Annotated in this window: 51 protein-coding genes (2 of these 51 only partly in view); 19 read left to right on the top strand and 32 right to left on the bottom strand. The window is 68.6% G+C overall.

The annotated features are described in order from the left end of the window. The 4 genes from AC0662_RS04520 to AC0662_RS04505 form a co-directional block, all read left to right on the top strand. Positions 1-581 carry the 3' portion of a sulfatase family protein gene (locus tag AC0662_RS04520; protein ID WP_478298503.1) on the top strand. The gene continues 703 nt to the left of window position 1, outside the view, so the window shows 581 of its 1,284 coding nt (coding positions 704-1,284); its start codon lies off the left edge, out of view; its stop codon occupies positions 579-581. Between the two features lie 26 nt (positions 582-607). Further along, positions 608-1,825 carry an ROK family protein gene (locus AC0662_RS04515; protein WP_478298501.1) on the top strand — a complete coding sequence of 406 codons (1,218 nt, stop codon included), beginning with the start codon at positions 608-610 and terminating at the stop codon, positions 1,823-1,825. A 48-nt stretch (positions 1,826-1,873) separates the two neighbouring features. Further along, positions 1,874-3,094, top strand: a complete 1,221-nt coding sequence (locus AC0662_RS04510) for a hypothetical protein (RefSeq protein ID WP_478298499.1) — start codon at positions 1,874-1,876, stop codon at positions 3,092-3,094. Between the two features lie 80 nt (positions 3,095-3,174). Continuing rightward, positions 3,175-3,963 carry an SDR family NAD(P)-dependent oxidoreductase gene (locus AC0662_RS04505; RefSeq protein ID WP_478298497.1) on the top strand — a complete coding sequence of 263 codons (789 nt, stop codon included), beginning with the start codon at positions 3,175-3,177 and terminating at the stop codon, positions 3,961-3,963. Here AC0662_RS04505 and AC0662_RS04500 read toward each other — a convergent pair. After that, positions 3,951-4,151 carry a three-helix bundle dimerization domain-containing protein gene (locus AC0662_RS04500; RefSeq protein WP_452200292.1) on the bottom strand — a complete coding sequence of 67 codons (201 nt, stop codon included), beginning with the start codon at positions 4,149-4,151 and terminating at the stop codon, positions 3,951-3,953. The genes AC0662_RS04505 and AC0662_RS04500 overlap by 13 nt on opposite strands. A 212-nt stretch (positions 4,152-4,363) precedes the next feature. On the opposite strand from AC0662_RS04500, the gene AC0662_RS04495 reads away from it, so the two are divergent. Both AC0662_RS04495 and AC0662_RS04490 read left to right on the top strand, forming a co-directional pair. After that, positions 4,364-5,671, top strand: coding sequence for a cytochrome P450 (locus AC0662_RS04495; RefSeq protein WP_478298495.1), 1,308 nt, complete (start codon positions 4,364-4,366; stop codon positions 5,669-5,671). 388 nt (positions 5,672-6,059) lie between these two features. Continuing rightward, positions 6,060-6,743: a GAF and ANTAR domain-containing protein gene (locus tag AC0662_RS04490; RefSeq protein ID WP_478298493.1), complete on the top strand. Its 684-nt coding sequence runs from the start codon at positions 6,060-6,062 to the stop codon at positions 6,741-6,743. A 119-nt stretch (positions 6,744-6,862) separates the two neighbouring features. Here AC0662_RS04490 and AC0662_RS04485 read toward each other — a convergent pair whose 3' ends face one another. Then, entirely contained in the window at positions 6,863-7,237 is a 375-nt protein-coding gene (locus tag AC0662_RS04485; protein WP_478298491.1) for an endonuclease/exonuclease/phosphatase family protein, read from the bottom strand. Next, positions 7,216-7,494, bottom strand: a complete 279-nt coding sequence (locus tag AC0662_RS04480; protein WP_452200300.1) for an endonuclease/exonuclease/phosphatase family protein — start codon at positions 7,492-7,494, stop codon at positions 7,216-7,218. The genes AC0662_RS04485 and AC0662_RS04480 overlap by 22 nt, the downstream gene beginning before the upstream one ends. A 119-nt stretch (positions 7,495-7,613) precedes the next feature. Here AC0662_RS04480 and AC0662_RS04475 point away from each other — a divergent pair, with 119 nt between their 5' ends. Both AC0662_RS04475 and AC0662_RS04470 read left to right on the top strand, forming a co-directional pair. Then, positions 7,614-8,555, top strand: coding sequence for a phosphotransferase (locus AC0662_RS04475; RefSeq protein WP_478298488.1), 942 nt, complete (start codon positions 7,614-7,616; stop codon positions 8,553-8,555). A gap of 60 nt (positions 8,556-8,615) precedes the next feature. Then, positions 8,616-9,983 carry a sulfatase family protein gene (locus AC0662_RS04470; RefSeq protein ID WP_478298486.1) on the top strand — a complete coding sequence of 456 codons (1,368 nt, stop codon included), beginning with the start codon at positions 8,616-8,618 and terminating at the stop codon, positions 9,981-9,983. Positions 9,984-10,036: 53 nt separating this feature from the next. Here AC0662_RS04470 and AC0662_RS04465 read toward each other — a convergent pair whose 3' ends face one another. From AC0662_RS04465 to AC0662_RS04445, 5 genes are read right to left on the bottom strand one after another with little or no spacing between them, the layout of a single operon-like run. Next, a complete protein-coding gene (locus AC0662_RS04465; protein WP_478298484.1) occupies positions 10,037-12,415 on the bottom strand; it encodes a polysaccharide lyase 8 family protein in 2,379 nt (792 codons plus the stop codon). A gap of 13 nt (positions 12,416-12,428) precedes the next feature. Then, positions 12,429-13,430 (bottom strand): hydroxyacid dehydrogenase, encoded by a 1,002-nt coding sequence (locus AC0662_RS04460; RefSeq protein WP_478298482.1) that lies wholly within the window; start codon positions 13,428-13,430, stop codon positions 12,429-12,431. A 26-nt stretch (positions 13,431-13,456) separates the two neighbouring features. After that, positions 13,457-14,329, bottom strand: coding sequence for a carbohydrate ABC transporter permease (locus AC0662_RS04455; RefSeq protein WP_478298480.1), 873 nt, complete (start codon positions 14,327-14,329; stop codon positions 13,457-13,459). A 13-nt stretch (positions 14,330-14,342) separates the two neighbouring features. Continuing rightward, a complete protein-coding gene (locus AC0662_RS04450) occupies positions 14,343-15,293 on the bottom strand; it encodes a carbohydrate ABC transporter permease (protein WP_452200311.1) in 951 nt (316 codons plus the stop codon). Continuing rightward, positions 15,290-16,594, bottom strand: coding sequence for an ABC transporter substrate-binding protein (locus AC0662_RS04445; protein ID WP_452200313.1), 1,305 nt, complete (start codon positions 16,592-16,594; stop codon positions 15,290-15,292). The genes AC0662_RS04450 and AC0662_RS04445 overlap by 4 nt, the downstream gene beginning before the upstream one ends. Positions 16,595-16,789: 195 nt before the next feature. Here AC0662_RS04445 and AC0662_RS04440 point away from each other — a divergent pair, with 195 nt between their 5' ends. From AC0662_RS04440 to AC0662_RS04425, 4 genes are all read left to right on the top strand, one after another. Further along, entirely contained in the window at positions 16,790-17,920 is a 1,131-nt protein-coding gene (locus AC0662_RS04440) for a GntR family transcriptional regulator (RefSeq protein WP_452200315.1), read from the top strand. A gap of 85 nt (positions 17,921-18,005) precedes the next feature. After that, positions 18,006-18,422, top strand: a complete 417-nt coding sequence (locus tag AC0662_RS04435) for an ester cyclase (protein WP_478298477.1) — start codon at positions 18,006-18,008, stop codon at positions 18,420-18,422. Positions 18,423-18,494: 72 nt separating this feature from the next. Continuing rightward, complete coding sequence (locus AC0662_RS04430) at positions 18,495-21,746, top strand: BTAD domain-containing putative transcriptional regulator (RefSeq protein ID WP_478298475.1); 3,252 nt, start codon at positions 18,495-18,497, stop codon at positions 21,744-21,746. A gap of 153 nt (positions 21,747-21,899) precedes the next feature. Beyond that, entirely contained in the window at positions 21,900-24,719 is a 2,820-nt protein-coding gene (locus AC0662_RS04425; protein WP_478298473.1) for a beta-N-acetylhexosaminidase, read from the top strand. A gap of 47 nt (positions 24,720-24,766) precedes the next feature. On the opposite strand, the gene AC0662_RS04420 is transcribed toward AC0662_RS04425, so the two are convergent. The 5 genes from AC0662_RS04420 to AC0662_RS04400 all read right to left on the bottom strand — a co-directional run bounded on the left by AC0662_RS04420 (position 24,767) and on the right by AC0662_RS04400 (position 29,335). Next, positions 24,767-25,186, bottom strand: coding sequence for a hypothetical protein (locus tag AC0662_RS04420; protein WP_478298471.1), 420 nt, complete (start codon positions 25,184-25,186; stop codon positions 24,767-24,769). Beyond that, entirely contained in the window at positions 25,186-27,483 is a 2,298-nt protein-coding gene (locus AC0662_RS04415; protein ID WP_478298469.1) for a CehA/McbA family metallohydrolase, read from the bottom strand. Before AC0662_RS04415 ends, AC0662_RS04420 begins: the two co-directional genes overlap by 1 nt. Before the next feature lie 69 nt (positions 27,484-27,552). Continuing rightward, positions 27,553-27,918: a DUF2255 family protein gene (locus AC0662_RS04410; RefSeq protein WP_452200326.1), complete on the bottom strand. Its 366-nt coding sequence runs from the start codon at positions 27,916-27,918 to the stop codon at positions 27,553-27,555. A gap of 191 nt (positions 27,919-28,109) precedes the next feature. After that, positions 28,110-28,865, bottom strand: coding sequence for an aquaporin Z (gene aqpZ, locus AC0662_RS04405; protein ID WP_452200328.1), 756 nt, complete (start codon positions 28,863-28,865; stop codon positions 28,110-28,112). 80 nt (positions 28,866-28,945) lie between these two features. After that, on the bottom strand, positions 28,946-29,335 hold the full coding sequence (locus AC0662_RS04400; protein WP_452200330.1) for a hypothetical protein: 390 nt from the start codon (positions 29,333-29,335) through the stop codon (positions 28,946-28,948). A gap of 470 nt (positions 29,336-29,805) precedes the next feature. On the opposite strand from AC0662_RS04400, the gene AC0662_RS04395 reads away from it, so the two are divergent. Genes AC0662_RS04395 through AC0662_RS04380 form a run of 4 tightly spaced genes read left to right on the top strand, consistent with a single transcriptional unit; the run spans position 29,806 to position 33,392 of the window. Next, on the top strand, positions 29,806-30,447 hold the full coding sequence (locus tag AC0662_RS04395; RefSeq protein WP_478298466.1) for a hypothetical protein: 642 nt from the start codon (positions 29,806-29,808) through the stop codon (positions 30,445-30,447). Beyond that, the gene (locus tag AC0662_RS04390) at positions 30,444-31,616 is read left to right on the top strand and encodes a PrsW family intramembrane metalloprotease (protein WP_478298464.1); all 1,173 of its coding nucleotides are present in this window, start codon (positions 30,444-30,446) and stop codon (positions 31,614-31,616) included. The genes AC0662_RS04395 and AC0662_RS04390 overlap by 4 nt, the downstream gene beginning before the upstream one ends. Positions 31,617-31,642: 26 nt before the next feature. Beyond that, positions 31,643-32,500: a carbohydrate kinase family protein gene (locus AC0662_RS04385; RefSeq protein WP_478298462.1), complete on the top strand. Its 858-nt coding sequence runs from the start codon at positions 31,643-31,645 to the stop codon at positions 32,498-32,500. Then, positions 32,493-33,392, top strand: a complete 900-nt coding sequence (locus AC0662_RS04380) for a pseudouridine-5'-phosphate glycosidase (RefSeq protein WP_478298460.1) — start codon at positions 32,493-32,495, stop codon at positions 33,390-33,392. Before AC0662_RS04385 ends, AC0662_RS04380 begins: the two co-directional genes overlap by 8 nt. On the opposite strand, the gene AC0662_RS04375 is transcribed toward AC0662_RS04380, so the two are convergent. Further along, positions 33,377-34,393 carry a hypothetical protein gene (locus tag AC0662_RS04375; protein ID WP_478298458.1) on the bottom strand — a complete coding sequence of 339 codons (1,017 nt, stop codon included), beginning with the start codon at positions 34,391-34,393 and terminating at the stop codon, positions 33,377-33,379. The two genes, AC0662_RS04380 and AC0662_RS04375, sit on opposite strands and share 16 nt — an antisense overlap. A gap of 95 nt (positions 34,394-34,488) precedes the next feature. On the opposite strand from AC0662_RS04375, the gene AC0662_RS04370 reads away from it, so the two are divergent. Then, on the top strand, positions 34,489-35,475 hold the full coding sequence (locus AC0662_RS04370; RefSeq protein ID WP_478298456.1) for an NAD-dependent epimerase/dehydratase family protein: 987 nt from the start codon (positions 34,489-34,491) through the stop codon (positions 35,473-35,475). Between the two features lie 6 nt (positions 35,476-35,481). On the opposite strand, the gene AC0662_RS04365 is transcribed toward AC0662_RS04370, so the two are convergent. Both AC0662_RS04365 and lysX read right to left on the bottom strand, forming a co-directional pair. Further along, entirely contained in the window at positions 35,482-36,243 is a 762-nt protein-coding gene (locus AC0662_RS04365) for a hypothetical protein (protein WP_478298454.1), read from the bottom strand. A 19-nt stretch (positions 36,244-36,262) separates the two neighbouring features. Further along, positions 36,263-39,586 carry a bifunctional lysylphosphatidylglycerol synthetase/lysine--tRNA ligase LysX gene (gene lysX, locus AC0662_RS04360; RefSeq protein WP_478300190.1) on the bottom strand — a complete coding sequence of 1,108 codons (3,324 nt, stop codon included), beginning with the start codon at positions 39,584-39,586 and terminating at the stop codon, positions 36,263-36,265. Positions 39,587-39,784: 198 nt separating this feature from the next. On the opposite strand from lysX, the gene AC0662_RS04355 reads away from it, so the two are divergent. Continuing rightward, positions 39,785-40,663, top strand: coding sequence for a DMT family protein (locus AC0662_RS04355; protein WP_452200345.1), 879 nt, complete (start codon positions 39,785-39,787; stop codon positions 40,661-40,663). Here the strand turns inward: AC0662_RS04355 and AC0662_RS04350 are convergent. The 16 genes from AC0662_RS04350 to AC0662_RS04275 form a co-directional block, all read right to left on the bottom strand. Next, positions 40,625-41,464 carry an amidohydrolase family protein gene (locus tag AC0662_RS04350; RefSeq protein ID WP_478298452.1) on the bottom strand — a complete coding sequence of 280 codons (840 nt, stop codon included), beginning with the start codon at positions 41,462-41,464 and terminating at the stop codon, positions 40,625-40,627. The genes AC0662_RS04355 and AC0662_RS04350 overlap by 39 nt on opposite strands. Further along, positions 41,461-41,916, bottom strand: a complete 456-nt coding sequence (locus AC0662_RS04345) for a MaoC family dehydratase (RefSeq protein WP_452200349.1) — start codon at positions 41,914-41,916, stop codon at positions 41,461-41,463. Before AC0662_RS04345 ends, AC0662_RS04350 begins: the two co-directional genes overlap by 4 nt. Further along, positions 41,913-43,043, bottom strand: a complete 1,131-nt coding sequence (locus tag AC0662_RS04340) for an extracellular solute-binding protein (RefSeq protein ID WP_452200351.1) — start codon at positions 43,041-43,043, stop codon at positions 41,913-41,915. Before AC0662_RS04340 ends, AC0662_RS04345 begins: the two co-directional genes overlap by 4 nt. After that, positions 43,040-44,191, bottom strand: a complete 1,152-nt coding sequence (locus AC0662_RS04335; RefSeq protein ID WP_478298450.1) for a CaiB/BaiF CoA transferase family protein — start codon at positions 44,189-44,191, stop codon at positions 43,040-43,042. Before AC0662_RS04335 ends, AC0662_RS04340 begins: the two co-directional genes overlap by 4 nt. Before the next feature lie 56 nt (positions 44,192-44,247). Further along, complete coding sequence (locus tag AC0662_RS04330; RefSeq protein ID WP_478298448.1) at positions 44,248-45,336, bottom strand: Gfo/Idh/MocA family protein; 1,089 nt, start codon at positions 45,334-45,336, stop codon at positions 44,248-44,250. After that, positions 45,336-46,238 carry a carbohydrate ABC transporter permease gene (locus AC0662_RS04325; RefSeq protein WP_452200357.1) on the bottom strand — a complete coding sequence of 301 codons (903 nt, stop codon included), beginning with the start codon at positions 46,236-46,238 and terminating at the stop codon, positions 45,336-45,338. The genes AC0662_RS04330 and AC0662_RS04325 overlap by 1 nt, the downstream gene beginning before the upstream one ends. After that, on the bottom strand, positions 46,238-47,203 hold the full coding sequence (locus AC0662_RS04320) for a carbohydrate ABC transporter permease (protein ID WP_478298446.1): 966 nt from the start codon (positions 47,201-47,203) through the stop codon (positions 46,238-46,240). The genes AC0662_RS04325 and AC0662_RS04320 overlap by 1 nt, the downstream gene beginning before the upstream one ends. 31 nt (positions 47,204-47,234) lie before the next feature. Then, a complete protein-coding gene (locus AC0662_RS04315) occupies positions 47,235-48,572 on the bottom strand; it encodes an ABC transporter substrate-binding protein (protein ID WP_478298444.1) in 1,338 nt (445 codons plus the stop codon). A gap of 216 nt (positions 48,573-48,788) precedes the next feature. After that, positions 48,789-49,808: a LacI family DNA-binding transcriptional regulator gene (locus AC0662_RS04310; protein ID WP_452200362.1), complete on the bottom strand. Its 1,020-nt coding sequence runs from the start codon at positions 49,806-49,808 to the stop codon at positions 48,789-48,791. A 61-nt stretch (positions 49,809-49,869) separates the two neighbouring features. Next, positions 49,870-50,931, bottom strand: coding sequence for a CaiB/BaiF CoA transferase family protein (locus AC0662_RS04305; protein WP_478298442.1), 1,062 nt, complete (start codon positions 50,929-50,931; stop codon positions 49,870-49,872). A gap of 124 nt (positions 50,932-51,055) precedes the next feature. Next, the gene (locus tag AC0662_RS04300; RefSeq protein ID WP_478298440.1) at positions 51,056-52,552 is read right to left on the bottom strand and encodes an MFS transporter; all 1,497 of its coding nucleotides are present in this window, start codon (positions 52,550-52,552) and stop codon (positions 51,056-51,058) included. 22 nt (positions 52,553-52,574) lie between these two features. Next, positions 52,575-53,147, bottom strand: coding sequence for a dihydrofolate reductase family protein (locus AC0662_RS04295; RefSeq protein ID WP_478298438.1), 573 nt, complete (start codon positions 53,145-53,147; stop codon positions 52,575-52,577). 115 nt (positions 53,148-53,262) lie between these two features. Continuing rightward, positions 53,263-53,514 carry a hypothetical protein gene (locus tag AC0662_RS04290; protein WP_478298436.1) on the bottom strand — a complete coding sequence of 84 codons (252 nt, stop codon included), beginning with the start codon at positions 53,512-53,514 and terminating at the stop codon, positions 53,263-53,265. Further along, the gene (locus AC0662_RS04285; RefSeq protein WP_478298434.1) at positions 53,511-55,739 is read right to left on the bottom strand and encodes a WD40/YVTN/BNR-like repeat-containing protein; all 2,229 of its coding nucleotides are present in this window, start codon (positions 55,737-55,739) and stop codon (positions 53,511-53,513) included. The genes AC0662_RS04290 and AC0662_RS04285 overlap by 4 nt, the downstream gene beginning before the upstream one ends. A 23-nt stretch (positions 55,740-55,762) precedes the next feature. Next, a complete protein-coding gene (locus AC0662_RS04280; protein WP_478298432.1) occupies positions 55,763-56,005 on the bottom strand; it encodes a hypothetical protein in 243 nt (80 codons plus the stop codon). A 252-nt stretch (positions 56,006-56,257) separates the two neighbouring features. Continuing rightward, positions 56,258-56,914, bottom strand: a complete 657-nt coding sequence (locus AC0662_RS04275) for a response regulator (RefSeq protein ID WP_478298430.1) — start codon at positions 56,912-56,914, stop codon at positions 56,258-56,260. A 149-nt stretch (positions 56,915-57,063) separates the two neighbouring features. Here AC0662_RS04275 and AC0662_RS04270 point away from each other — a divergent pair, with 149 nt between their 5' ends. Continuing rightward, positions 57,064-57,671, top strand: partial view of a sensor histidine kinase gene (locus AC0662_RS04270; RefSeq protein WP_478298428.1) — the 5' portion only. Its footprint extends 1,141 nt past the window's final position; 608 of the gene's 1,749 nt are visible here — the first part of the coding sequence; the start codon lies at positions 57,064-57,066; its stop codon lies beyond the right edge, outside the window.

The following is a 57,671-nucleotide window of genomic DNA, read 5'->3' as shown; positions in this document are numbered from 1 at the left end:
CGGGGATGAAGTGCACGCTCGGGGCGACCGGCACCGGAGTCATGATGATGCTCCGCGGCCCCGGCCTGCCTAGCGGTCTCGCCGTCGACTCGTTGGTCAGCCAGGTCGACGTGTTCCCCACGCTGTGCGCTCTGCTCGGCATTGACCCGCCACCGTGGCTGCAGGGCCGATCGCTGTTGCCGACGCTCGAGGGTCGATCGGTCCGAGAGGAGACGTTCGCCGAGATCACGTACCACGCGGCCTACCAACCGCAGCGGGCCATCCGGACCGATCGGTGGCTGTACATCCAGACCTTCGACGACCAGAACCGGCCGAATCTGCGCAACGTCGACGCCTCGGCCAGCAAGAGCCTGTGGGTCGATGCGGGTTATGCCGACCAGCCGGTGCCGACCGTGCGGTTGCACGACCTGATGTTCGATCCACACGAGATCCGCAATCTCGCAGACTGCCCGACCTCAGCGGAGACACGTGCTGATCTGGCCGAGCGACTGGAGCGGTGGATGATCGAGACCGACGACCCGCTACTGCTCGGCCCGGTCCCGCCACCTCAGTCCCCGGTGGGCTTGTCGAACCAGGGGTAGGTAGTCGCTTGTCCTATGATCCAACGGTGGCTTCCCGCACGGTGCGCACTGAGCTCATGGTGCGTCAGCGCAATGTGACGGCGTCGGCGATCATGCGTGCGCTCGTTCGCGAGGGACCTTCCGGGCGCAAGGGCCTGGCGTCGACTACCGGTGTCACCTTCACCACGATCACGAAGACCGTCACGGAGCTGATCGAACTCGGTGCGCTGACCGAGTCGGCCCGTCTCGCACCGCAGGGCGCGGGCCGACCCGTCGTACCGCTCGATGTTCCTGGGCAGGACCGGCTGCTGGTCGGTGCGCACCTGCATCCCGAGAGCACGTCCTGCGGGGCGTTCACGCTGCGCGGCGAGTTGGTGGAGTTGCGCAACGCACCGGCCCAAGGCCGCACCCAGGACGAGCGGATCGCCGAAGCGGTCCAGTTGATCGGCGAGGTGGTCGATGAGGTCGGGGCGGCCGCAGTCCTGGGCATCGGGGTGACGACGCCCTGGGCCGAAATCCATCACGGCCAGCCGCCGCCGCTAGTGGCAGACGTCGATTCCGACGAGCTCCTCAAAGGCCTTCGGGAACGACTCCCCCAGCCGATCCGGGTGGAGCCGAACGTGCGCGCGCTGGCGCTCGAGCACTACTGGTGGGGCGGCGGCGGAGACGACGTACTCACGGTGCTCGTAGGCCGCTCGGTCCGCGTGGCCCAGATGCGTGGCGGCGAACTGGTGGGCGACGGTCCGGACGCAGGCGGTCTGGTGTCCCACATCGTCGTACCGGGATCCGAATTTCCCTGCGAGTGCGGGCAAGTCGGCTGCGTGAAGGCGACCTGCACGGACGACGCGCTGGTACGGCGTGCCGTCGACGCCAAGCTGCTCCCACCCGGTTCCGTGCAGCGCGATCTCTATCCGGACGAGGACACCGAGCAGTTGCAGCGCCTGCGGCAGGATCGGGCAGCGGAACTCGGCCGCGTCGTCCCGCTCATCATGAGTCTGGTCGCTCCCGGCGAGACCACGATCCGTGGCCGGGTCGGCACCGAGGACGAGATCTCGACGTGTATCGAGGCGATCCGGCTGCGGTACCGCGAACTGGTCGGCCGCGAGGCGAGCGTCCGGTATTACGACGAGAGTCGCCGTGGCTACTGGGCGCATGCCTCGGCCGCCCTCGCCCTGGACAGCTACCTCGCGTCCCCGCTGGAACACGAGGCGGACCGGTCCTCCCGAGACACTGCCGACCCCGCGAATCGGCCGTCGAAAAACTGATCCTCCGACGACCGCTCCAGGCGCGGCAGGCGGTGCTTACATGGAGGTGTGGGGGACGATCGGGACGAGATTCTCGAAGTCGGGAAGGCTTCGGGACGGAGGCGCCGACGGACCGGCTGGGTTCTGGTCCTGGTACTACTACTCACTCTGCTCGTCCTCCGCGCCGCGGCGGATCGACCTCGCCATCGGGCCGTGCCGGCTCCCGGCCCGTCCGCGATGATCAGCAGGAACTCGCACGGACCGCCGGCGCGCACCTGGCCGACGGCGGCCGGCGCTTGCGGGGCGGACACCCTGCTGCCGATCGTGTCGAGTGCGCCACCGGCCGAGCGCACCGGGATCCAGGTTCTGCTCGGCGGCACCCACCTGCGACTCGTCGACTTCGACAGTGGCCTCGCGACAACGTTGCCTGACGCAATCGTCCGTCCCGGCGAGTACGCCGATGTGCTCACCGGCGACCCGATCACGGCGTACGCGACCACCGCGTCGTGCAACGACGCGGCTCCCTACGCGATGGTGCGCGTCGGCGTCAACCACCGGGTCAGTCTCATCCGCCCACTCGCTCCCAACGAGTCCGCGCTGACCGATGGCCATCACGTCTGGATCACCTCGGCCGCCGCCGGCATCAACTCGCCGTACGGGACGATCTCTCCGGTCACGGGAGGGAAACGGGTGCGCCTGCCGCTCGGCTTCGCCCCGTCCGCGATCGTCGGCGACACGCTCGTCGGACAGCTGCGGCCCGATCCGGGGATCTCGCCGACCTGGCTCGCGCTGGTCGACGCACGCACCGGCCGGTTGCAGGCAAAGCTGGAGCTGAACGCGGAACCGCTGGCCGCCGGCGCGGGCCAAGTCGTCTGGACGAACGGCTGCGACGCCGCAACACCGTGCACGCTGCGCCGTCTCGCGCTCGCCGGCGGGGACATTGCCGCCTACCCGCTTCCGGGCCCCGTGTGCTGCGGTGTCGTGAGCCCGGACGGTACGACGGTCGCCTTCCTGCTCGACCACCCGTCGGCCGACCCGCTGCCGCCGATGGTCATCGCGACCCTGCAGCTCACCACCGGCCGGCTGAACGTCGTACCGGGCATCGAACTCCCCGCCAGGTCCCAGCCCGGCCTGACCTTCGCCGACCACGACTGGTTGGTGATCGCCCTCAACGCGGGTTCCGGCACCCGCCTCCTCGCGTGGCGCCCCGGCCTACCACAACCCTACGAATCGAACCCGATCCCGGGCGTCGTCCAGGGCGCCCCGACCCCGGTCGTCATCGGCCACTGAACCAACCCAGCTTTTGCGTATCCGACCTGCCCTTACGTGAGTACAGTTCTTCAGGGCGTGTTCCGAGGGAGGGAGTGGGCATGGATCTGGGGCTTGCGGGGAAAGTGGCGGTGGTGACCGGGGCCAGTCGGGGGATCGGGCTCGCGATCGCGACGGCGTTGGCGGCTGAAGGGGCCAAGGTGGTCGCCGGGGCGCGGTCGGGAAGCCCCGAGCTCGACGGGCTGACCGAGGCCTACGACGCCCGCGTCGTACGAGGTGATCTGACGACGCCGGACGGACCGCAGGAGCTCGCGGCCGCGGCGGTCGACGCCTTCGGTGGGATCGACATCCTGGTCAACAACGCCGGTGCGGTGCGTCCTCGGCTCGATGGCTTTCTGGCGATCGACGATGCCGAGTGGGAGTGGGCGCTGAACATCAACTTCCTCGCGGCGGTCCGCACCACCCGCGCCGTACTCCCCCATCTGCTGAAGAATCCGACCTCGTCCATCGTGACGGTCTCATCCGTCAACGCCTTCCTGCCGGATCCCGGCGTGCTGGACTACAGCGCGGCGAAGGCGGCGCTCAGCAACTTCTGCAAGTCGCTGTCGAAGGAGTTCGGGCCGCGTGGCGTCCGCGTCAACTGGGTCAGCCCCGGCCCGGTCCAGACCGACCTCTGGCTCGGCGACCGCGGTGTCGCGGCGACCGTCGGCCGGGCTGCTGGTCTCGACCCGGAAGAGGTGGTCAAGCAACAAGAAGCCCAGGGCGCGACCGGCAGGTTCACGCGCCCCGAGGAGGTCGCCGACCTGGTGACGTTGCTGGCGACAGACCGGCTGGGCAACCTCACCGGCAGCGACGTGGTCATCGACGGCGGCCTGATTCAAACGCTGTAGTTGCGCAGCCGCGCCTTCGCACCTCTCTCCACGAACAACGGTACGAAGTCCCGGATCGGGACGTCGTCGAACTCGGGGCGGGACTGACTGACGACCTCGGCGACGTGATCCGCGGGCACCCCCGGGAACTGCCTGGCCAACCGATCGATCACCTGCGCGATCGCGCGGTCCTCCTCTGACCTGTTCATCCATCCACGATGGCGCCCGCCCCGCGCCGCAAACCCGTTTGGCAAATTTTGAGACATCCACCGGGCGAGAATTCAGCTATGCGAATCCTGCTTCGAGTCAGACCCGGAGCGTCGCGCACCGCCGTCGGCGGCCGGTACGACGGTCCGGGCGGCAACGTGCTCGCCTGAACGCGCCATAGGTTTCAGCTGGAATTGCGCGGAAACTGAACCTTATGCAGTCTCTTCTGCCTTCGGCGTCCGGAATGGACAGCGGCCGGATTTTGCGAGACGTACTCGTTCCGGTAGTCGCACAAGGCGCGGTCCTGCGGAGGCCGCGGGTCGGTGTACTCGCGGAGCGGCTTCGGGTCGACGACCGGGCATTGCGTTGTGTCCAGCAACTGCGGAGCCGGTACGGCGATGGGCCTGTGCTGCTGCGGATCCGTGATCACACGCTTGCTCTCGTGCTCGCCGCCGACGACGTGCACCGGTTGCTGGCCGAGACGCCCGAGCCGTTCGCCGCCGCAACCGGTACGAAGATGGGCGCCCTGACGCACTTCCAACCCCACGCGGTTCTCATCACCAACTCGCCGCTGCGCGGTCCGCGCCGGGAGCTCAACGAGCAAGCGCTCGGCACCCACTCCCCCGTGCATCGCCACGGTCACCGGTTCGCCGAGGTGGTCCGCCAGGAGCTCGACGAGCTGCACGGCACTCTCGGGTGGAGCGAGTTCCGCGCGCTCTGGTCCCGCGTCGTACGGCGTGTAGTGCTCGGAGACACCGCCCGCGACGACGTGGAGCTCACCGCGCAACTCGACCAGCTCCGGGCGGACGCGAACTGGGCGCAGTTCGGCGCGAACCATGACGAGATCCGCAATCGCTTCCTGAGCTCGCTGACGCAGTACGTCGACCACGCCGAGGCCGAGAGCCTCGTCGCAAGTCTGGATCGAGGCCCCGACACGCTCGATCCGGCCGGTCAGGTACCGCACTGGCTGTTCGCCTTCGACGCCGTTGGGGTCGCGCTCTGGCGGCTCTTCGCCGTACTCGGCACGCATCCGTCCGCGGTCGAACCACTGCTCACGGAGGCACGTCACCCGGAGGCCTCTCCGCTGTTGGCGGAGGCCGGCGCCGCGGTACAGGAGTCGATCCGGCTCTGGCCGACGACCCTGGTCGTACTGCGTCAGGCGGGCGAACCGACTGTCTGGCGGAATCGGATCGCGCCGGCCGGGACCGAGTTCGTGATCGTCAGCTCGGTGTTCCATCGCGACGACGCCGCACTCGACTTCGCGAATCGGTTCGAACCGTCCGTCTGGTTGGACGGCCGCACCGACGGCGCGTGGCCGATCATCCCGTTCAGCGAAGGCCCGGCGGGGTGTCCTGGGCAGAACGTCGTACTGCTGACCGCCGGGACCGCGGTCAGTCATGTCGCGGCGCAGTACGACCTCGACGTCGATCCGACCACCCGCGCTCACCTGACCGACCCGCTGCCCCGAACGTTCAATCACGCCTCCGTCCGCATCGGTTTCTGGCGCCGGTCGGCGACCTGACCTGCCGGGTCTTTGTTTGCCGCGGCGCGGAGCCGGGCACCGCGAAGGCAGCCTGCTCAACTGAGCAGCACGGGGTGGGGAGGATCGGAATGGCGGTCGGCGGGGTTGACACCTACTACGACTACGACGAGCAGCAATGGAAGTTCCGCCGTCTCGGGGGCGGGCCGGTTCGTTCCACGCCCGTCTGCCCGACGCCGAGGCACAGTGCCGGTCTTGACCACGGCGACAGCATGGCAGCGGCGACCGGTCAGCCGAAGCGCGGGCGGAAACAGACCCCCGCGCCGGTGGCAGGCGTTCGTTGAGAACGATCTGAGTGTGCCGGGCCGCTTGTCCGGGCACCGGACGGGCGACGGGGATGAACGCTGCCGAGTGTCAGGAGACAACGGCAATGGATCGCGCAGTGGTGGTCGAGCGGCTCGCCAGACTCGTGGCGGCCGCTGATCCCGGTGACCGGCTGCCCGAACAGCTCTGCGAGGCCTGCACGGAACTGGTCGGCGGCCGGGGCGGTTCGATCACGATCAACACCGATGACGACACCGCCCGGGTGACGCTCGCCGCGACGAACCAGGTGGCGGCACGGCTGGAGAGCCTGCAGGACGTGCTCGGCGAAGGACCGTGCCGAGAGGCCTACCGCCAGGGCGAGCCGGTGGTCACCGATCTGATGGACGCGGTCAGCACGCTCTGGCCGGAGTTCACCCGATCCGCCACCGAGACCGCCGGCGCGATCACCCTGTACTGCTTCCCGATCCGGCCGGTCGGCCATCTGCTGGGGACCTACAGCGTCTACACGTACGGCGCCCTGCGCGAACCCGACGACCTGCTCCAGTTCCTCGCCAACGTGATCGGCGTCGCCCTGCTGCGCAACGTCGCCGCTGCACGGCTGGACGGGGTCCTGAGCGCGCGAACCGTGGTGTACCAGGCGACCGGCATGGTGTCGGTACAGCTGGACACCTCACCGGAGAACGCCCTGACGACCCTGCGGGCGCACGCGTTCACCCACAACACCACCGTGGACGACATCGCCCAGCAGATCGTCGACCGCGAACTGGACTTCCGTCCCACCGAAGAATGACTTCCGTCCACCGAAGATCAGGACGGCAACGCATGATGGACCAGCCGCCAGAGCCCCTCACCCGGCGACTGGCCAGTCAATGTTGGGTCCTCCCGGTGGCGGCGGGGCACCGCCTCCACCTACTGCCATTTGACCCACTCTTCGGGTGCCCGCCAGCGCCCAGCGGTATGCGCCCCTTCCCAAACATTTCCTGTGCCGGCCCGGTCGCGTCGGCGCAGGGGTACGTCGGTGACGACCGCGTAGTGGTCTGACGGGGGGCGGCCGTGGTCTTCGTCGAAGCCTGCGAGGCGGGCGGAGGTCGCGGTCATGCCGCCGGTGAAGATGTAGTCGATGCGGTGGTCCTCGAGCCACTCGCCGCGGCGGAGATGCGGATTACGGGAGCTGTACGTCGCGCCGTCGTACGCCGTCGGTTGCCAGCAGTCGTCGAGTACGGCGAGCAGCGGCTGCAGCTCGGGATGTCCGGGCGGCGTGTTCAGATCACCGGCAACCACCACGTCGTCGCCACCGGCATCCCCAAGCCGAGGTGTACGTCGGGGTTCGAGTCCGCCGGCATCCGGGACAGAGCGAAGGCGGACTCCATCCCCAGTTCGAAACCGAGCTGACTGGTCTGCCGCTGCCCGTCGGACTGCCACGTCGCCTGCAACGCGACGAACTCGGGCCGTTGCGCCCGAACCGTCCTCGCGATCGCGCGCTGCCGCCGCATCCAGCTGTCCCCGAAGCGTCCCCAGACGTTCCACGTCATGAACCGCATGACCATCGCACCTTCCGTCTATAGGTCCTCCCGGTACCCCAGATCGGTGCTTCTGAGCCGCACCGGACGCCGTAAATGAACAACTCTCAGGCAGACTACGTACCGATGGGAGGCTCGCTTTGTCCACTCCGGTAGGTATCGCGGACGCGTTCGAGCTGGGTGAGCCGCGTGGTGGGCTCGTTCACATCAGGCGCGGCGACGCTGACGCGTGGCGGCTCGACACGACGCGTGGGAGCTACTTCGTCAAGGGATACCTTCCAGGCGCTGGCGAACCGCTCGCGACCGCGATGGACTTCGAGCGGCTCGCGCTCGAGGCGGGCGTGGACATGGCCGAGCCGATCAGGCCGGCCGATCCGCTAGTGGGCTGGGTGACGCGCGTCGACGGCCGGCTGTTTCGGGTGTACCGCTGGATCGAGGACACAACGTCGGGCCAAGACATCTCAACCTGGCTTGGCGAAACGATGCGGCAAGTTCATCGCTTGCAGCCCATCGGCCCGGTCGGGCTGCCCGAGTGGTGGCGGCCCCGGTCCCCCACGGTCTGGGAAGGCTGGCTTGCAAAGGCCCGCGAGCGTGGCGCGTCATGGGCGGATCTGTACGACGCCACGGTCCCGCACATCAATGCGATCAGCACACGCATCTCGGAGGTCTGCGATAGTGCACCTGACGTTGTGACGACGCATGGCGACTTCAAGACCCACAACATCGTCATGTCTGCGTCCGGCCCCGTCTTGGTCGACTGGGACAGCGTCCGGACCGACAGTGCCGCCCTCGAGGCGGGACGTACCGCCTACATCTTCGGCGCCGGCGAGCCCGAGCGGATCCGCACGATCCTCGCCGCGTACGTCGCGGCGGGTGGTGATCTCGGATGGGCCGGACCCGATCTCTTCCTCAGCGTGACCCGGCACCACCTCCAGGTCCTCGCTGACCTGATCCGGGTCTCTCTCGACGAGGCCCCCGCCGCCCGCTGGATGGGCCAGCCGATCGAGACCGCCGTCACCACAATACTGAAGGACCTCACCAGGACGACCAACCACCTGACCAGCCTCGGGATTTCGTCTTGATTCCTCTTTTTCGCAAGTAGGACTGTGGTGGCTCTTGTCGTGTCAGAGAAAGGTCCTGCCGTGCCCAGCTCCCGACGACCGAACCTGCTGTTCATCCTGGCCGATCAATGGCGGAGCAGCGCCTTCGGCTGTCTCGGACAGGATCCGGTGATCACGCCGCACCTCGACGATCTCGCCGCCGATTCGGTCATGCTGACCAATGCCGTCAGCAACTATCCCGTCTGCAGTCCGTACCGGGCGATGCTGATGTCCGGCCAGTACCCGTTCCGCAACGGCGTACCGCTGAACATCAACTCGCTCACCGCGCCGCTCGGAGTCGGGCTGCGACCTGACGCCAACTGCTGGTCGGACGTCCTGCACGCCGAGGGCTACTACCTCGGGTACGTCGGCAAGTGGCACCTGGACCCGCCCACTGCAGAGGACGCGATCCACGGCGAGGGCGTTCGCGAAGGGTGCGTGTGGGACGCCTACACGCCGTCCGACCGCCGGCACGGGTTCGACTTCTGGTACTCGCACGGCTGCTGCGACGACCACCTGCGACCGCACTACTGGGTGGGCGACGCCGCACGTGAGGCGCCGACCACGATCGACGCCTGGTCGCCGGAGCACGAGACCGAGGTCGCGCTCGACTTCCTCCGCGACGCCGGCCGGCGTTCCCGTGACGAGGACGTGCCGTTCGCGTTGACGATGTCCTACAACCCGCCGCACCAGCCGTTCGACACCGTGCCGTCGCGCTACCTCGACAAGTACCGGCATCTGTCCGCCGACGAACTCCTCGTCCGACCGAACGTCCAGGACGAATCGGGTGAGGCGGCAACCATCGCCGCGCAGTACTTCGCCGCGATGACCGGCGTCGACGAACACATCGGCCGCCTGCTCGACACCCTCGACGCCGAAGGCCTGACCGACGACACCATCGTGGTCTTCACGTCCGACCACGGCATGCAACTCGGCAGCCACGGCCTGATGTTCAAGAACGTCTGGTACGACGAGTCGCTGCTCGTCCCGTTCCTCCTGCGCTGGCCCGGCCGGGTCCCGCCACGAACCGACGACCTGCTGCTGAGCGCCCCCGATGTCGCGCCGACGCTGCTCGGACTCCTCGGCTCCGCAGTCCCCGACGAGATGCAGGGCCGGAACCTCGCGGAAGCCCTACAGGGCAAGGCAGTCGACCGGCCCGACCGTGCCGTCTACCTCCGTCCCGCCGGCGGCTTCGAGGACACGTCCGAGGACACCCGCGGCTTGCGAACACACGACCGAACCCTGGTCGTCCAGCGGGCAGCCGACGGGACCGAGCGGATCCGGCTGTACGACCTCGCGCAGGACCCGTACCAGCGTGAGGACGTCGCCGCGCAACGACCGGCCGAGGTGGAGTCGCTGAAGGCCGCCCTCCGCGAAGAACTGCTGCGGTGCAACGACCCGTGGGTGTGACCCACAAAAAGGGCGCCGACCGGCACAATGCCGGTCGGCGCCCCGTCGTCTGATCAGCCGAACGTCGCCCGGTGGCTCGCACCGTGCGCGCCCTCAGTTGTCACGACCAACCGCAGGCTGTCCTTCCGCGGACCCTCAACCTGCACCGTCGGATCCTTACTGACCACCGACCAACCGGCCTGATCCACGGTCACTCGCACCACGCCGGTGTGCTGCGTCGGATCGGATACCGACACGCTCAGCTGCTGGTTCGACCACCGCAGCAGCACCGCGCAGGGATTGTCGACCGTGACCGACACCTTCTGACCATCAGCCATCCGGAACGCGACCGACCCGGCCGCCCAGAAGTTCGCACCCACGAGCCCGTCCTGCTGCACTCGAACCGCCTGTACGACGCTCGTGTTGCTCAGGATCTCGACCGGCGACGACTCGGCGAGACGAGCCGTCTGGGTGGCGTCAGCACCAGGCGCGAGCACATAGGCGTACTGCCCGGCGGCGCCGCCGACGACCCCGTGATCCAGCCAGAGCGTGACGTACCGGCGGGTGATCGCGTCCGTCGTACCGCCGGTGTTCACGTCCCGCCAGGCGCCGGTCCGATCCTCACGCTTCACGTTCAGCACCGCGCCGCCCGGGAAGACGTATCCGCCCACGCCCGCCAGGTGAGCCCAGCGCGCCGGCAGCGTCGCGGACGATCCGGCATCGCGCACAGCCACGCTGCCGTCCACTACCAGGTCGCCGTCGTGGAGGTTGCGGTTCTCGACGACCGTCTCCACCCGGCTGCCGCTCGCGTTCCGGATATCCGCGCCCAGGGCAACGATCAGGTCACCGAAGCAGAACCAGGACTTCAGTGCGCTGAGACCCGTACCGCCCGGCCCGAGCAGGTGCTGGCCGATGGAGGCATCGGCACCTAGTACGGCGCCGCCGACCCACGCGGCAGCCGGCAGACCCGCGCCCCACTCCCCCTCGACCTTGTCCGGAAGCGGTGTCTTGTCGACCGTCGTACCAGGCAGGCGAGCGCGGTCGACGGTCGGCCAGAAGTTGTCGTCGAAGTGCCCGTTGTCGGCGTTGTACAGGTAGGTCATCCCGTTGCCGGTGAAGTACCCGCGGTTGTTCTCGCCATTGCCGCACTCGTACCAGGTGATGCGTTCGCTCGCCATGCTGATCGCCAACGCCCACCCGTTCCGGCGGTGCACCGCACGATCCATACCGGCGAAGAACGTGTGCCCGACCGGCTCGGCGGCCGGCGTGACACCGGACAGGTCCTTGAGCAGCGCCAGCCGGGGCAGACTCGCGCCGCTGCGGATGTTCCCGTACGAGTCGCGGGCGATCCAGCCGGCGCACAACGCACGCCATCGTGCCGCGGTGGCCGCGTCGACGCCCTTGGCCAGGGTCAGCATCGACTCGATGATGATGTATGCGTCGTCGTGGCTGCGCTCCTGAGTCCGCGAGACGGCGCGCCCGCGGACCGAGTCCATCATCTGGCAGTCGTAGATCACCGGAGCGAACGACTCGTCGACCGTCGCGTACAGCACGTCGCGGGTCGAGTCGATGTCAGCGCTGCTTCCCGCCAGCAGGGCGAACAGCAGACTGAGGCCGCGCAGCAGCACACCGCCGTACGTGCCGGTGTAGGCGATCGTGCCGTGCTGAATGAACGAGCCGTCCCGGTAGAAGCCGTCGCCGGACGTGACGTACTGCCAGGTCACCGAGAGGCCGTCGCGCGCGTGCGTCAGCCTGGTCTGATCCGGCAGCGCAATCGCCCGGACGATCACCGCCTGGCACTGGTCCACGCGATTGGCGCCGGTGGACACGACCTGGTTGGTCTGCCCGGGCCGGGACGACCAGGGGTCCGGGACGAAGTGGTCGATGGCCGCGGCGTAGCGGGTCAGCTGGTCAGCGGTGAGCGATCCGTTCAGCAGGACCATGCTGTTGGCGAGTGACTTGGAAGCCCCGATCTCCCAGTCCCACCAGTTGCCGAACTCCGCCATCCCGTCGTTGTAGAAGATCCGGTTCGCGTCGTCGAGACCGTCGACGATGTCGGTCAGCAACGCGCCGTCGCCGTACCACGTCGATCCCGGCGTCACGTAGGCCGTGGCCATCTGTTCCAGCTGCCGGTACGTCGTGGTCAGGTTCGGGCTCGTCCCGAACGGAACGTTGGTGAACACGCTCGACCGCGTCCCCACCGGACTCGCCAGCTTCGCGCGGTTGGCGGAGACCGCACTGTCCATCGACGCCAGGCGCTTGGTGAAGTCGGGGTCGTTCGAGTCGATACTGCGGCGGCCGGTGATCAGGTCGATCCACCGCTCGCGGAGGACCGCGAAGTCGGGCTGATCGGCGGCAGCTGCCGGCAGCGCCTGGCCGATGGCGGCCACGACACCCAGGAGGCCGAGCCCCGCGAGGGCGGATCGGCGGGAGAACGTGATGGTGCTGGTCATGGCACTCCTTTGTTTACGCGATGTGCTGAAGTTCCCCCGCGGTGATGCGGCCGGCCAACGGCTCGGCCCGGACGAAACGTTCGACCTCGGCGACGGCGTACTCCCCCAGCAGCCTGATCTCGCTGCCCATTGCCCCGGCCACGTGCGGCGTGACCTGGACGTTCGGCAGGCTGAGCAGCGGGTGCCCGGCCGGCAGCGGCTCGGGGTCCGTGACGTCGAGTACGGCGTCGACGCGGCCGCGAGCGCACTCGCGGATCAGCGCCTCGGTGTCGATCAGCGCGCCGCGCGCCGTGTTGATGACGACGGCCCCGTCGCGCAACAGCGACAACCGGCCCTCGTCGAGGAGGTGATGGGTTTCCGGCAGTGCCGGCGCGTGCAACGACACGATGTCGCTGCGTCGCAGTAAGCTCTCGAGGTCCACCAGCTCGGCGCCGAGCTGCGCCGCGTCCTCCGGTTGCAGGAACGGGTCGCTGACCAGGACGTGGTACCCCGACCCGGCCAGCAGACCGATGACGAGCCGACCGATCCGCGACGCCCCGACGATGCCGATCGTCCGGCCGACCTGGCCCATCCCCGGATCGAGTGTGTGATCCTCATGCCCGCTGACCCGGTAGCGAGCCGCGAGGTGGAACGCCTTCTTGGCGGCCAGCCGGATCGCGGCGACCGTGAACTCCGCCACCGGTACGGCGTTCGCACCCGCCGCGGACGACACGGCGATGCCACGCTCCCAGACGTCGAGGGCGACATGCCCCTTCACGCTTCCGGCGGCATGGATCACCGCGCGCAAACGAGGGGCGTCCGCGAGGACGGCCGCGTCGAGCCGCGGGCATCCCCATCCGGTGAGGAGGATGTCGGTCCGGGCGAGTTCCTTCCGTACTCCGGGGTCGCCGAAGTCCCGTATCACCACATCGAGGACGTCCACGGATCGGCGCAGACGCTCCAGGAGATCGGGTGGCAGGGCAAGCGCTTGGACCTCGGGGGTCATCGAGATCAGCGCGGTCTGGCGTACAGGCACTGGAAAGCCTTTCTGGCAGGCGACGGCTACTTGTCCGAGCCGAGCGTCATACCTTCGATGATTCGGCGGCCGAGCCACAGGTAGAGCCCGACCAACGGCAGGACGACGATCGCGATGCCGGCGAACATGCCACCCCAGTCGGCGCCGTTGTACTGCATCTGCTGCAGGAAGCCGAGCATGGCCAGCGGCAACGTCTGCAGCTGCTGGTCATGGATGAAGACGAGCGCGAAGAACGTCTCACCCCAGTGCGCGATCACGTTCAGCAGGAGCAGCGTGACGATGCCGCTACGACAGACCGGCAACATGATCCGTACGAACGTGTACAGCGGACTGGCGCCGTCGAGTGCGGCCGCCTCCTCGAGCTCGAACGGCAGCGACCGGAAGAAGCCGGTGAGGAAGAAGACCGCGAACGGCATCGACGTGGCCGTGTACAGCAGCCAGAGTCCCCAGAGGCTGTTGACGAGGCCGAGGTGACTCATCACGGCGTACAGCGGGAGGAAGACCGCCTGCGCCGGGATGCCGAGGCCGATCGCGAACACGGACGTGGTCGCGCCCGCGCTCCGGGCGCCGAGCCGGCTGAGGGCGTACCCGGCCGGTGCCGCCAGCACGATCGTCGCGGCCGCGGTGCCGGCGACGAGCAACACGGAGTTGAGTGCCGCGGGTCCGAAGTTGCCGCTCGACCAGGCGCGCTGGAAGTTCTCCCAGTGCAGCGTCTTCGGCAACGACCACGGGGCGTCGAGCATCTCCCGTGTCGACTTCACCGAGTTGAGCAGGATCCAGACCAGGACGGCGAGGTCGAAGATCACCAGCGACCAGGCAAGGGGTGCGCCGACGAAGCGCTGGATCGCGCCCGCCCGGGTCGGCCGCCCGGGCCGGCGCAGGACAGTCAATGAGCTCATGGGGTCGGTCCGTTCAGAACTGGATGGCGTCGCGACGCATCACGCGCCGGATCAGGACGACGAGCACGGCCACCAGGCCGAGCGTGAAGATCGCATCGGCGGCCGCGAGCCCATAGCTCGGTACGCCGTCCGACGCGAACGCGGTCGCGTATGCATACAGCGACACCGTCCACGTCCGCGTACTGGGCAGACCGCTCGCCGAACCAGCCATCGCGAGGATGAACTCGAAGGTCTTGATCGAGTTGATCGTCCACAGCACCGAACACACGCCGATCACGTCCCACGACAACGGCAGCGTCACGTGCCGGAACCGCTGCCACGAGTTCGCGCCCGCCAGCAGACAGTCCTCGTACAGGTACGGCGGAATGCGGTCGACCGCCGCCATGATGACCGTCGTGTAGAACCCGGTGCTGACCCACACCAGCCCGAGCAGAATCATCGAGTACTGATGATCCTGCGAGAGCCACGCCGGTGGATGCTGGATCCCGATGGACCGAAGCAGCCTGTTCACCAGGCCGTCCGCCTGGAACAAGAAGCCCCACAGGATCGACAAGACCAACGCCGGAACGATGTTCGGGAAGAAGATCACCGAGCGCACCGTCGACCGCCCGGCGAGGTCACGCAGCAGCATGGTCAGACCGAAGCTGATCGCGAACGTCGCGACGCCACCGGCGATCAGCAGCAGGAGCGTGTTCTTGAACGCCTGCTGGAACACCGGATCGTCGAACATGTATCGGTAGTTCTTCAGCCCCGACCATTCCATCGGACCGTAGCCGGGCCATTGGTGGAAGCTGATCCAGGCCGTGGCGCCGACCGGGACCAGCAGGAAGATCGCGTAGAGGACGAGCGCCGGCGCGACGAACGGCACGTACAGTCGCCGGCGCTGCCGCTGCAACGCGCTCCCGGTGCGGCGCGGGACGGCGCGGGTCGCCACCGCCGTACCCGCGCCGGCGATCGCCGTCACTGGCCGCGCTTCCAGAAGTCGGCGCTCTGCGACTTCAGCTGACCGATGAAGTCGGTCGCCGAGAGCTTCCCGGTCACCAGCTGGTCGTCGAGCGGGAGGAACACCTTGGTCCACCAGTCGGAGAAGTCGGCGGTCACACCGTCACCGTTCATGTAGGTCCCGTTCTTCTTCACCAGGGCGGCGATATCCGCCGCGGCCGGCGCGACCTTGACGTCCTGCCGCGCCATCAGGGACGCCGTACCGTCCTCGTAGGACTCGACCTGCTTCTTGCCGTACAGGAATGCGATCAGCTTCTCGGAGGCAGACTTGTGCTTGGCCTTCGAGGGAACGACCCAGCCCGACGGCTGGCAGGCGACCGGGGTGGCCGACGCGCCGTCAGTCGGAAAGTTGAAGGTCCGGTACTGGAAGCCGTCGGCTGCGTACGTCTTCGCCTCACTCGGCAGCCACGATCCCATCAGCAGGAAGTCGGCCTTGTTCGTCGCCCACTTCTGCTGCATCGCGGGGAACTTGCTCGCGTTGTACCCGTCGGCGAAGTACCCGCCCTTGGCCAGGTGCTCGACCTGCGCGGCGGCCGCGGCGTACTCCGGCTTGTCCCAGGTCGCGCCCGTCTTGTCCGCTGCCGCCTGGTGGAACGATCCCACGCCGAGCTTCGCGACGACGAGGCTGATGTACCAGGACGCGTTGTACCCCGGGATGTCAGCGTCGAGTGCCAGCGGAGCAGCACCGCTCGCCTTCTGCTTGTCGAGGACCTGCTGGAACGCCTGCCAGGTGGCCGGTGGTTTGCCGGCGAGCTCCGGGAACCGGGCGCCGTTGAACCAGAGGCTGTTGCAGGTGATCACGTACGGCAGCATCGGGTGCTTGCCGTCGACCTCCGCCAGCTTCTGGAGGTCCTGCGGGATCACCTTCCCGATGGTCGTGTTCTCGCCGGGAACCGACGTACCGAGGAGGTTCGTCAGGTCCTCCGCGCCGCCGGCCGGGATCTTGGACTTGACGTTGTTGTACGGGTTGTCGATGAGGTCCGCGGCCGGACTCGTCATCAGCGTCGGCTGCAGCTTGGTCAGGACGTCGCGGCCCTGCCACTGCACGTTGACCTTGATGCCGGTCTGCTGCGTGAACTCGGCGATCGACTTCGCCAGCGCGGTCTGCTGCGGCTCGCCGTCCTTCCACATCGACCAGTAGGTCAGTTCCTTGTCCGCACCCGAGTCGCTTCCCGAACTCGAGCCGCAGCCCGCGAGAGCGCTCGCTGCGAGGGCCGCCGCCGTGCAGGTGACGGTCAGCCGGCGGGCAATGGGTGTGTTCATGACACGTGGTCCTCTCCGGTCGGGCATCGACTTGGAGTGACGGTGCGGCCACCGAAGAAGAGGAATCAAGACTCATTCCCAGACCGGTACGCCGTATGCGGCGAAGGCATCGGATCGGGCGTCCGGATTCCTCCTTCAATCCGCTGCTAATCCCATGTGATGATCGGTGCACCGACCGGACCCGAGGAGCGCGCCGTGCAGCGAGACCCAGTGCCCCAGACCTCGCGGGAGCTGAAGTTCCGCCGGCTCGCCCGGGAGCTGCGGCACCGGATCCTCGACAACACCTACCCGCCGGACACCAAGCTCCCGACCGAGGACGCGCTGGCCGCCGAGACCGGGATGTCGCTGACCACGATCCGGCACGCGTACCAGGAACTCGCCGCCGACGGTCTCGTCGTACGACGCCAGGGCGCCGGCACGTTCGTCGCGCCGACGAATCACCGGGTGCAACCACGGCAGCGCGTGATCGGCGTACTGGTTCCGGACACCGCGCTGTACTACCCCCGGGTACTGCAGGGCATCGAGAAGGCGCTCTTCCAGGCCAACGCGCGGCTGGTGCTCGCCTGCTCGCACTACGACCCGGAGGCCGAGGACACGGCGATCAGCGGGCTGCTGGAGGCGGGCGTAGATGGTCTGCTCCTGGTCCCGTCGCTGCATGCGCTGTCCGACCCGCGAGCGCGGGTGTCGCAGCTGCTCGACCTACCGGTCCCTGTCGTGTTCGTGGAGCGCCGACTGGCCGCGCTCGGCCCAGGCGACTCGATGGAGCACGTCTGCACGGACCACGAGGGCGGCGCGTACGACGCCATCCGGCACCTGTACGACCTCGGCCACCGCGAGATCGGCCTCGCGATCAGAGCCGACGCGCCGACCGCACCACCGATCCTGGCCGGCTTCGAGCGGGCGATCGCGGACTTCGGCCTCACCCAGCACAGCCCGCAGCTGATCTCCGTGGCCGAGTGGAACTCGCGGCGTGCCGACGACGCCATCAAGGTGATCACCGCCGAAGGCATCACCGCGGCGCTCTGCTTCGGCGACCGCGAGGCGTCCCTGGTGCTCGGCGCGGCCCGGCGGGCCGGACTGGCGGTCCCCGACGATCTCGCCATCATTGCCTACGACAACGAGTTCGTCGACGTCGCCGAAGTACCGATGACCGCTGTCTCTCCCCCGCGTTACCAGCTCGGGCAGCTCGCCGTCCAGGTCCTCCTCCAGCGCCTCGAGCTCGGCGACGCGCTCCCGATCCACCAGATCCACCTCCGGCCACGCCTCGTCATCCGCGCCTCCTGCGGCGCCAAACCACCCTCCGACGACCTCACCCCGACGGAGTAATCGAGGGGTAACCCAAGTCGGCCTTGACGTCCGGCCGGGACGGACGGACCGTGAAAACGGAGGTTCTTTGGAGAGGGGGACAGAGATGTCCAACAGTGATCTGCATCGCGAAGCGCACCGCCGGATGAGCGAGGAAGGCGCCGAGTCCGCAGCGACCCTGTTCGCCGACGACGTCGTGTACGTCGACATGGCCCGCGGACTGTCGCTGAAGGGGAAGGGTGAGGCCATCGGCTGGCTCGCCGAGTGGAAGACAGCGTTCTCCGACGCGAAAGTGGCCGACGCCACGTATCTGGAGGCCGGCGACTGGACGATCGCGCGGTTCCAGGGACGCGGCGTGAACGACGGCCCGATGGGCGCGCTGCCGCCGACCGGCAAGCGACTGGACACACCGTTCTGCGAACTGCTGCGCTGGAGTGACGGGAACGCGCAGGAAGGCGCGATGTACTACGACACGACAACGATCATGATCCAGCTCGGCCACATGGAGCCACCGCCCGCCTGAGCGTGCGCGGTTTCTTGTTGCCGACAGCCCCTAGCTCGGCCGGTGCTACCAAGCAGCCCGTAGGATGTTCGTGTGTCCGGACGACCGCGGAAAGATCGACCGGGTGCTAGGGCTGCTCCGGAACCGGCCGGGCGGTTCGGTGAGCTGCTGCGGCGGCATCGCCGACGCTCCGGACTGACCCAACGCGATCTCGCAGAACGGGCCGGGCTCAGCGCGGGTGCGATTCGTGACCTGGAGCAGGGCCGGACCAAGAGCCCGAAGCCGGACTCGATCGAGGCCATCGCGGCCGCGCTCGAGTTGACGGGACACGTCGCCGACGAACTGCTGGCCTTGGCCGGCGCGCAGGAAGCGGTCAGTCATTCGGCCACGGCTGATTCGGCCGCGGCTGGACGGCTGCACGTCGCTGTCCTCGGTCCGCTCGAGGTCCGCCGGGGCGAGATCTCGGTGCCTTTCAAGTCCAGTCCACAACGTGCGCTCCTGGGCCGGCTCGCGCTGAGCGCACGGACGACGGTCAGTCAGGACGAACTCGTCGATCTGCTCTGGCCGCGCAGCGTCCCCGGAAATGCGGTGAGTCTGCTGCACACGCGCGTCGCGAGACTGCGTCGTCTGCTGGAGACCGGAGATTCGGCCGGACCGGCGGTCGTCGGCGTCGGCGCCGGCTACAAACTGGAGATCGAGGACGGTGATCTCGATCTCCTCACGTTCCGCGACCTCACGACGCAGGCATCGCAGGCATCGCACGCACAGCCGGAGGCGGCGTTGGCGCAGTTCGCGGACGCGGTCGCGTTGTGGCGCGGCGACACCGATGTGGACTCGGTCGCCGCGAACCCGCTGTACGTCGCGATCTCCAACGAGTACACGGCCGCCGTACGGGCGTTCGCGACCCTGGCGCGTGACCTGCGCGAACCGGAGCGGGCGCTGGAGCGATTGCGCAGCCTGACCGCTCGGCACGCCTTGGACGAGCCGTTGCATGTGGAGCTGATCCAGTCCCTGGCCGCGAGCGGACGGCAGGCCGACGCGTTGGCGGCGTACGACGGGATCCGGTCCGCGCTCGCCGAGCAGCTCGGCATCGATCCGGGCGAGCGGCTCCGCGCGGTCCACCTCGACGTACTCCGGCAGCAGAGCGGGCCCGCGGACCAGCCCGTGCAGCAGGCTCCGTCGGCGCCGCCCGACTTCGTCGGCCGAACGGACGAGCTCGCAAGCATCTGTACGGCGCTCCGCCGGCCCGGCGCGCTCTCGTCCCGAGTCGTCCTCATCAACGGCATCGCGGGCGTCGGCAAGACCGCGCTGGCGTTGACCGCCGTCCATGGTCTGCGGTCGGAGTACCCCGACGGACAGCTGTACGCCGACCTGCGCGGCAGCGACGCGACGACTCCCGCACCGATCCAGGTGCTCGGGCGGTTCCTGCGCGCTCTCGGCGTACCCGGTCGGCGCATCGGCACCGACGAGGCCGAAGCGGCCGCGTTGTTCCGCAGCGAGCTCGCCAACCGGCGACTGCTGGTGCTGCTCGACAACGCCCAGGACGCGGCGCAGGTCCGGCCGCTCCTGCCCGGGGCTGGGCGCAGCGACGTGATCGTGACGAGCCGGCGACGACTGCCGGAGCTCACCACAGCCGGCGTCGTCAATCTCGAGCCGCTCCCCCGGCGGGACGCTGTCCAGCTGATCAGCTCAACCGCGTCACGGCTCGACGCCGATCCTGAGGGTGTCGGTGCGCTGGCCGAGGCGTGCGCTCGGCTTCCGCTGGCGCTGCGCATCGCCGGATCGCGGCTCGCAACACGGCAGGAGTGGACGGCGGCCGACCTCGCCAAGCGGCTGGACGACGGTAGCCGACTGCTCACCGAGCTCAGCGCCGGCGAATCGAGTGTGCTCAACAGCTTCCAGCTCAGCTATGCCGACCTGAGCTCCGAGGCCCAGCGCGCGTTCCGGCTCTGCAGCCTGCACCCTGGAGACGACTTCAGCCCGGAGACCACTGGAATCCTGCTCGGGATCCCTGCGGCCGCGGCGGATCGGCTTCTGGAAGCCCTCCTCGAGGCCAACATGCTCATGCAGCAGGCCAAGGATCGCTACCGCTTCCACGATCTGCTCGCGCTCTACGCCCGCCGTTTGCTCGCCGAGGACCCCGAACGCGAGCCGGCGCGAACCCGCCTGCAGACGTGGTACGGCGAGGCGGTCACCGCCGCGATCGACTGGGCGTACCCGCAACTCGTGCGCCTCGGCACCCACCCTCGACCCGCTGCTTTCTTCAGCTCGGAAGCGACAGCCCTCGACTGGCTCGACGATGAGCTGTCTGCGTTGCTGGCCGTCGTACAGGAGGCGTCGCAGCACGGCGATCCCGCGCTGGCCTGGCGAGTCGCGGACCAGCTGCGCGGGTACTTCCTGATCCGCCGGAACGCCGACGGATGGTTGCCTGCGGCACAGGCCGGGATGACCGCTGCGCTGGCGGCCGGTGACGACATCGCGCAGGTGGCGATGCTCTTCAACCGCGGCCAGGCGTTGTGGGCCGTCGGACGCGACGACGACTCGATGGCCGATTGCCTCGCCGGTCAATCCCTTGCAGTGACCGCCGGCTGGACGACGGCTGCGGCGTACTCGGCGCACCAAGTCGGGTGGCTCCAGTTGGAACGCGGGCGACTCAGCGACGCCGACTTCTGGATGCGCCAAGCGCTGGAACTCACCGAGGACGATCAGGACGGTCACGTGCATGCCGTTGCGCTGAACGGACTGGGGATGACGCGGCTGTACCAGGGCGAGCTGCAGGACGCGGCGGATCTGTTCGCCGCCGCGCTCAAGATCAACGAGAACGGGCGCGAGACGTCGGCCCTCGCGAACCGCGGCAATCTCGCGAGCGCATTGCGCCAACTGGGTGCGGTGGATCATGCGGCCGGCCTGTTGGACGACGTACTGATCGACTATCGGCGCCGCTCACATGTCCGCGGCGAGGTGTCCACGCTGGACGAGTTGTCGCGGTTGCACGGCCAGCGCGGAGACGGCCCGGCCGCGCTACGCACCGCGCTGGAGGCGAACCGCCTCGCCAACGTCGTCCGCGACCGCAAGGCCCAAGCCCAAACAGCCGCAACCGTCGCGCAGTCCCACCTCACCCTCGGCGACCACCAGGCCGCCCTCGACTGGGCCGAGACCTGCCTGGCGATCGCCCGCGACACCTACCCGTACATCGAAACCGAGGCCCTCCTCAGCCTGGCCGCCGCCCACAACCACACTGGCAACGAGCCCGCCGCAACAAAAGCCGCGGCCGAAGCCGCGACCATCGCCGCTACCTGCGGCTTCCACCGCCTGAGAGCCCAAGCCCAAAGCCGGCCCAGCTAGCTACCGATGCCCGGAGCTCACCGGCTCGACCCGGACCCGTTCAAACTCGGCTGATCGAGCCGGGAGCCAGGTGCTTGCACCCGACACCGCGCCGGGCGGAAGATCGGGCGTCCAGACCCGAGAGACACCGCCCAGCATCCGGTAAGGAGTGCCGTGAGAATCCCGTCCCTCGCGCTCGTCGCCGCAGCCCTGGTCGTCCCACTGTCCGTGGGGCCGGCCGCGGCCGATCCGCCCGCCGATCAACCCGCCCAGCCCGACTCCGGGAGCAGTGTCAACCTGGCCTTGCTGCCAGGCGCCGTCGCCTCCGCCAAGTCCCAACGCGTGACCCCACCCGCTTCGACGTACGCGCCCGCCAACGCGACCGACGTGTTCGTACACAACGGATGGACCTCGAACTACGCGGCCGTCGGCAACGGCTACGACCCGACCCAGGACTGGTTCCAGGTCAAGCTGGCCGCCCCCGCCCCGGTGTACGAGGTGTTCAGCCGCTGGACCTCCCCGGCCAAACCGTCCGAGTACGACCTGCAGGTCTCGACCGACGTCGACTGCCAGACCTGGACGACGGTCACGCACGTGGTGAATCCGAGCGACGAGGATTCCCAGGTGATCGACCGCAAGGACCCGATCACCTGTGTCCGGATGCAGGCGTTGGCCACGACATCCACCGTCGGCTACACGCTCAACGAATTCGAGCTGTGGTCCGGCCCCAAGCCGCCGCCGACCGTTGGACAGATCATCCCGGTGCCGGTGCACCAGACCCCTGGCACCGGCCGGCCGTGGGCGCTCACCAACACGTCCCGGATCGTCGTGTCCAGCAACGCTCTCACTCCGACGGCCGAGGTCCTCGCCGGCTATCTGCGACCGGCCACCGGGTTCGTCGTCCCCGTAGTGACAGGTTCCGCAACGGCTGCTGACATCGCGCTCAGCACCGGACCGGTGCCCGCCATCCCGGCTGACAAGCAGGACGAGGGCTACTCGCTCACGGTGTCGAGCGCGGGCGCGAAGATCGTCGCCCCGCAGGCGCACGGCCTGTTCAACGGCTTCGCGAGCCTGCGCCAGCTGCTGCCCGCAGCAATCAACTCCGCCACTGCGGGAACCGGGCCGTGGACGGTTCAGCCGATCACCGTGCTGGACTACCCGCGCTACGCCCATCGCGGTCTGCAGCTCGACCCGGGCCGCAACTTCCTGAGCGTGGCCGAGATCCGGTCGATGATCGACCAGCTCGCTGCTCTGAAGGGCGACCGGCTGCACCTGCATCTGAGTGACTCCCAGTCCTGGCGCCTGGAGATCAAGGGCTACCCAGCGCTGGATGGCACCGGGTGCAACGGGACCGGCTGTCTCGCGGGCTTCTACACCCAGGAGGACTTCAAGGGTCTGGTGAAGTACGCCGCCGACCGGTTCATCGAGATCGTCCCCGAACTGGAGGGCCCGGCGCACGCCACGGCCGCGATCAGGTCGCTGGGCGGCGTCGCGGTGATGGGCTGCCAGGGCCAGACCCAGACCGACCGGTTCTGTACGAACCCGAACGACCCGGCCAGTGCGCGGGCCCTCGCCTTCTGGCGGGACGCGATCGCACAGCTCGCCGCGATCTCACCCGGACCGATCATCCACATCGGCGGCGACGAGGCGATCGGCATGCCACACGAGGACTACAAGTGGTGGATCGGGCAGATGGAGACCATCGTCGACGGCGCCGGCAAGCGGCTGATGGGCTGGAACCCGGCACTCGAGGGCTACGCACCGGGCTCCACCTCGATCAACCACTACTGGTCCGACTACACCGGCGGCGGCCCGCCGCTGATCAAGCCCGAGTGGTTCAACCAGCACCGCAGCGTCATCACCACGCCGGAGTGGAACGCGTACCTCGACTTCGGGTACGACGGCTCTCCCGGCCGCACGCCGCGCACCGAACTCGACAAGGCCTACGGGTGGGACCCCGAGTGGGTCTACGAGAAGTACCGCTCCGTCTGGGCGCAACCGGCGTACGGCGGGCCGAAGGCGGAGGACATCATCGGCATCGAGGCGCCCATCTGGGGCGAGCAGATGCGTGGACTCGCGAACAACGAGTTCATGGTCTTCCCCCGGCTGGCCGGGATCCTGGAGAAGGCCTGGTCGCCCAAGACCCTCACCCAGGACTACGACGCGTACCGGCAGCGGCTCGCCGTCGCCGGTCCGCGGTGGGCATACGCGAACGTCAATTACGGCTCGATCGCCCAGGTCGACTGGAGTCCGGAGGCGATGGGCACGGTCACCCACTTCGGCGTGGACCGGACGCTGACCGACGTACCGCTGGGCCGCCTGGCGGCCGGCTCGATTCCTCCGGGTGAGGTCATCGCCACGATCGACTGGGGCGACGGGTCCGCACCTCAGGCTGCCCCGATCAGCGCACGCGACTACCTGGCGAGTCAGCGCCAGGGCCGAAGCCTGATGACCGTCAGCGGAAGCCACACCTACCCCGTCGACGGGGCGTATCACGGGACAGTCACCTACACCCGGCAGGCACAGACCTGGGTCGTGCCGTTCCTCGCGACCGGCGTCCCGGCCTGTACGACGATGCTCACCGGGACGCACCAGGGGACGTTGACCGTGTCCTCGGGAGTCGCCTGCCTCGAGGGCGCGACCGTGTCAGGTCCGGTCAGTGTGGCGACCGGCGCCGGTCTCTCTGCATCCGGATCCACCATCCGCGGACCGGTCACGGCGTCCGGAAACCTACTGCTGTGCGGTACGTCGATATCCGGGCCGGTCACCGTGACCGGCGCGACCCGGGTGTGGCTCGGCAACCGGAACGGCGATTGCGACGGCAGCGCAGTGGCGGGCCCAGTCGCCGTACAGAACAACACCGGCTCGACAATCGTCTCCGGCAACCAGATCAAGGGGCCGTTGTCCTGCGCGGGCAACTCCCCCACCCCGACCAACGCAGGCCGGCCGAACGCCGTATCCGGCCCGAAGACAGGTCAATGCAGCGGACTCTGACAGCAAGCGGCCCTGCGCACCTCGCTAAGAGGTGCGCAGGGCCAGTCCTACGCCGGGACAGAGCGGAGGATGAGGTGCAGGGAGCTGTGCAGAGCGAGCCCGCCGAGGGCGGCTAGGGCACGGAAGTTGAGGGTGACGTCGACAACAGTTGGTACGTCGAAACGCACCCTCACCTGTCCCTCCTGGCGGGGTTCGCCCGTCAGATCGTGGATTGGGAGGTCCAACTCGACGCCGGGCACCGGGTCGCCTTCGATGACGAGTACGCCGGTGACGTAGCCGGTGTTGACGATCGGGAACTCGATGGTGTGCCAGTCGCCGGCGGTCAGGCTCGCGACCCGGTTGGGGGTGCGGGCGACGTTGACCCGCGCCTCCGGGTTGATCGTGACCGAGAGCGGGGCCGTGGTCTGCACCGGCGCGCAACAGCCGGCCGGCTCGCCGTGCGGGAGCTGATTCGAGGCGTGATCCATCAGTCGACCTCGCATTCGTCGCGGCGTCCCAGGTAGGTGGCTTGCGCGGCGTCGTACGCCTCGCGCGCTGCTGGTCGTTCGGTCTCGCGGATGAAGCCGGACTTCGCCTCCCACAGCGCGTCGACCGAGTCGTGCAACCATTGCGCACTGCGCCGGGACGCACGGATCGGACGGCCGCCGATCTCGACGAAGATCGGCTGGGTGTGGACGCTGCGCAGGATCCGCAGCGCGACCCATGACGAACGCTCCAGGTCCACATCGAACTCGACAGCCTGCTCGTTGCCGTCCGCAAGCAGTTCCTGGGACCCCACCGGAACACCGTTGACCAGTACCTCGACAAGCACGTTCCGGGACTGCCCGATCCGTGACCGCTCGAGATGCCAGCCGACCGGCGCGGAGTACACCGGCTTCCCCACGCCGCGTGCCGCCGGCGGATCCTCGGGCAACCAGGCCGCGACCGTCGCGCTGACCTTGACCGGCCCCGCCTCGTCGACGGCAACCTCACGCTCCACGGCCCCGTCGACCGCGAAGTCGTACACGTGACTGCGCCCGTCCCCGAAGTACGACGCCCCGTCCTTCAGCCCGCCGAGCCACGACTCCAGCGCCTGCGGACCCTGCGGCGGCTCAGGCAACCGGACGTACGTGCGCCCGACCCCCGGACCGTCGTCGTAGATGCAGGGATAGTCGGTCTCGCCGAGCATCAGCGTGCGGTAACCCACGTTCAGCAGGTGGTACCAGATGTTCAGCTCGGCGGCCGGATCGAACTCGGCACCGCACTGGAAGTCAGCCGAGCCGAGCGGCACGTCGACGATGATCTCGTTGGACCCGATCGACTGGAACTTCGGTACGACGTAGTTCGGCAACTCGTCGGTGTCGACGGCGAGGCCGAGACCACAGTGCGCGTACCCGACCAGTGCGTTCTGCGCGTGTCCCCAGCGCATCACCGGCAGGTTCCACGACGGCCAGTCCTCGATCAGCTGCGTGCCGGGATAGTCCTGGTCGGTCAGCCCGAGCAGGATGACGTGACCGGAATGGCTGGACGGGAAGCCCGACACCTCGAGGTCGTACCGGAGCAGGCTCTGGCCGTCCCGATCGGTGTCCTGCGGATCCCAGGTCATCCCCTGTGCCTGCTGCATCGCGGGGTACTCGAGCTCGGCGCGCGGGCTGATCGAGGCGCCGCTGAAGAACTGTTTCTGGTGGTAGTAGCACGGTCCCCAGGTGAGAACGCTGCCCATCCAGAGGCCTTCGCCCCGGACGTGCCGGATCATCGTCTCCGGCGTGACCCCCTCGGACGGGACGTTGTAGTGCGAGCAGCCGCCGGCGTGGATGTGCGGGTCGCCCGAGTAGTAACCGCGGGCGGCCGGATCGGCCCAGCGATCGAGGTCGATCGCGACCGCCTCGGTCTCGGCCGTCAGATCGACCTCGAGGCGAACCTCGCGGTACTCCGGTCCGCGCCGCGCGGAGATCTCGTACTGGCCGGCCGGAAGCGTGATCGCCTCGCCGGTCGCCCGGTAGACGTGATCGTGGAAGAACATGTCCGGCGCCAGCCGCATCGCCTTCGACGGGTACGCGCGCCGCTGCGAATCCCGGATCGTCAGCGCCGCGACGCTACTGCTGCCGTCCGGTTCGCGAACATCGAGTCGTACGTCGTGCGCGGGCAAGCAGTCGAAGTCGAACCGCGCGCCGTACTGACGGGTCTCGAACCCCATCCGCTGGAAGGCCTTCCGCACCGGCGGCCGGGTGATGCTGTCGAACTCCTCCTCCACCGCCAGTACCAAGGTCAACTCGCCACTCTTGTTGCCGCCGTCGCGGCTGTACAAGCTGATGACCTTGTACTCCGCGTCCAGACCGGACACGTCCCTCGGTCCGGCGAGTTTCACCTGCAGCCAGCTGTTCGCGATCCGCGGTACGACGGTCAGCGTGTCAGGCATCGCGATCCGCGCCGAGTGGCTGTGGAAGTCGACGTTTCCGAGCACGTGGTTCGACGGCGCGACGAGATCGCCCAGGAGCTGATGTGGGTTCTCGATGCGGACCAGGAAGCTGCGCCAGCCGTGCTGGACGAGGCGCGGTGCCGCGGCGCCCGGCGTACTCGTGGTCAGGCCCTGTTCGTCGATCTGAGCCTCGACGATGACATACGGGCGCAGGAGTTCTTCGATCTTGGCGGATTTGACGGAGTCGCTCTGGGTGTCGTCGGCCAGCTTGGTCAGCTGACTGATCACGTCGTCGGGTAGCGGTTCACCGATGTCACGGAGTTTGTCGACGGCTCGGGTCGCGGATGCCAGTAATGGCTGGAACACGGGGCCTCCTCGTCATGCACCAGCTTGCGAGCCTAGTTGCTCGAGCCCCGCCTGGCTCGGGGTTTTCGGCTAGCGGGGCTCGACCCGGAGTGTCGTGGCCCGGGCCGCGGCGTTGGTGATCGCGCGCGAGGGCGACCCCTTGCCGTACTTGTCGAAGTAGGCCGTATCGATCTGATCGTCGACGCTGGAATCGGGGATGTACGTGACGTCGCGCGTGGTGCCGTTCCAGGAGATGGCGCCCTCATGGTGGTAGAGGACGCCCTTGTACCAGCTGCCCTCGGCTCCGCGGACCGACCGGACGTACAGGTTCCCGTCGACGACGACGTGCCACACGATCGTGAGCGTTCGCAGCGACGCGTCCTTGCGGCGGCCGGCAACGCGGATCTCGCCGATCCGGTCGAGGGACTGCAGCTCTTCCGCGGTCCAACCGCTCATGCTTTCTGCTCCCGTAGGTCGGTGCTGCTGGAGTCGTTCTTGAGGGCCATGTCTTCACGCTACGTCGTGTCTGTGCGGATACCAGACCCTGCCAGTACCCCTCTCGACAGGCACGGCCCGGCGGAGCCGGTGAGACGGTACGCGCGCCCGCTCCGTGCCTTGGAAGAGGCACGGAGCGGGGCAGCGTTGATCTACGGGTTGTTGGCGACGCCCGCGTCGACCTTGATCCGGGCGCCGGTGATGGCGGTGTAGCTGATGCCGGCGATGGCCGCGCCGGCGATCGGGGCGATCAGGAACAGCCAGACCTGGCCGAGCGCGTCGCTACCGGCGAACCAGGCGACCCCCAGCGACCGCGCCGGGTTGACCGACGTGTTGGTGACCGGGATGCCGACCAGGTGGATCAGCGTGAGCCCGAGTCCGATGGCGATCGGGGCGAAACCCTTGGGTGCCCGGTCGTCGGTGGCGCCGAGGATCACGTACAGGAAGAACGCGGTCAGCACGATCTCGACGATCGCGCAGGCGAGCAGCGAGTAGCCGCCCGGCGAGCGGTCGCCGTACCCGTTGCTGGCGAAACCGCTGGCGGTGGCACTGAAGCCGTCCTTGCCGCTGGCAACGGCCAGCAGGACCGCTCCGGCCGCGGTGCCGGCGACGACCTGGGTGACGATGTACGTCGGGACCCATTTCCACTCGATCCGCTGGGCCACCGCGAGGCCGATGGTGACGGCCGGGTTGAAGTGACCGCCGGAGACGTGGCCGACGGCGTACGCCATGGTGAGCACGGTCAGGCCGAAGGCCAGCGCGACACCGAGGTACCCGATGCCGACCGGGACCTTGTCCGGGGTGAGCACGACACCGGCCAGCACGGCGGCACCACAGCCGCCGAAGACCAGCCAGAACGTCCCTAGGAACTCCGCGCCGATCCGAGCCGCAGGACTTGGTGATTCCACGACTGCCTCCTTCGAGACCCCCCGGTGAATTGATGCATTGCTGTCACAGTAAGGCATCAATCTGTGACAGTCAGTGAAATTCACCAGTGTCGTTGCGCCGGCAGCAACCGATGCGCCAGCCGGAGGACAGGCGACGGCGGTGGCTGCCAGACGTCCCGGTCCTCGACCGGCCAGGCGTACGTCAGGGCTCCGTCGGTGATGCAATCGAGCAGCCCAGGCTCGGCCAACTCGTGGGCGGACCACTCGTAGAGCTGCTGGAGGCGCGGCACGATCACGCCGTAGTCGAGCAGCCGGCCGAAGCCCAGCTCGCGACCGAGATAGGCGCGCGCGTCGTCCCGGAGCGGGTACTCGTCGGGCAGGACCCGGGAGAGTTGGAGGAAGATCCCGGTCATCCCGAGCCTCGGGTCGCCGAGGAGCGGTGCGAGCGGGCGGACCCGGCCGAGTGCGAGCCTGGGGGCGCCCGCCACCACGTCCGCGCCGTCGGGTACTGCGCGAAGGACAACCAGAAGCCGGCCGTCCGGGACGAGGCCGCGCCGGGCAGATCACCGCTGAGCGCGACCGCCTCGCAGCCGTCCCGAAGTACCCGCTCGTTAACCGCGCGCCACCACGGGCTGCCGGGCCTTGCGCTGAAGTGCGGTTGCAGCAGCCGCGATGCAGTTCCCACCGCATCGCGGACGTCGCGGCCCGCCCGTACGGCAGATGTTGCGGCGCTTTCCCGTACGGGCCGTAGTAGCACCGCTGCATCAGCGCGAGCCGCCCGGACGGGTCGTCGCGGACCGCGGCGACCTGCTGGTCGGCCCAGGCGGCAGCTGTCGTCCCAGGACCCACCCCCACAGAGTCGCATCCGGGGAGCCGCGTGTCGTTCTCTCGGGCCATGGGCGCGGGGCGGTCTCCGTTAAAGTGATGGGTACGCCCACGAATCGAAGCGAGGAGAGCCTCGATGGTCGTGAGTACGGAGCCGCCGCGCCGTGAGTGGGTGCCGGTCGAGCAGCGATGGTTCGGACTGGACCGGCGGACGTTCGCGGCCGGGTTCACGGCACTCGCGATCGCGCTGGTGCTGATCTACGGTCTGCAGGGACTGAACGCGGCGATCCCGTGGCACCACGAGATCCGCGCCGGGCAGGTGCTCGACCTCGGTGACGGCGCGACGGCGGTGCCGCCGGTCGGTTGGCAGCTCGAGCACGGCACGCTCGTCGGTGGTGCCGGAGCGGCCGCGACGAGTCTGCAGATCGTGCTCGCCAACGGTGGCGCGACGATCGAGCTGGACGGTACGACGTACGACGGGTCCGCGTCCGCCTTCCTCGATCAGGTGCATCGATCGCAGGGCGATCCACCCGGCGTGATGGGGGCGCGCGGCTCGTTGACCACCGACTCCGGGCTGGTGGGTGTGGCGCAGAGCGGGTCCGGGCCGAACGGCGACGGGGTCGACGTGGCCTTCAAGATGGCGGTCGGCTCGGGCCCGGCCGTCGACAACGCACCGGCGCTGCTGGTCCGGGTTCGCACCGCGACCGGGCAGTTCGAGCAGTACGAGCAGCAGGTCGGCGCGATGCTCCGCAGCATCACCCCGGGAGCGGCGCGATGACCGCCGTACCGCAGGAGACGCAGGAGAAGACGGCCCAGCTCGACGCGATCGAGCAGTCCGGCTGGGGGCAGCCGTTCCGGTTCCTGCAGCCGCACAACGTCGCGTTCTGGGTCTACGTACTCGGCGTCGGCGGTGGAGCGCTGACGATGCTGAAGTATTACGGTCCCGGTGCGCAGTTCTACACGCCGGCGCTGGCCGGTGGCGTCATACTGTTCGGCCTCTATCTGGTGCCGTGGCTGCTGGTGCTGCGTCATCACAACCGCTTCACCGCGCAGCCGGCCGGGCTGCTGGCCGCCGGTTTCGTGTGGGGTGGCGTCGCGGCGACGTTCTGGATCGCGCTGCCGGCCAACGGGGCGCTGCTGTCGATCTGGACCAAGATCGGCGGTACGTCGTTCGCCGCCGACTGGGCCGCCGGTCTCACCGCTCCGATCAACGAGGAGTTCGGCAAAGCGCTCGGCCTGGTCCTGCTGATCGGCCTCGCGCCGCGCCTGGTCCGGAGTGCCTACGACGGCTTCATCATCGGCGCGTTCATCGGGCTCGGGTTCCAGGTCTTCGAGGACGTGCTCTACGTCTACAACGGCGCCACCCAGCTGTACGGCGTCGACCAGCTCGGCTCGTCGCTGCGCGTCTTCGTGATCCGCGGCGCCGCCGGCATCGTCTCGCACGCCCTGTTCAGCGCGATCTTCTGCGCCGGTCTGATGTGGGTCCTCGGCCGGACACGCGGCGAGCGCAACATCCTGCGCGGCGTACTCACGATGCTGATGGCGATGGTGTTCCACTTCGCCTGGGACGACATGACGGGTCTCAGCAACGGCGGCGTCTGGGCCGGGATCCTGCCCTTCCTGATCACGATCGTCGAGCTGACAGCACTCTTCTACGTACTGCGTCACGCCGCCGGCCACGAGCGCACCTGGATCCGTGAACTCCTCACGCCCGAACTGGCGACCGGCGCGATCGACCCGCCCCTGCTCGACGCGGTCAGCGGCCTCCGGAGGGATCGCAAGAGGTACCGCAAGCACCTGCACAGCCGACGGAAGGCCCGCCATCGGATGGAGGCCGCAAGCGACCTCGCCCATGAGATCGCCCGCGCCAACGGAGCCGACTCCCCCGGCGTCAACTACGCCCGCGCGGAACTCCTCCGTCTCCACGCGAACACCGGTACGCCGTGACAGCTGCGCACCGCACGCTCGTCTGTGTGGGCGACCTGGTCGAAGACGTCGTGGTCTGGTCAGCCGGCGCATCGCGACGCGGGACCGACAATCCGGCGCGGATCCGGCGAACCCGGGGCGGTGCGGCGGCGAACGTCGCCGCCTTCGCCAGCAGTCTCGGTACGCCGGTCCGCTTCGTCGGCCGCGTCGGCGACGACCACGTCGGCGATGCGCTGGTGCGAGACCTGGTCGAGGCCGGTGTCGACGCGAGGGTCCAGCAGCACGGACGGACCGGGACCATCGTCGTCCTCGTGGACGCGGCCGGAGAACGCACCATGTACCCCGATCGAGCGGCCGCGGCCGAGCTGACCGACGTACCGGACCACTGCTTCACCGGGGCGGCGGCCGTCCATCTCTCGGCGTACTCGCTCACCGGACCGCCGCTGTCCGTGCTGCGGCGCGCCTCGGAAATCGCGCACGCCGAAGCCGCCATCGTCACGGTGGATGCGTCGTCGGTCGCGCTCATCGATGCGATCGGCCCTTCCGAGTTCCGCGACGTGATCAGCAGCCTGCGGCCGACGTACGTCTTCGCGAATCGGATCGAGGCCGACACCGGGTCGCTGCGGGACCTCGCCGGCTCGGGTACGACGGTGGTGGTCAAGAACGGCGTGGAGCCGACCGAGATTCATCGCGGCGATGGCCTGACGACGACCGTCGCGGTGCTGCCGGTGGGCGAAGTTCGTGACACGACCGGTGCCGGTGATGCGTTCGCCGCGGGCTTCCTGACCGCCCTACTCGACGACGCCACCATCGTCCAGGCGGTCGACGCCGGACACCGCCTCGCCCGAAGGGTTCTCGGCGAACCCGGCGCCGCCCTTGACCAGAACGGAGTCACGAGTGATTGAGCCGAACCTGTCCGACGAGGTGGCTGGAGCGCTGGCCGTGGGCCGTGCGGTCGTCGCGCTCGAGTCGACGATCTTTTCGAACCTCGGCCTGCCCGCGCCGGCGAATGCCGCGGCCCTCGAGCTGTGCAAGCAGGCGGTCGTCGAGCAGGGCGCCGTACCGGCCGTGGCGGCGATCCTCGACGGGCAGCCGCAGGTCGGTCTCACGCCGGACCAGGAGAAGCGTGTCCTGCAAGGGACCCGCAAGGTCGCCGAGCGCGATCTGGCGGTGGCGCAGGCGCAGCGCTGGGACGTCGGCGTCACCACCGTCTCGGCCACGGTCGCCCTCGCCCACGCCGCCGGGATCTCGGTGTTCGCCACTGGCGGCATCGGCGGCGTGCACCGCGGATCCGAACTCAGCGGCGACATCTCGGCCGACCTGGACGCGATCGCCAACCACCCGGTGATCACCGTCAGCGCCGGCGCCAAGGCGTTCCTCGACCTGCCGCGAACACTGGAGTACCTCGAGACCGCCGGCGTCCCGGTCCTCGGCTGGCAGCACGACTGGTTCCCCGCCTTCTACACGCGATCCAGCGGGCTGCCGGTTCCGCACCGCGTCGAGGACGAGCGGGAGGTCTGCGACGTACTCCGTTTCCGCGCGCGACCGGACACCGGCGTTCTGTTGACGGTCCCGATTCCCGAGGCCGACGAGATCCCGGCGTCGACGATCGACGCCGTACTCGATGCTGCGTTGGAGGCGAGCGTTCAGGCTGGAGTCGCGGGTCCCGCTGTCACGCCGTACGTGCTGGCGAGGATCGAGAAGGAGACGGACGGGCAGAGTGTCCCGGCCAACCTCGCGCTGGCGCGGAACAACGCTGCCGTCGCTGCCCGGATCGCGGTTCAGTACGTCTTGTAGTAAATGAGTTCGCCGGACTCGCCGGCCGCGGCGCCTTCGCCGGGGATGAACAGGGTGATCACGAACGCCGGCTGACCGTTGGGAGCTTTCAGGCTGGTGATCGTGGGGTTCGCGAACGCCGTACTGCCGCCGTCGGTGGTGATCGTGGTGCGGTCGGCGTTGCCGGTCTGGTAGTCGTAGACGAAGGTGCGCCACGAGCCGAAGTCGCCCTTGGTGTACTGGCCTTCGATCAGGCCGAACGCGTACCCACGGAACGTGGTGTTGTCGCGGTCGCCGATGTTGCCGTTGACGCCCCAGTAGAGCAGGGCGTTGTCGAAGTTCGGCTGCGCGGCGGTCGACCAGGAGTTGAAGTTCGTGAGGGTACCGCGCTGTTGGCGGTCGCGATCGCAGTTCCACCAGTAGTGGCCACCGATGTCGATCGTCGAGTGGTCGATGTCGGGTGACAGCGTGACGCTGTAGATGTTCGGGGTGCCCTCCGCGCAGGACGAGAGCCGGCGGGGTGCGTCGTACGAGCGGCTGACGGTGCCGGCCAGGACGTCCGCGCGTGAGGCGAAGTACCGGAAGGCGAGGTGGTTGTTGCCGCCACCCGCCTGTTCCTGTTCCCAGGCGAGCACGAATCCGCCGTTCGAGGCCTGGACGATCGTCGGTTGCGAGGCCGGGCCGGTGTTGCTGCCGGCCAGCTCGCGGACCCAGTGCCAGGTGAGCAGGTCCGACGAGGTCGCGAGATTCACCCGGAAGTGCCCGTCGCTGGCGAGATGGTGCGAGACCGCGAGGTAGCCACCGGTCGAGTCCTGGATGATCTTCACGGTGTCCATCACATGACCGGCGTCGTCCTTCACGCCGTACCGCTTCCCGGTCGCACCGGCGACGTTCTCGACGATCCCCCGCAGTTCGGCACGCGCCGGATCGGACGCGGCCGTCGTGGACGCTTCGGCCGGAACGACCGCCCCGGCGAGCGTCACCGAGCACAGGACCAGCACAACACGAAGAACTCTCAGCATGGGCGGCTTCCCTCGTGAGGAACGAAGTACTACGATCCTCCACTCCCGACGGTACGGCACCGCGCCGGTTCCCGCTGCTCGGTAGAGTGGCTCAAATGAGTGCCCTGCGTGTTCTCTTCCTCGGTGGGACCGGCATCATCAGCTCGGCGAGCTCGTGGCGGGCGATCGAAGCCGGGCTCGATCTCACGGTGCTCAACCGGGGTAAGACCTCGGTCCGTCCGCTGCCTGCCGAGGCCCGGCAGATCACCGCCGACCTCGACGACCGGGCAGCGTTCGCGGCCGTTGCCGGGCAGGACTTCGACGTGGTCGTCGACTGGCTGGCGTTCACGCCCGACCAGGTTCGCGCTCGGACCGATGCGCTCCGCGGACACGTCGGCCAGTACGTGTTCATCAGTTCCGCCTCGGCGTACCAGACGCCGCCGGCGCGGTTGCCGATCACCGAGTCGACGCCGCTGCGGAACCCGTTCTGGGAGTACTCGCGGAACAAGATCGCCTGTGAGGACCTGCTGACCTCGCTCTACCGCGACGAGGGTTTCCCGGTCACGATCGTCCGGCCCTCGCACACCTACGACCGCACCCTGGTCCCGTTCGACGGCGGATGGACGATCGTCGAACGGATGCGCCGCGGACAGCCCGTCGTCGTACACGGCGACGGCACCTCGCTGTGGACGCTCACCCACCACCGCGACTTCGCGCGCGGCTTCGTCCCGTTGCTCGGCCACCCCCGCACGCTCGGCGACGCCTTCCAGATCACCTCCGACGACGTCCTCACCTGGGACCAGATCGCGCACGCCCTCGCCGCCGCGGCCGGTACGTCGGCCCAGATCGTGCACGTCCCCTCGGACGCGATCGCCGCGGTCCATCCCGGGTGGGGCGACGGACTGCTCGGCGACAAGACCCATTCGGCCGTCTTCGACAACTCCAAACTCCGCCAGGTCGTCCCGGACTACCTCGCCACGATCCCCTTCGAGACCGGCGCCCGCGAGATCGTCGCGTGGTACGACGAGGACCCGGCCCGGCGGACCGTCGACCACGCGGTCGACACCGCGATGGACACCCTCATCGCCCGCTACACGGTCTGACCGGGATCACGACGACACCCGACCGCCGAGCTTGTCGCGGACGCGGTTCCACCGCTGCGTGTACGACTTGCCGAACCGTTTCTGGGCCCGCTCGAGTTTGCGCTCGCCGTACCGGCGTACGGCCCAGGTGGAGCGCGGCTTCGCCAGCCGGACGGCACCGACGAACGCTACGAACGGCACCACGATGCCGACCAGACCGGTGGACAGCTTGCCCTTGAGGAAGCAGATGACCGCCATCGCGAGGTGGAACGCGATCCCGCCGAAGTAGCTCCAGTTCGAGATCCCGCTCCCGGTCCGATGCGGCTCTGCACCGATCGGGCTGGTCTGCATCAGTAGCACCGCACCCAGCACTCCCCCGAGCATGATCGCGTCGATGGACTTGCGTCCTTCCGGTCCCCAGTAGACGTCGTCGAGGTACAGCCAGAGCGCGAACTCGTCGAGCGTCAGCGCCGCGCCGGCCCCGAACATCACGGCGAGGATCTCGGCCCAGGGACTGCCCGGGGTGTAGCGGAAGTACAGCAGCCCGGAGAGCATCACCATCAGAATTCCCCAGACCTGATGGTGGATGTGGATGCCGCCGATGTAGACGTCGGACAGCCCGCCCTCGTCCTCGGCGTGGGCGGCCTTCTTAGCCTCCCGCTGCTTGGCGCGGATCCGTCGGGTGATCACCCGGGTGACGCTGAACGTGACGAAGAAGGCGAACAGCATCCACGCGGCCTGCGCCCGTCCGGTGTCGACGAGATCGCCGTACCAATCCATCACGATCATCCGGCCGTCGCCTCACGTCCTACCCGTTGGGCCGGACCAACGGGAACAGGATGGTGTCGCGGATCGACAGACCGGTCAGGTTCATCACCAGCCGGTCGATCCCCATCCCCATCCCGCCGGTCGGCGGCATGCCGTACTCGAGGGCCTCGAGAAAGTCCTCGTCGACCTGCATCGCTTCGGGATCGCCCGCTGCCGCGAGCTGGGACTGCGCGACCAGCCGGGCCCGCTGGTCCACCGGGTCGATCAACTCGGAGTACGCCGTACCTTGCTCGGCCGCGAAGATCACCAGGTCCCACTTCTCGGCGAGCCGTGGATCCACTCGGTGCGGCCTCGTCAGCGGCGCGTTGTCCTTCGGGAAGTCGGTGTAGAAGACCGGCGTCGACGTGGTGCGCTCGCACAGTTCCTCGTAGATACCTTCGAGCACCACGCCCCAGGTGGCGTCGGCGTCCGGCTCCAAGCCGACCTTCGCGGCGTGCCGGAGCAGCTTCTCGGTCGGCGTGTCCGCGGTGACCTCCTCGCCGAGTGCCTCCGACACCGCTTCGCAGATGCTCTTCACCGGCCAGTTCCCGGACAGGTCGTACTCGATCCTCTTCCCGTCCGCATCGGTACGGCGCGCGATCGGCGCGCCGTACACCGCGGTCGCGGCCTCCTGGATGAGCTCCTGTGTCAGCACGCGCATCGTGTTGTAGTCGCCGTACGTCTCGTAGACCTCGAGCGACGTGAACTCCGGGTTGTGCTTGAAGTCGACGCCTTCGTTGCGGAACTGCCGGCCGACCTCGAACACCTTCTCGATCCCGCCGACCAGCAGCCGCTTCAGGTGCAGCTCGGTCGCGATCCGCAGGTACAGATCGAGGTCGTAGGCGTTCATGTGAGTCTCGAACGGACGCGCGTTCGCACCGCCGTGGACCAGTTGCAGGACCGGTGTTTCGACCTCGACGAATCCCCGCGCCTGCAGGGAATCGCGGACACTGCGTACGACGGTCGAGCGGGTGTACGCGACGTCGCGCGCGGCGGGACGCACGATCAGGTCGACGTACCGCGCCCGGATCCGGGCCTCCGGGTCGACCAGACCTCTGAACTTGTCCGGCAGCGGGCGGATCGACTTGCTTGTCAAGCGCAACGACTCGGCTCGGACCGAGAGCTCACCCCGCCGAGTGGTGATGACCTCGCCGGTGACACCGACCTGGTCGCCGAGGTCGATCTCATGGCGCCAGAAGTCGTACTGCTCCGCGCCGACGCCAGCCAGGTCGACCATCAGTTGCAGGTCACCGCTGCCGTCGCGCAGCTTCGCGAACCCGAGCCGTCCGTGATCGCGTTTCAGGAGGATGCGACCGGTCACCGCGACCCGGCGGCCGGTCGACGTACCCGGCGGAAGGTCACCGGCCTCGGCCCTGACCTGCGCCAGCCTGTGCGTGCGCGGGTAGGTCACGGGGTACGGATCGACGCCACTCGCCCTGATCCGGTCCAGCTTCGCCCGGCGGACGCGCACCTGTTCGGGAAGGTCGTCAACGGACAGCGCCTCGGCCAGCGGGTCCGGTGGTGCTGGGATCAGCGCGGTCACCGCCGCGGCGTGGTCGGCACCCGCGGTGTCCAGAGCTGCCGCCGGATGCTTGCCCCGGAGCATCGAGAGACTCGGACGCGTCAGGAACCCCTCGGCACTGCCCGCGGCAGTCCCCACGCGCGGCAGGTCCGAGGTGTACTCGAAGCACATGAACCGCGGCTGCCAGTCCGGGAGATACTTCGCGTTCGAGCGGTACAGCGACTCGAGTTGCCAATTGCGGCTCGCCACCAGGAGCGCCTGACGCCACAGCCTCGCAACCGGGCCGGCGCCGAGCTCAGCTCCCCGCTCGAACGCCTCGCGGAACATCGCGAAGTTGAGCGACACCCGGCCGATGCCGATGGTCGCGGACTCCTCCGCGAGCGCCGCAACCATCAACTCCACCAGACCGTTGTCCGCCGACGGGTCCCGGCGCATCAGGTCGAGCGAGAGCCCGGTGTGCCCCCACGGCGCGAAGCTCAGGAATCCGCGCAGCGTGCCCTCCGCGTCCTGCGTACGCACCAAGACGCACTCACCGTCGAGCGGATCCTCCAAGCGACCGAGCGCCATCGAGAACCCGCGCTCGTCCCCGCCATCCCCTCGCCACGACGCGGCCGCCGTACTGAGCGCCCCGAACACGTCGGCCGTCAGACTCGAGTGCCGTACGACGTCCGTGGTGTACCCGCGACGCTGCAAGCGCGCGACCGACTGCCTGACCGCCTTCAAACCAGGCCTGTTCAGCGAGAACGTCCGCAGATCGAGAACGGCCTCGTCACCGATCTCGTACGCCGTCAGTCCAGCCTCCGCGAACGCCGCAGCGCCTTCCTCGCCCGCACCCATCACCGCGAGCGACAGCCCCTTCGACCGAGCATGCTCGCGCCATTGCTCGATCGCCATCGGCCAGTGCTCCGGGTCGCCGACCGGGTTCCCGCTGGCGAGACTGACCGACCCGATCGCGCGGTACGAGACCCCCGACTGAGCCGTGGCCGGATCGCCGGAGTCCCAGATGATCGACTTGTCCCGGCGGGTGGCGAAGTAGCCGAGCGAGTCGGCGCCACCGAAGTCCCGCAGCAGCGTCCGGATCCGCGCTTCGTCGGCAACGTCCAGAGTCCGACTCTGCTTCGGCGCCCGGAACAACAGTTGCGCCGCCAGCAGTACGACGGCCGCGCCAGCGAGCCCGATCAGCCCTCGCACCCACCACGGCGCGGTCACCGCGTGATCAGGCGCCAGCACGCCGATGTCGGTGAACATCTCGTCCAGGACGTACTGCGCCGCGTTCGCGAAATCGCCCGCATCGCCGAACCGGCGTACCAGCGCGGCACCGCCGACGAGCACCAGCCCGCCACCGACCACGAACACCGCGATCGCCTGCCACAGGCTGCCGGGCACGCGCCTGGCCAGGAACTGCGGACGGGCACGCCACGCGACGACCAGGACCGCGGCGATCAGTACGAGGCCGATGGCCTGGACCCACGAACCGCCGTCGAGCAGGGAACCGATCCGGGCGATCTCCGGCACGATGAGCCACCACAGCACCAGGAGCCACCACGCGGCGCGCAACCGGCGGCGCAGCGCGACCCCCATGGCCACCAGCAGCGCGGCATAGACCAGGCTCGGCACGATCGGGATCGTGAGCATCGAGACGATGTCCTGCTCGCGTGCGAAGTAATCCCGCCACGGCGGTACCACCGCGACCACGGTCACCAACGCCGCAAAGCCGAACATGGCCGCCGCGAAATGGTCCGGCCAGCGATCGTCGAGCGGTTTGCGAACCTCGACCGCGCGCACCCGGGCCGTCGGTCCCACTGGCAACGCAGCAGTATCCACCGATGTGTTCATCCAGGCCCGCCAGTAAACACCCCGAATGCGCGGCGCGCATCTCCCCGAATCCCGACGGTACAGGAGACCGTTGGTGACGTATACGGCCGAAACAACCGCCTACCGTCCGTGCCGACACGGTCGGTGACGGTGGGCCGCCGGCCGCGACGGGCGTAGCCTCGGGACATGGTCGCCGGTCTGCTGGGAGCCTTCGCGGCGGCGGTCTGCTACGGGATCGGCTCGGTTCTCCAGGCCGTCGCGGCCCGCCGTACGCAATCCGTGGAAGGTCTCGACCCGCGGTTACTCATTCGATTGTTCGGCTCCTGGCGGTATGTGCTGGGAATCGCCTTCGACACTTTTGCCTTCCTGCTGTCGATTGCCGCCCTGCGCACTTTGCCGTTGTTCGTCGTGCAGTCGATCGTGGCGAGTTTCCTCGCGGTCACCGCCGTTCTCGGCGCAATCTTTTTACACATGCCGCTGCGCCGGCCCGAATGGTTCGCGTTGATCGTTGTGGTTGTCGGACTGGTCCTGATCGGGCTGTCCGCGGCGGAGGACCGTACGGTCTCGGTCGGCACTGCGGAACGCTGGGGAGTCCTGGTGGCAGCCGTCGCGCTGGGCCTGCTGGCAATTCCCTTGGGGCGGATCAACGGCGCGCCAGGTGCCGCCGCGCTCGGCTCGCTGGCCGGTCTCGAATTCGGCGCGGTCGCGGTCGCCGCGCGCATCCTGCCCAGCTCGGTCCAGCTCGACACGCTCTTCAGCGATCTCGGGGTCCTGCTGCGCGATCCGGCGATCTACGCGCTCATCCTGGCCGGCGGAGTCGCACTCCTCACCTACTCGACGGCCCTGCAACGCGGCACCGTGACGCAGGCAACCGCGCCGCTGGTGATCGGCGAGACGGTCGCCCCCGCGCTGGTCGGCCTCCTGCTCCTGGGCGACCGCCCGAGGCCGGGCTGGGGTTGGGTCGCGGCCCTGGGCTTCGTCCTCGCGGTGGCGGGCGCACTAAGCCTGTCCCGGCACGGCGACCTCTCAGAGCCGGATGCGGTAGAAGCGACGCGCGGTGCCTGAGTAGATCTCTTCACGTTCGGTCGCCGAGAGATCGGACAGTACGTCGGCCAGTCCGGCGAACACCCGGTCATAGCCGCCCGCTGCAGTCGAGATCGGCCAGTCGCCGCCGTACATCAGACGGGACGGGCCGAACACCTCCAGGCCACGGTCCACGAACGGCCGGATCCCGTCCGGCGTCCAGGTGTCAGGCGCGGCACCGGGGTACAGACCGGAGAGCTTCGCGTGCACGAGTGGATTCTGTGCGGCCGTCTCGATCAGGCTCCACCACGGCTCGGGATCGGACTCCCCGATCGGCGGCTTGGCGAGGTGGTCGATGACGATCCGCAGCCCGGGATGCCGCTCCGACAGTGTGGGGACGTGTTCGAGATGCCGCGGCAGTACGGCGACGTAGTCGAAGGTCACGTCCGCCTGTTCGAGAACTCCGAGTCCCTCGTCCACCTCAGGCCGCAGAATCCAGTCCGGGTCCGGAATGTCATGGATCAGATTGCGGATGCCGACAACCCGGGGATCCTTGCGCAGTTCGGCAAGGCGCTCCGCGGCGATGTCCGGCCGGTCGAGCGGGACGTACGCGACGACGGCCGCGACCTCGGGATGCTTGTCGGCCACCTCGAGCATGAGCTCGGTGTCGCTGTCGTGGTCGTCGGACTGCACCAGCACGGTGGCGTCGACACCGTTGCGGGTCAGCTGTGGACGCAGCTCCTCGAAGGTGAAGGTTCGGTTCCACTGCGGTACGTGCGGACCGAGCCACTGGTACGGCGAGCGGTTCAGGTCCCAGACGTGCTGGTGGGCGTCGATGATCATGCCGGACCTCGTTTCTCGACCAGGTACAGATGGGTGAGGACGAGCACGGTCTCCGCCCGCTGGTTGGTCACGCTCACCTGCTCGTGCACGTAGCCGTGCGTCCCCGGCATCCGCTTGTGGTCTGCCTTCTCGGTGATGACCGCGCCGACGGTGATGGTGTCGCCGATGAACACCGGCTTGATGAACCGGATCTTGTCGTACCCGTACGACATCGCCCGTGGATTGATGTCGCCCGCCGTCATCCCGACCGCGACGGACAGGATCAGCGTGCCGTGTGCGATCCGCTGACCGGCCGGCTGGGTCGCCATCCACTCCGCGTCCATGTGGTGCGGGAAGAAGTCGCCGGTCTGACCGGCGTGCAGCACGATGTCGGCCTCGGTGATCGTGCGGCCGACGGTCGTCCGGCTCTCCCCGATCGCGTAGTCCTCGAAATACCGGTCCACCACGATCATCGGGTTGCCTCCAGCAACTTCTCGGCCAGTGCGTTCGTACGCCGGATCAGCTCGGCGTCCGTCAGCTCGCCACGCAGTGCCTGGGTGACCCAGGGCGACGCGACGTCCTGGAACTCCATGTAGCCCGCGGTCCGCGGTCGCACCCAGGCGCCTTCGAGCGTGCGCCGGGTCCCGCGGAAGAAATCCCAGGAGTCCTTGTTGAGCCGGTCGTCGTCCCACGAAGCGGCGTACCCGGGCTGGCCGCCTGCGTCGTAGTACACCCCGGACTGCACCTCCGGCGACGCCAGCCAGAGCGCGTACGCGCGCGCCGCGTCGAGGTCTTGGCTGTACGCCGAGACCGCGATTCCCGCACCGCCGAGCTGCGACCCGGCGACGCCACGCGGCCCCGCGGGAATGTCGACGTACTTGAGCCGCTGGGAACGGAAGCCTGCGCGCGAGTAGTTCGAGTACCCGTAGGCCAGCGGGGCGTAGGCCCAGCGATCGTCCTTCACCAGCGCCTCGGCGACCTCGATCGGGTTCGCCGCGAGGCACCACTCGGGTACGCGCTCGGCGAGGCGGTGCATCAGGTCGAGTACGGCGCCCGCGTCGTCCTCGGCGAGGAAGCGTCCGGGTTCGGCGGCGACCGGCGTACCGCGGTTGGCGGCGAGGGTGCACAGCGAGGAGTACGCGTCGATCGGTTTCGCGGGCCAGAGCACCCTGCCCTCGCCGGCCAGGGCGAGAACGCCGTCCCAGTCCGTGGGTGGCGCGGGCAGCAGATCCGGCCGGTGGACGGCGACCTGGGCAGCGGAGTCGGTGGCGAGTCCGTACTGATGGCCGTCGTGCGCGTACGACGCATGACTGTTGCCCACGGCATCGGAAGCCAGCGCCGCCAGCTCCGTGTCGTGGCCCGCGCCGTCGAGCGGTGCGAGCAGCCCTTCGGCGGCCGCCAACGGGACGTGCGGATGATCGATGACGAGCAGGTCGTACCGGGCCGCGAGACCGGCGAGAGGTTCGTCCGCGAACGCCTGGAGCGAGCGGAACTCCCACTGCACCTCGACACCGGTCCGGCGGGCGTACGCCTCCGCCGCGGCGACCTGACAGTCGTAACCGCGCGGGTGCTCCCACGTCATACCGCGTAACGTCGTCATGCGATCTCCTCCACCTCGTGAGGGCCGAAGGGATCGTGCTCCCCCAGCCGGGGCGCCGGGCGCGGGTCGATCAGCCGCTCGCCGTCGATCCTGATCGGGCTCCGCGTCGTGACCAGCTCGAGGCCGTCGCGACTCAGTTCCTGGGTCATCGCGATCGCCCGGAAACCGTCGTGTTCGACCAGCTCGTCCAGCGTGAGAACAGGTGCGCACCACACGTCCTCGGCGTCGAGAACGGCGAGCCACTCCGCCCGCGTCCGAGTGCTGAGGCGCTCGGACAGCAGCCCTTCGATCTCTTCCTGCCGGTCCCACCACGACTGCGGGTCGCTCATCGCGGCGACCTCCGGCAGCTCGAGCAGCCGGCCGATCACCGGCACCGGGTTCATCGCGATGGCGAGGTACCCGTCACTGGTCGGATAGATGCCGTACGGCGCCGGCAGGAACGCGTGCGCGGAGCGATTGCCCTTCCGCCGTACTTCGATCGACGGGTCGTTCAGGCGCGTCGTCAGCAGCTCGAACTCGAGGTCGAGCAGGGCCTCCAACAGGCTGGTCTGCGCGTGACCACCCCGGCCGGTGCGGAACCGCCGTACCAGCAGGGCGGTGATGCCTTGCGCGAGGTGACAGCTGGCGAGATGATCCGCGACGGCCAGGCCGACGGGTACGGGCGGATCGTCGCGCGAGCCGTTCAGCCAGGGCAGGCCGGCGATCGACTGGGCGAGCAGATCCTGTCCGGGGCGATCCTTGAAGGGACCGCTGTCGCCGTACCCGCTGACGCTGCCGTAGACGATGGCCGGGTTGATCCGGCGGACCGTCTCGTAGTCGAGGCCGAGGCGTTCCATCACGCCCGGACGGAAGTTCGAAACCACCACGTCGGCTTCCGCGACCAGCGCCCGGACCCTGGCGAGATCGCCCGGATCCTTCAGGTTCGCGACCAGGCTCTCCTTGTTCCGGTTCATCGCGTGGAACGACATGCTGTCGCTGCCGACCATCCGGCCCGCGAACGCCAGCTGCCGACCCGCGTCGCCGCTGCCGGGGCGCTCGATCTTGATCACTCGCGCGCCCAGGTCGGCCAGCCGCAGCGCGGCCACCGGCCCGGCCAGGAACTGGCTGAAGTCGAGTACGGTGACCCCTGTCAGGGGCAGCTCGGTCACCATTCGGTTCCCAGAGCGTGTCTCATAGGTCTTCCTCCCACAGAGTCAGGCAAGAGTCAGGCGTTGTACTGCGGTGGCTCGCCACCGCTCGCGGCGGACGTGTACGCGGCCTCGACGACCGCCATCGTCCGGAAGACGTCCTCCACCGAGGTGGGGAGCGACGGGAACGAGCCCTCCAGGTACCGCTGGACGACGCTCATCGAGCCGATGAACGCGTCCGGGAACCACGAGCCCTCGAACCGCACCGGCCGCCAGCCCTCCTCGAGCCGGTCGTCGGTGACGACCTCGAGCCGGTCCTCACCGCCGCGCGGGTAGTCGAGCAGCAGCCCGAGCTGCGCCCGTACCGCGCCCTTGGTGCCTTCCCACTTGATGTAGCTCTCCTCGTAGCGCTCGCCGAAGTGGTGGTCGTGGTTCGTCGAGACCACGACCCGCACCGGGCGATCGCCGTACGTGAGAGCGATGTCGGACCGGCTGTTCGCGTGCGTCTTCTCCGGGTGCTTCACGGTGACCGCGGAGACGCCGGTCGGGTCGCCGAGGAACGAGCGGACGAGATCGAGGTAGTGCACGCTGTGCATGTTGATCTCGAGGCGGTCGAGCTTCAGGACGTACGGGAACATCTCCCACGGGGTGCGGACCGAGACCCGGATCTCGAGGTCGTAGAGCTCGCCGATGGTGCCTGCGGCAATCAGTTCACGAGCGGCCGCGACGTACGGGGCGAAGCGGAGTTGGGTGTTGACCGCGGCGACGAGGCGTTTGCGGCGACAGACCTCCCGCGTGCGGATGCCGTCGGGCAAGTGGTTGCCCAGCGGCTTCTGGAGCAGGACCGCGGCTCCGTCGGGGAGTTCTTCGAGTACGTCGATGTGCGCCTCGGGCGGGAGGGCTATGTCGTAGACCGGGTCGGCGGGTGCCGCTGCCACGGCGGCAGCGATGTCGTCGTACACCTCGGGGATGTCGTACTGCTCCGCGAGAGTTTGCGCGCGATCGAGCTGGAGGTCGGTGATGCTGGCGACCTCGAAGCCGGCCTTGCGGTACGCCGGGAGGTGGGCGTCGCGGACGATGCCACCGGCGCCGACGAGCACGATCGGGCGCGGGTTCTTCGGCAGCGCGAGGGTGTAGCCCAGGTGTGGGGCGAACTCGTTGAGCATCAGCCCTTCACCGCCCCGACCGTCTCACCGCGGATCAGGAAGCGCTGGGCACCGAGGAAGACCACCAGCAACGGGAGCATCGAGATGAACGTCGCGAGCGCGAGCTGCGGCATGTAGAGCTTCACGTCCAGGCCGGCCGCGACCGTCGGGTTGAACAGCGGGCTCGCGCCGATCAGCTGCTGCAGACCGATCGACACCGTCTGGTTGTTCTGGTTCGACGACAGCAGCGCGAGCGGCAGGAAGAAGTTGGTCCAGTTCGCGACGAACGCGAAGAACGCCACGAGTACGACGACCTGCTTGGAGATCCGCAGTGCGATCCACCAGAAGACCGACACCTCACCCAGGCCGTCCAGCCGAGCCGCCTCGACCAGTTCCTTCGGCATCGTGGTCATGTAGTGGATGTAGGACAGGTAGACGCCGAACGGGAAGAAGCCCATGATCAGCGCGACCGGCCACAGCTGGCCGACCGCGCCTACCGCGTTCACCTCGAGGAACAGCGGGATCACCAGGACCGTGTTCGGCATCACCATCGTGATCAACGTGATCAGGAGCACCGCCCGGCGCGCGCGGAACCGCAGGCGGGCCATCGCGTAGCCGGCCGGGAGCGCCGCGATGACGGCCAGGATCGCACCGCCGCAGGCAACGATCAGTGAGTTGGTCAGCCAGCGCGTGAACAGGCCGCCATCGGGGCCGAAACCGTTGACCTGCGACCAGCTGTACCGGACGTTGCTCCAGGCAATGTCCCCGAGACCGAGCAGTCCACCGCTTCCCGACTCCACTCCGTCGTTGGAACGGAACGCCATCGCGACGAAGCCCGCGATCGGCAGCAGGAAGATCGCGGCGACGAACAGCATCGACACCACGCGGGCCAGCCGGCCGGCGCTCCAGTTCTCGATCCGCATCACTGGTCCTCCTTGCCGAACAGCCCGCTGCGGAAGACGATCAGCAACCCGATGCCGAGCGTGATCACCAGCAAGATCAGCGACATCGCAGCCGCGGCCGGGAAGTTGTAGTTGCTGAACGCGAACGCGTAGCCCAACTGCGTCGGCGTCCACTGGTCAGGTAGCGCGTTGCTCGCCACCTGGTCGAGCAGCTGGGGCTCGAGGAACAGTTGGAAGCCGTACGCGAGGTTCATCAGCGCGGCGTACCCGATCCACGGCCGGATGATCGGCAGCTTCACGTGCCACGCGAGCTGCCACGCTCCCGCGCCGTCCAGTGCGGCCGCCTCGAAGATGTCGTCGGGGATCCCGTTCAGGCCGCCGTTGACCACGATGATCCAGGAACCGACGCCCTGGAAGAACATCATCGCGGTGAGGACGAACGGCAGGTGGCCGGGCGACGCGACCGCCTGCTTGATCGTGTCCACCCCGACCGCGTGCCAGAATCCCTCGATCGGCGACTGCCCGGGGTTCAGCAGGTAGACCCACAGCACGAAGTTCGCGATCCCGGCCAGCGCGCCGGGGATGTAGTAGACGAACCGCATCGCCGCACCGAACCGGCCCGGGCTGGCGTGGATCAGCAGCGCCAGGCCGACGATCCCGACCATCATGATCGGCAGCCAGATCACCAGCGTCGCGAACACGTTCTGGAACGTGTCGAGGAACCGGAAGTCGGTGAACACCGTCTTGAAGCTCGCGACGCCGCCGAACCCGGTGCTCGGGTCCAACGGTGTCGGCGGCTTCTCCAACGCGGTCTTGATCGCGTAGCCCACCGGCACGATGCCGCCGATGAGCAACAGGACGACGTACGGCGAGAGCAGGATCCAGGCTCCCCTGGTCTCACTCGGCCGGGACACCTTCGCCTTGCGGCGCCGGGCCTTCGGCACCGGAGCGCTCGTCCTGCGCTCGTCGAGCAGCGCGGTCGTCATGCCTCACTCCTTGATCTGGTGGCGGGTCCGGCTACTTGACGGTGTAGCCCATCGCCTTGGCCTGCTTGAGCAATTCGTCGTTGAACCCGCTCCAGGCCTGGTCGACGCTCTTCCCGGAGGCCAGGCCGGCAGCGACCGTTTCGGTCCACACACTGCCGGTGTTGTAGAGCAGGTAGGAGTGATCGGGCTGGACGAAGGCGTTCGCACCCTTCATCGCTGCGAACGTCGTCTTGTCGTCCGCGAAGTACTTCGTCTTCGCCTGCTTCGCGGCCCACGCGTCCTGCACCGCGCCGTACGCCGGCAGTCCGGTCGACAGCTCGACCTGCCACTGGGGGTCGGTGGCAACGAACTTGGCGAACGTCAGCGTGTTCTGCAGCTGCTTGCCGGTGATGTGCCGGGAGATGCCCCACAGGCCGCCGCCCTCGTTGCCCGTGGCCGGCTTGTCCTCACCCTTCCAGGCCAGCGGCGCGACCGCGGTCACCTGCCCGGCCGGCACCTTCCAGGACTGGCGGAACAGGTAGTCGCCCCACCAGGCGGCGCCCGGGCTCATCACCACGTCCTTGCCGACCTTCGCGGCGTCGGCGTCGAAGATCCCGACCGTCGAGACCGCCTTGCTCTGCACGAGTTTCGTCAGCAGGTCCTTCGCGCGCACGCACTTCGGGTCCGTGAGGTCGATGTGGACCTCGGTCTCGGACTTGCGAGCGTTCGTCGGGCAGCCGGAGGCCCACAGGTAGCGGTCGGGCGCGTAGGCGTCGCCGGTGAAGCCGCTGAGCTTGCCCGGGTGTTCCTTCGCGATCCGGACGGCGAGGTCGCCGTACTCGTCCCAGGTCTTCGGGACGGTGTAGCCGTACTGCTTGAAGAAGGCCGGGTTGTACCAGAAGACGTCAGGGGCGGCGTCGTTGCGCAGGCAGCGGATCTTGCCGTCGATCTTGCACGGCGCGATCACCGCGTCCTCGTAGCCCTTGATCACGTCGGGGAGCTGGTCGCTGAGGTCGGCGGTGTAGTTGACCTGCGCACCGGACGCCCACGCGATGTCGTCGTTGGACGGGAAGAAGATCGCGTCCGGCCAGCCCTTCCCGGCCTGGTTGAACTGGGCGAACTGCTGCTGCAGCGACTTGCCGCCGACGGTCCCGTCGATCTGGTTGATGGTCGTCTTGATCTCGGGATGAGCCTTCTGGAAGGCCTTCGCGGCGGGCACCCGCGGCGGGTCGACCCAGACCGTGATCGCACCACCGGAGTCCGTCTGCTTGGTCTCCGCGCCGGCACCACCGCCGGACGACCCACAGGCGCTCAGCAGGGCGGTCGCGAACACCAGGGTCGCGGCGGCCACGGTGCGCTTGGTCCCGGGACGTACTCCGGGTGACTTCATGAACGGACTCCTTCGCTTCGTGTCCCGAGCGGTGGCGGCGGTCCGAGCTGTCCGACCAGCTGCTCAAACGTTAGAGCAGAACGCTAAACCTGCAGATTGCCTGTGGTCAATCGTTTGAGCACGGACTTTTGCGCAGCCACCGCAGAATCCTGATCTGCAGCCGCGCGGGACTCGCGGGCTGTCAGCGGCTACGAGTGCGGGCCGCGGTGAAGACCGTCAGCCGCGGCGGCGCGGGCGGGCGGTGGACTCGCGGACGACGAGTTCCGGTGGCGGGTCGGTGACGACCTCGTTGGAGGTCTCCCCCGTCTCGATGCGCCGGATCACACTCCGTACGGCGGTGCGCCCGACGGTGTAGAACTGCATCCGCACCGCGGTCAACGGCGGCCAGGTGTTCTCGGCGGTCCAGGAGTCGTGAACCGTCACGACGGACAGGTCTTCCGGCACCTTGATGCCGGCCTTCCGCGCTTCCCCGATCAAACCAACGGCAGCGTTGACGTTCGCCACCACGATGCCCGTCGGCTTCGGGTCCAGCGCCATCAGCCGACGCAGCGCCGTACGTCCGTTGTCGACCGTGTAACCGGCGCGGGTCTCGTACTCCTTCGGCACCCGAACACCCGCCGTGGCGAGCGCCAGCTTGTAACCGGTGCGTCGGCGCTTCGCGGTGAACGACCGCGGCAGCCCGTTGGCAAAGGCGATCCGCTCGTGTCCGAGCTCGAGCAGATGCTCGGTCGCGACGCGCGCGCCGTTGTGGTCGTCCAGCGTGACCGACCCGGTGTAGCCCGGGCTCGCCGAGTTCACCAGCACGATCGGCGCCTGCGTGCTGAGCAGGGCACCGAGACCCGCGGGAGGCACGCCGTCACCCACCTGCAGGGCCATGCCGTCGACTCGCCCCTCACCGATCAGGCGCGAGATGACCTCCCCACCCGGCCGTACGTCGTCCGAGCGCCCGAGCAGCACCGTGTACCCGCGCTCCGTCGCCTCGTCCTCCGCGCCGTGCATCAGCTCGGTGAACAGCGCGTTGGTGATGTCCGGAACGACCAGACCGACCACCTGCGTCCGGGCGGACTTGAGCGCGCGCCCGGCGAAGTTGGGCCGGTACTGCAGTTCATGCGCGGCGTCGACGATCCGCTGCCGGGTCTCCGCGCTGACCCGCGAGTCCGGGGCGTCACTGAGCACGCGCGAAACGGCAGAGATCGAGACGCCGGCGCGGGCGGCGACATCACCCAGGGTGGCCATGCCGCCCACCCTACTGACGCGCCCCCCGCCTCCCCCATCAAGCCTCCCGGACACGCCGCCTTTACCCGCCATCTGGTCTCCCCACGGCGGGACCGGTGAGCATGTCGGTCCCGTGGCGCACGTGGCCCTGCGCTCCGAGACGTGGGGCCGCGCGGGAGCTACGGAGCACCTCGCCGTCAATGCGGATCGGGCTGCGGGTCGTGGTCAGCCGGAGTGGCTCGCCGCCCGGCTCGGCGGGCGGACGCTCCACGACCTGCGTCATCTCAACGGCCGCGAACTCGGGCGACGCGAGCAACTCCTCGAGGGTTTGCAGTGGCGCGCAATCGATACCTGCTTTGGTGAGAAGCTCCAGCCAGTGCGCGGTTTTCGCTGTCGTGAGCCGAGTTGCCGGATCGGAGTCGCCCAGCACTCGACCCAGCTCATCCCGCGTCGACGCGATTGCCAAATATCCATCAGCAGTTCGATACAGACCGTTCGAGCGGTCAGCCTTCATCCTGTTGAGTCGTGCGGTGAGTGACTCGAACTGCAGATCGAGCATGCCTTCGAGCAGACTCGTCTCGACCAGCCCACCGCGGCCCGTGCGCGCCTTGCGCACCAGCAGTGCGGTCACGCCCTCCGCAAGATGACAGCTCATCAAGTGATCGGCAAGCGAGAGCCCGACCGTCACGGGACGGTCGGCGCCACTCGCCCACGCAAGACCAGAAACCGATTGCGCCAGCAGATCCTGCCCCGGGCGACCCGACCACGGCCCGTCGGCGCCGTACCCGGAGGCCGCCGCATACACGAGCCCCGGATTGAGCGCCCGCACCGCGTCGTAGTCGAGCCCGAGTCGCTCCATCACCCCCGGACGGAAGTTGTGGATCAGTACGTCGGCCCGCGCCACGAGGCCCTTGACGCGCGCGAGGTCCCCGGGATCCTTGAGATCGGCAACGACCGCTTCCTTGTTCCGGTTCATCGCGTGGAACGAGACCGTGTCCTCGTCCGCCCACCGCCCCGCGAACGCGAGCGTCCGGCCGATCTCGCCCGTCACGGGACGCTCGATCTTGATCACCCGCGCGCCGAGATCGGCCAGTCGCAGTGCTGCGACCGGACCGGCCAGGAACTGGCTGAAGTCCAGCACCACGACTCCCGCCAACGGAAGCTCCGCGTCCTGCATCCCGTCCCCCGCTCGTGCCGCGCCGACCTGCTCAATCGTTTGCGCAACGATAGGCCGCGGCTTCCGCAGGGGCAACCGATCCGTCCACCATTCAGGCAGCCCGGCGGCGTTCCGGGAGCACATACAGCGCCAGGACGACCAGCATGGTCACGGCAGCAACGACTCCGGCAGCGCGGTAGCCGTCGACGAACGCAGTACGGACCTGGTCCAGAAGGACGGCGTCGTGCCCCGTGGTCGCGAGCCGGAAGCCGTCGACCCAGGACCCGTCCGCGTGACCAGCCGCCGCGGACAGCCTGGACCGATACACGACCGTCGCCAGACTGCCGAGGACGACCAGTCCAGTAGCGATCCCGATCTCGTTCGCGGTCTGCGCCAGCGACGCGGCCGAGCCGGCCTGCTCCTGCGGTGCATGCGAAATGATGTCGTTCATCAGGAACGGGAACGCTGCCCCGACACCGGCGGTCGTCAGGATGGACCCGCACACCACCACGGCGATGCCGGACCGCCCGACCGGGAGCAGCGCGAACGGCACGAACCCGGCAGCCATCACGAGCAGACCCCCGAGTACGACGTACTTCGGGCGGAACCGGTGGCCGAGCCAGGGACCGGTGTTCGACGCGATGATCATCGCCAGCATCGACGGGATCATCCACAGCGCCGCGGTCAGCGGTGACAGGCCAAGTGCCGACTGCAGGTAGAACGCCGCGAAGATCGACGTACCGCCCATCAGCAGCGCGGTCAGGAACAGCACCCACATCGCGCGGCTCACGCCGGGCCGTCGCAGCAGCGACAGATCGACCAGCGGGTGCTCCAGTGCGTGCTGACGCCGTACGAACAGCACGCCCAGAACGACGCCGATCGCTCCGAGGCCGATCGCCTCCCAGACGGTCGCACCGTTGACCGCCCACTTGAGCGTGGCCACGAGCGTGAGGATCGCGGCGAGGCAGAGCGCGGCGCTACGCAGATCGATCGGTGCCGTGACCTGGGTCTGCGACTCGGGCAGCAGCCGCGGCGCCGCCAGCACGGTCACCAGCATCACCGGTACGCCGAGCAGGAACACCGAGCCCCACCACCAGTACTGCAGCATCACGCCACCGATCAGCGGCGCGACCGCCATCCCGGTGAGGAAGCACGTCATGTACGCACCCATCGCGGACACCCGGTGCTTCGGATCCGGGAACAGCTGGCCGATCAGCGCCATCGAGGCCGGCATGATCGCCGCGCCGGCGATGCCCATCACCGCCCGGGTCGCGATGATCATCCAGGGCGCGGTCGAGAACGCGGCGACGGCCGAGGCGATCGCGAACACCGCCGCGCAGGCGACGATCAGCCGCCGCCGGCCGATCCGGTCCCCCACCGCCCCCATGGTGATCATCGTGCCGCCGACCATGAACCCGTAGATGTCGTTCATCCAGAGCAACTCGGTGGGCGACGGCCGCAGGTCAGCGGCCATCCTCGGCAGCGCGACGCCGAGGACACTGATGTCGATCGCGATCAACAGCGACGGCAGGGCCAGCAGCGCCAGCGCGAGACGCGGACTACGGGAGCGTCCGGCCACTGCGGCGACCGGTTCGGGCGTGGTCGTCATAAGAATTCCCTCTCGAGCAGGTTCAGGCGGACGGCTGCGCAGGCTGATAGTGCGAAACCACGACCTGGCCGTCGAGCACGACCGTGTCGACGTGCCGCAGACCGCGCCGGCTGGCCGGGTTCGGGAACAGCGGGCGACCACCACCCAGTACGACGGGGTGCACGGCGATGTGGAACTCGTCGATCAGCCCCAGGTCAGCCAGCGCCCCGGCCAGCGCCGACCCGCCCGTGAGCAGCAGGTCCTGCCCCGGCTCGGCCTTCAGCTCGGCGACCTGCTTCGCCAGATCGCCGCTGATCACCCGGCTCGTCCACTCGTCACCCTCGTAGCTGCGCGAGAACACGATCTTCGGGGTGGCCCGCCAGAACGGCGCGAACGCGAGCGTGTGCGGGTCGTCGGTGATCGACTCGGCGTTCGGCCAGAAGCCGACCATCATCTCCCAGACCGGCCGGCCGAACAGCAGGGTGTCGACGGTCTTGTCCAGATTCTCGGAGTACGCCGACAGCTCGGGCCCCATCACCGGCCAGTCGAACTCGCCGTTCGGCCCGTCCACGAACCCGTCGATCGAGGTGTGCACCCAGTAAACGACCTTGCGCATTTCTGCCTCCTCCAGAGTGTCTTTGCCCCCTGGTCGGAGCCGGTCACGGGTTCTTGACATCGCCGGCGCAAGAAAAGGGCGGCCGCTGGCGGGCCGCCCTTCGAGAGAACTCTCCTCAATCGGTGGTGACGGGGTGTTCACGGCGCCATTCGCGGCCGGCCACGGCGCCGAGCGCGACGGCGACGACGACCAGGACGGCAACGATCACCCACTCGAGCGTGCCGCTGCCGTGGTCCGGATCCCAGCCGGTGAGCAGCTCGATCCATTCGCGGCTGATCAGCGTGATCAGAGCGAGTACCAGGGCTGCCGCGGAGAAACCGGCCTGCAGCCAGAAACGCCGTCGTACGGCGGAACGTGAGTGCATCATGCCGGCACCTCCCAGACACCGCGGCTGCGCGTTCCGACCCGGAGTACGTGCGCTGCTTCGTGGAAGAGCAGGTCGACCGCGAGGCTGTTCGGTAGGCCGGTGCCGTAGACCGACCAACTGCCGCCGGCGTCCACAGATTCGAACACCCCGACGTCGCAGGCCACCCAGACCCGGTCGTCGCGGCCGGGATCGGTGATCACCGCGTTCACGGGGATGGCCGGCAGGTTCGCGGTCACGTCCGTCCAGTGCGCGCCCGAGGCGTCGGACCGGAACACCGCGCCCGGGTTCGAGAACGTCACCCAATACCGGTTCGCGTTCCGCGGGTCGACCAGCAGGTCACTGATCCAGCCGTTGCGCGGGCGAGGTAGCGTCTCGGGGTCGCTCCACTTCCCGTTGGCGAAGCTGATCCGGGAGACGTCGCCCTCGATCGTGCCGACCAGCACCGTGCCCGGCTCCGGGATGGCGAGCGCCGAGGCGATCGACCGTTGACCGCCCTGCAGGTCGATGTCGTCCCAGTTGTTACCTGCGTCCCGCGAGAGGTGCACCGTGTGCCCGGCCTTGACCACCACCGAACCGTTGACCTCCACCGGTGGATAGAACAGCTGGCCCGGCGCGTTGGGATCGCCAGGAGGAGTCACCGTTCGCCAACTGGCGGGGTCTCCGCGATGATCCGAACGCTGCAGGTGCATGTGGTAGTAGGAGTGGTAGCAGACGTCAGGGCGCGACAGGTTGGTCCCGCAGTCGCCGCCGTCCCCCAGACCCACCTGCGTCCACAGGTCGGGCGACTCCCGGCGAATCGTGCCGTTGTCCTGCAGCCCGGCCAGCATCCAGATCTGCTCGTCCGGCCGCTGTGTCAGGTACTCGACCTCGCTGATCGCGAGCCCCGCGTTCAATGGCCGCCAGGTGTCGCCGCCGTCCGGACTCCGGAAGATGCCTCCGTCACTCCCGGCGTAGATCACCGTCGGGTTCTCCGGGTCGAAGGCCATCGTGTGCTGATCGGGGTGGATCGAGTCGCCCTGTCCGATCCGCGTCGAGATATCCGTAAATTGCCAGGTGTCGCCGGTTCGTACGCCGCGCACGAGCTCCTTCGCGCCCAGGTAGATCGTGGTGTCGCCGTTACCAGGAACCGCGACGTACCAGTCGTAGGAGGCCTGGTCCACGGCGAGGACGTCGTCGACCAGTTGACCGAGGCTGAACGACGGCAGGTCGATGCGCACCCAGGGCGCCGTCCGGCCGGGCCGATGCCAGAGTCGGGCCATTCCCCCGGTCGCCGCGAACACGAACGCCTGCCCGGGGTCGGACGGGACATGGGCGACGGCCATCCGCTCCCTGGCCGGATCGAGCGCGGGCAGACCCGGCAGGTTCACCTTCGCGAACGCGCCGCCGTTCTGCGCGGCGAACAATCCGTCGGGCGCGGTCAACAGGATCTCCTCCACGCCCGCGTGATGCTGGGCCAGTGAGATGTCCCAGGTCATCCCCCGGTGCAGCAAGGACCAGGTGGCGCCACCGTCGGGTGTCTCGGCCGCGCCGCCGGTCGTTGCGACGAGCAACCGACCGCCGCCGGCCGGATCGACCACGATCCGGTAGAAGCCGACCCCGGCGAACACCTGCTCGGCGACCTGCGCCCAGCTCGAACCACCGTCGTGCGAGATCAGAAGTCCCTGGCCGAGATGGAAGTACTCCGAGTTGCCCTCGCCGGTGCCCGCGTAGACCGTCGACGTGTTGGACGGGTCGAAGGCCAGCGCACCGATCGACAGCGTCGGCTGGTCATCGATTCGCGGCGCCCAGTGCATGCCGCCGTCGCGTGTCTCCCAGATCCCGCCGGCCGCGCTTCCGACCAGCACTCGGCCGGGGTTGTTCGGGTCGACGGCGATCGCCGACACCCGTCCGCTGACCGTCACGGAACTGCCGGGACCGGTGCCGTACGTCTGCCCGTGCGGGATGCCGGCGGGACCCAGCGAACGCCAGGTCAACTCCGGCGGCGGAGGTGCGGCGCCGAGCAGCGTGGCGCGATCGCGCATCGCTTGCACATAGGACTGTGTTGTCGCCGGCCGTTCCCCGGCGACGGCGATCCTGAGCGGCTGCGCCTCGTAGCTCAGGCCACGTGCGTCCAGGAACGCCGCCTGCCGGAGGAAGACCTTCCGGCGGACACCCCGTTCCCCCTCTGCGCGGCCACTGGTCGCCAGCTCGCCCTCGCGCTCATCGAGGTCTGTCGGACCCTTCATGTGTGTCGCCCCCCTGCGCTGTGTTACCCGTGGTCCTCCGGCTCGCTCCCGGTCGCCGGCTCGTCGGCGCCAACGTCCGAATCATCGGCCGTGTGGTCCGCGGAATCAGCGGCGTCGTCTGCCGAGTCGTCAGCCGAGTCGACAGCAGAGTCGTGATCGAGGTCGAGCTCACGGTGCTCCGTCAGTCCGCGCGATTCCTCGAACTGCCGGCGCCGGTCCTCCGCCCGGCCACCCGGACGGCCGGGCTCGTGCTCTCTGTTCCCCATGCCATCTCCTCGGAGCTCCGGCAACGCCAGACCGGCCCGCCACAGCCGGGCCCGTCGATCGGCCGACACTCGACGCCGCGCAGATACCCCCGCGGTCCCCTCCCGCGATCGGCGGCGTACACAACTCAGACTCGCACCGGCGCCGATGAGGCGCAAGGGTGCACCGCCCCAGGCCGATCCACCCGAGAAGTTCGAGCGCTTGCTCGTTGCCGCAAGCAACGACGGTGACACCTGACGTGTCCGGGAACCACGTCAGCGCTTCGGGTTCCGGCGGGCGCGTTCGACGGCGTACACGGCGGCCTCGGTGCGGCGTTCCATGTCGAGCTTGCGCAGCAGCGAGGAGACATAGTTCTTCACGGTCTTCTCGGCCAGGAACATGGTCTGCGCGATCTGCCGGTTCGTCTTGCCGGCCGCGATCTCGTCGAGGATGCGGCGTTCCTGCTCGGTCAGCGACTGGTACCGCGGGTCCTCGTTCGAGTCGGCCGACTGCCGCAGCCGGTCGAGCACCGCCTTCGTCATCGCCGGGTCCAGCAGCGATTCGCCGGCCGCCAAGCGGCGTACCGCGCCGACCAGATCGGTGCCGCTGACCTGCTTCAGCAGATACCCGGCGGCACCCGCCATGATCGCCGTGAACAAGGCCTCGTCGTCGGAGAACGACGTCAGCATCAGACAGGCCGGCGGCTCGGCCATCAGCGAACGGATCTCCCGGCACACCGTGATCCCGTCGCCGTCCGGCAGCCGAACGTCGAGTACGGCGACATCGGGCCGCAGCGCCGGCACCCGCGCGATCGCCTGCGCGGCCAGCGTCGCCTCGCCGACCACGTCGATGTCCGGCTGACTCTCCAGCAACAGCCGCAGTCCGAGCCTGACGACCTCGTGATCGTCGAGCAGGAACACCTTGATCCCCATGTCACCTCGCTCACCGCTGCTCCGACACTGCTCCCCGCTGCTTCTCCGCGACCCAGCGTAGCCGGGTGGTCCGGCCAGGTCATCGCTTCGACGTTTTCCGAACGCCCGGCCGGTTCCTCAAGGCGAGGCTATTCCGTACGGTTAGTGACGTGGGCGATACACCGGGAAGCCGGGACCGGCTCTGGGACAACGACGCGATGCGGTTCACCGGTCTGTCACGCGTCCGGCTCGACGCTTTGCTGCAGGAGTTGCTCGGCCGGGTCGACGAGATCATGGACTCGCAGGACCGGCTCCGAGCGCTGCTGGACGCCGTGGTCGGGATCGGCACGGACCTGAATCTGAACAGCACCCTCGACCGGATCGTGACCGCTGCGTGCGATCTCGCCGGCGCCCGGTACGGCGCACTCGCCGTGGTCGGCCGAGATGGCAAACGATTGAGCAGATTCATCACGCACGGCGTCACCGACGAGCAGACCGCAGCGATCGGGCCGATTCCCCAAGGGCATGGCCTGCTCGGTCTGCTGATCGACCAGCCGACGTCGCTGCGCCTGCACGACCTGGCCGAACACCCGACGTCCCACGGCTTCCCGGCGAACCACCCCCGGATGCGTAGCTTCCTCGGCGTTCCGATCCGGATTCGGGACCAGATCTTCGGCAACCTGTACCTGACCGAGAAGGCGTCCGGTGCGGACTTCACCGAGCAGGACGAGCGCAACGTCACCGCCCTCGCCGCCGCGGCCGGCGTCGTCATCGACAA

Source organism: Kribbella sp. NPDC043289 (assembly GCF_056436705.1).
The sequence above is the reverse complement of the archived record's forward strand: the minus strand, read 5'-3'. Positions and strand labels throughout refer to the sequence as shown.

Coding starts and splice junctions, on each gene's coding strand:
- AC0662_RS04350 (WP_478298452.1), bottom strand. CDS start 41,464: ATGATCATCGACGCCCACCAGCACGTCTGGGACCTGAACCGCTCGCCG.
- AC0662_RS04315 (WP_478298444.1), bottom strand. CDS start 48,572: ATGAAGTCACCCGGAGTACGTCCCGGGACCAAGCGCACCGTGGCCGCC.
- AC0662_RS04295 (WP_478298438.1), bottom strand. CDS start 53,147: ATGCGCAAGGTCGTTTACTGGGTGCACACCTCGATCGACGGGTTCGTG.
- AC0662_RS04480 (WP_452200300.1), bottom strand. CDS start 7,494: ATGCGGTTCATGACGTGGAACGTCTGGGGACGCTTCGGGGACAGCTGG.
- AC0662_RS04465 (WP_478298484.1), bottom strand. CDS start 12,415: ATGACCAGCACCATCACGTTCTCCCGCCGATCCGCCCTCGCGGGGCTC.
- AC0662_RS04435 (WP_478298477.1), top strand. CDS start 18,006: ATGTCCAACAGTGATCTGCATCGCGAAGCGCACCGCCGGATGAGCGAG.
- AC0662_RS04285 (WP_478298434.1), bottom strand. CDS start 55,739: ATGAAGGGTCCGACAGACCTCGATGAGCGCGAGGGCGAGCTGGCGACC.
- AC0662_RS04455 (WP_478298480.1), bottom strand. CDS start 14,329: ATGAGCTCATTGACTGTCCTGCGCCGGCCCGGGCGGCCGACCCGGGCG.
- AC0662_RS04445 (WP_452200313.1), bottom strand. CDS start 16,594: ATGAACACACCCATTGCCCGCCGGCTGACCGTCACCTGCACGGCGGCG.
- AC0662_RS04275 (WP_478298430.1), bottom strand. CDS start 56,914: ATGGGGATCAAGGTGTTCCTGCTCGACGATCACGAGGTCGTCAGGCTC.
- AC0662_RS04355 (WP_452200345.1), top strand. CDS start 39,785: ATGGTCGCCGGTCTGCTGGGAGCCTTCGCGGCGGCGGTCTGCTACGGG.
- AC0662_RS04490 (WP_478298493.1), top strand. CDS start 6,060: ATGGATCGCGCAGTGGTGGTCGAGCGGCTCGCCAGACTCGTGGCGGCC.
- AC0662_RS04345 (WP_452200349.1), bottom strand. CDS start 41,916: ATGATCGTGGTGGACCGGTATTTCGAGGACTACGCGATCGGGGAGAGC.
- AC0662_RS04500 (WP_452200292.1), bottom strand. CDS start 4,151: ATGAACAGGTCAGAGGAGGACCGCGCGATCGCGCAGGTGATCGATCGG.
- AC0662_RS04390 (WP_478298464.1), top strand. CDS start 30,444: ATGACCGCCGTACCGCAGGAGACGCAGGAGAAGACGGCCCAGCTCGAC.
- AC0662_RS04320 (WP_478298446.1), bottom strand. CDS start 47,203: ATGACGACCGCGCTGCTCGACGAGCGCAGGACGAGCGCTCCGGTGCCG.
- AC0662_RS04365 (WP_478298454.1), bottom strand. CDS start 36,243: ATGATCGTGATGGATTGGTACGGCGATCTCGTCGACACCGGACGGGCG.
- AC0662_RS04280 (WP_478298432.1), bottom strand. CDS start 56,005: ATGGGGAACAGAGAGCACGAGCCCGGCCGTCCGGGTGGCCGGGCGGAG.
- AC0662_RS04375 (WP_478298458.1), bottom strand. CDS start 34,393: ATGCTGAGAGTTCTTCGTGTTGTGCTGGTCCTGTGCTCGGTGACGCTC.
- AC0662_RS04420 (WP_478298471.1), bottom strand. CDS start 25,186: ATGGATCACGCCTCGAATCAGCTCCCGCACGGCGAGCCGGCCGGCTGT.
- AC0662_RS04330 (WP_478298448.1), bottom strand. CDS start 45,336: ATGCTCAACGAGTTCGCCCCACACCTGGGCTACACCCTCGCGCTGCCG.
- AC0662_RS04395 (WP_478298466.1), top strand. CDS start 29,806: ATGGTCGTGAGTACGGAGCCGCCGCGCCGTGAGTGGGTGCCGGTCGAG.
- AC0662_RS04300 (WP_478298440.1), bottom strand. CDS start 52,552: ATGACGACCACGCCCGAACCGGTCGCCGCAGTGGCCGGACGCTCCCGT.
- AC0662_RS04340 (WP_452200351.1), bottom strand. CDS start 43,043: ATGACGACGTTACGCGGTATGACGTGGGAGCACCCGCGCGGTTACGAC.
- AC0662_RS04290 (WP_478298436.1), bottom strand. CDS start 53,514: ATGATGCACTCACGTTCCGCCGTACGACGGCGTTTCTGGCTGCAGGCC.
- AC0662_RS04310 (WP_452200362.1), bottom strand. CDS start 49,808: ATGGCCACCCTGGGTGATGTCGCCGCCCGCGCCGGCGTCTCGATCTCT.
- AC0662_RS04410 (WP_452200326.1), bottom strand. CDS start 27,918: ATGAGCGGTTGGACCGCGGAAGAGCTGCAGTCCCTCGACCGGATCGGC.
- AC0662_RS04325 (WP_452200357.1), bottom strand. CDS start 46,238: ATGCGGATCGAGAACTGGAGCGCCGGCCGGCTGGCCCGCGTGGTGTCG.
- AC0662_RS04370 (WP_478298456.1), top strand. CDS start 34,489: ATGAGTGCCCTGCGTGTTCTCTTCCTCGGTGGGACCGGCATCATCAGC.
- AC0662_RS04505 (WP_478298497.1), top strand. CDS start 3,175: ATGGATCTGGGGCTTGCGGGGAAAGTGGCGGTGGTGACCGGGGCCAGT.
- AC0662_RS04495 (WP_478298495.1), top strand. CDS start 4,364: ATGCAGTCTCTTCTGCCTTCGGCGTCCGGAATGGACAGCGGCCGGATT.